Annotated in this window: 58 protein-coding genes and 3 pseudogenes; 27 read left to right on the top strand and 34 right to left on the bottom strand. The window is 60.1% G+C overall.

The genetic code is table 11. The features are described from left to right. Positions 1–62 precede the first annotated feature (62 nt). From NKJ37_RS26935 to NKJ37_RS26915, 5 genes are all read right to left on the bottom strand, one after another. A complete protein-coding gene (locus NKJ37_RS26935) occupies positions 63–902 on the bottom strand; it encodes a hypothetical protein (protein WP_352442893.1) in 840 nt (279 codons plus the stop codon). Beyond that, on the bottom strand, positions 899–1,291 hold the full coding sequence (locus NKJ37_RS26930) for a phage holin family protein (protein WP_352442894.1): 393 nt from the start codon (positions 1,289–1,291) through the stop codon (positions 899–901). Before NKJ37_RS26930 ends, NKJ37_RS26935 begins: the two co-directional genes overlap by 4 nt. Further along, positions 1,288–1,893, bottom strand: coding sequence for a hypothetical protein (locus NKJ37_RS26925; RefSeq protein WP_352442895.1), 606 nt, complete (start codon positions 1,891–1,893; stop codon positions 1,288–1,290). Before NKJ37_RS26925 ends, NKJ37_RS26930 begins: the two co-directional genes overlap by 4 nt. Before the next feature lie 316 nt (positions 1,894–2,209). Beyond that, positions 2,210–3,055, bottom strand: a complete 846-nt coding sequence (locus NKJ37_RS26920; protein WP_023811920.1) for a manganese catalase family protein — start codon at positions 3,053–3,055, stop codon at positions 2,210–2,212. 172 nt (positions 3,056–3,227) lie between these two features. Continuing rightward, positions 3,228–4,145, bottom strand: a complete 918-nt coding sequence (locus NKJ37_RS26915) for a glycoside hydrolase family protein (protein WP_352442897.1) — start codon at positions 4,143–4,145, stop codon at positions 3,228–3,230. A gap of 360 nt (positions 4,146–4,505) precedes the next feature. On the opposite strand from NKJ37_RS26915, the gene NKJ37_RS26910 reads away from it, so the two are divergent. Then, positions 4,506–5,678 (top strand): glycosyltransferase family protein, encoded by a 1,173-nt coding sequence (locus NKJ37_RS26910; RefSeq protein ID WP_023811918.1) that lies wholly within the window; start codon positions 4,506–4,508, stop codon positions 5,676–5,678. Positions 5,679–5,680: 2 nt separating this feature from the next. Next, complete coding sequence (gene glf, locus NKJ37_RS26905) at positions 5,681–6,823, top strand: UDP-galactopyranose mutase (RefSeq protein ID WP_352613341.1); 1,143 nt, start codon at positions 5,681–5,683, stop codon at positions 6,821–6,823. An 88-nt stretch (positions 6,824–6,911) separates the two neighbouring features. Here the strand turns inward: glf and NKJ37_RS26900 are convergent, their stop codons facing one another. After that, complete coding sequence (locus NKJ37_RS26900; protein WP_352775738.1) at positions 6,912–8,078, bottom strand: glycoside hydrolase family 26 protein; 1,167 nt, start codon at positions 8,076–8,078, stop codon at positions 6,912–6,914. A 202-nt stretch (positions 8,079–8,280) separates the two neighbouring features. Here NKJ37_RS26900 and NKJ37_RS26895 point away from each other — a divergent pair, with 202 nt between their 5' ends. From NKJ37_RS26895 to NKJ37_RS26880, 4 genes are all read left to right on the top strand, one after another. Beyond that, positions 8,281–9,156, top strand: coding sequence for an MBL fold metallo-hydrolase (locus tag NKJ37_RS26895; protein ID WP_352775735.1), 876 nt, complete (start codon positions 8,281–8,283; stop codon positions 9,154–9,156). Between the two features lie 339 nt (positions 9,157–9,495). Beyond that, positions 9,496–10,230: a Crp/Fnr family transcriptional regulator gene (locus NKJ37_RS26890; protein ID WP_352677659.1), complete on the top strand. Its 735-nt coding sequence runs from the start codon at positions 9,496–9,498 to the stop codon at positions 10,228–10,230. 19 nt (positions 10,231–10,249) lie between these two features. Beyond that, positions 10,250–10,486, top strand: coding sequence for a DUF6894 family protein (locus NKJ37_RS26885; protein WP_127296098.1), 237 nt, complete (start codon positions 10,250–10,252; stop codon positions 10,484–10,486). Positions 10,487–10,681: 195 nt separating this feature from the next. Then, a complete protein-coding gene (locus NKJ37_RS26880) occupies positions 10,682–10,924 on the top strand; it encodes a hypothetical protein (protein ID WP_352552161.1) in 243 nt (80 codons plus the stop codon). 681 nt (positions 10,925–11,605) lie between these two features. Here the strand turns inward: NKJ37_RS26880 and NKJ37_RS26875 are convergent. The 3 genes from NKJ37_RS26875 to NKJ37_RS26865 all read right to left on the bottom strand — a co-directional run bounded on the left by NKJ37_RS26875 (position 11,606) and on the right by NKJ37_RS26865 (position 13,299). Further along, the gene (locus NKJ37_RS26875) at positions 11,606–12,658 is read right to left on the bottom strand and encodes an NAD(P)/FAD-dependent oxidoreductase (RefSeq protein ID WP_352442904.1); all 1,053 of its coding nucleotides are present in this window, start codon (positions 12,656–12,658) and stop codon (positions 11,606–11,608) included. Further along, complete coding sequence (locus NKJ37_RS26870) at positions 12,655–12,939, bottom strand: DUF6894 family protein (protein ID WP_023811910.1); 285 nt, start codon at positions 12,937–12,939, stop codon at positions 12,655–12,657. The genes NKJ37_RS26875 and NKJ37_RS26870 overlap by 4 nt, the downstream gene beginning before the upstream one ends. 111 nt (positions 12,940–13,050) lie before the next feature. Then, positions 13,051–13,299: a hypothetical protein gene (locus tag NKJ37_RS26865; protein WP_127296096.1), complete on the bottom strand. Its 249-nt coding sequence runs from the start codon at positions 13,297–13,299 to the stop codon at positions 13,051–13,053. 510 nt (positions 13,300–13,809) lie between these two features. Here NKJ37_RS26865 and NKJ37_RS26860 point away from each other — a divergent pair. Beyond that, a complete protein-coding gene (locus tag NKJ37_RS26860) occupies positions 13,810–14,136 on the top strand; it encodes a low affinity iron permease family protein (RefSeq protein ID WP_352721459.1) in 327 nt (108 codons plus the stop codon). Further along, positions 14,081–15,469 (top strand): phospholipase D-like domain-containing protein, encoded by a 1,389-nt coding sequence (locus tag NKJ37_RS26855; RefSeq protein ID WP_352775730.1) that lies wholly within the window; start codon positions 14,081–14,083, stop codon positions 15,467–15,469. Before NKJ37_RS26860 ends, NKJ37_RS26855 begins: the two co-directional genes overlap by 56 nt. Positions 15,470–15,583: 114 nt before the next feature. Here the strand turns inward: NKJ37_RS26855 and NKJ37_RS26850 are convergent, their stop codons facing one another. The 5 genes from NKJ37_RS26850 to NKJ37_RS26830 all read right to left on the bottom strand — a co-directional run bounded on the left by NKJ37_RS26850 (position 15,584) and on the right by NKJ37_RS26830 (position 19,293). After that, on the bottom strand, positions 15,584–15,805 hold the full coding sequence (locus NKJ37_RS26850) for a hypothetical protein (protein ID WP_081734899.1): 222 nt from the start codon (positions 15,803–15,805) through the stop codon (positions 15,584–15,586). A gap of 9 nt (positions 15,806–15,814) precedes the next feature. Beyond that, positions 15,815–16,015 (bottom strand): hypothetical protein, encoded by a 201-nt coding sequence (locus tag NKJ37_RS26845; RefSeq protein WP_128305827.1) that lies wholly within the window; start codon positions 16,013–16,015, stop codon positions 15,815–15,817. Between the two features lie 745 nt (positions 16,016–16,760). After that, a complete protein-coding gene (locus tag NKJ37_RS26840; protein ID WP_128305828.1) occupies positions 16,761–17,054 on the bottom strand; it encodes a DUF768 domain-containing protein in 294 nt (97 codons plus the stop codon). A gap of 184 nt (positions 17,055–17,238) precedes the next feature. After that, positions 17,239–17,841, bottom strand: a complete 603-nt coding sequence (locus NKJ37_RS26835; protein ID WP_352775727.1) for a DUF4142 domain-containing protein — start codon at positions 17,839–17,841, stop codon at positions 17,239–17,241. Between the two features lie 54 nt (positions 17,842–17,895). Continuing rightward, the gene (locus NKJ37_RS26830; protein WP_352775724.1) at positions 17,896–19,293 is read right to left on the bottom strand and encodes a cytochrome B6; all 1,398 of its coding nucleotides are present in this window, start codon (positions 19,291–19,293) and stop codon (positions 17,896–17,898) included. Between the two features lie 36 nt (positions 19,294–19,329). Between NKJ37_RS26830 and NKJ37_RS26825 the strand changes: the two genes are divergently transcribed. Next, entirely contained in the window at positions 19,330–19,527 is a 198-nt protein-coding gene (locus NKJ37_RS26825; protein WP_352775721.1) for a hypothetical protein, read from the top strand. A 55-nt stretch (positions 19,528–19,582) separates the two neighbouring features. Here NKJ37_RS26825 and NKJ37_RS26820 read toward each other — a convergent pair whose 3' ends face one another. Then, the gene (locus NKJ37_RS26820) at positions 19,583–19,828 is read right to left on the bottom strand and encodes a hypothetical protein (protein WP_352775718.1); all 246 of its coding nucleotides are present in this window, start codon (positions 19,826–19,828) and stop codon (positions 19,583–19,585) included. A gap of 729 nt (positions 19,829–20,557) precedes the next feature. Between NKJ37_RS26820 and NKJ37_RS26815 the strand changes: the two genes are divergently transcribed. Next, positions 20,558–21,067: a ferritin-like domain-containing protein gene (locus NKJ37_RS26815; RefSeq protein ID WP_023811902.1), complete on the top strand. Its 510-nt coding sequence runs from the start codon at positions 20,558–20,560 to the stop codon at positions 21,065–21,067. A gap of 116 nt (positions 21,068–21,183) precedes the next feature. Here the strand turns inward: NKJ37_RS26815 and NKJ37_RS26810 are convergent. The 3 genes and pseudogenes from NKJ37_RS26810 to NKJ37_RS26800 all read right to left on the bottom strand — a co-directional run. Next, positions 21,184–21,336 (bottom strand): annotated as a pseudogene (locus NKJ37_RS26810) (NADH-quinone oxidoreductase subunit D); the annotation flags it as partial. 49 nt (positions 21,337–21,385) lie between these two features. Then, complete coding sequence (locus tag NKJ37_RS26805) at positions 21,386–22,231, bottom strand: SIR2 family NAD-dependent protein deacylase (RefSeq protein ID WP_050592710.1); 846 nt, start codon at positions 22,229–22,231, stop codon at positions 21,386–21,388. A gap of 41 nt (positions 22,232–22,272) precedes the next feature. Then, positions 22,273–22,581 (bottom strand): hypothetical protein, encoded by a 309-nt coding sequence (locus NKJ37_RS26800; protein ID WP_023811900.1) that lies wholly within the window; start codon positions 22,579–22,581, stop codon positions 22,273–22,275. Positions 22,582–23,145: 564 nt separating this feature from the next. Here NKJ37_RS26800 and NKJ37_RS26795 point away from each other — a divergent pair. Together NKJ37_RS26795 and NKJ37_RS26790 are read left to right on the top strand one after the other, a co-directional pair. Further along, on the top strand, positions 23,146–23,322 hold the full coding sequence (locus NKJ37_RS26795; protein ID WP_352775715.1) for a hypothetical protein: 177 nt from the start codon (positions 23,146–23,148) through the stop codon (positions 23,320–23,322). A 39-nt stretch (positions 23,323–23,361) separates the two neighbouring features. Further along, positions 23,362–23,862, top strand: coding sequence for a metallophosphoesterase family protein (locus NKJ37_RS26790; RefSeq protein ID WP_352442910.1), 501 nt, complete (start codon positions 23,362–23,364; stop codon positions 23,860–23,862). Positions 23,863–24,129: 267 nt separating this feature from the next. Here NKJ37_RS26790 and NKJ37_RS26785 read toward each other — a convergent pair whose 3' ends face one another. Continuing rightward, complete coding sequence (locus NKJ37_RS26785; protein WP_023811898.1) at positions 24,130–24,561, bottom strand: hypothetical protein; 432 nt, start codon at positions 24,559–24,561, stop codon at positions 24,130–24,132. Between the two features lie 104 nt (positions 24,562–24,665). Between NKJ37_RS26785 and NKJ37_RS26780 the strand changes: the two genes are divergently transcribed. After that, positions 24,666–24,851: a hypothetical protein gene (locus NKJ37_RS26780; RefSeq protein WP_352775712.1), complete on the top strand. Its 186-nt coding sequence runs from the start codon at positions 24,666–24,668 to the stop codon at positions 24,849–24,851. A 495-nt stretch (positions 24,852–25,346) separates the two neighbouring features. Next, positions 25,347–26,171, top strand: a complete 825-nt coding sequence (gene ku / locus NKJ37_RS26775; protein WP_127297173.1) for a non-homologous end joining protein Ku — start codon at positions 25,347–25,349, stop codon at positions 26,169–26,171. 336 nt (positions 26,172–26,507) lie between these two features. On the opposite strand, the pseudogene NKJ37_RS32010 reads toward ku, so the two are convergent. Further along, a pseudogene (locus tag NKJ37_RS32010) lies at positions 26,508–26,600 on the bottom strand (transposase); the annotation flags it as partial. A 290-nt stretch (positions 26,601–26,890) separates the two neighbouring features. Then, positions 26,891–27,544: a hydrolase gene (locus NKJ37_RS26770; protein WP_352677260.1), complete on the bottom strand. Its 654-nt coding sequence runs from the start codon at positions 27,542–27,544 to the stop codon at positions 26,891–26,893. 153 nt (positions 27,545–27,697) lie between these two features. On the opposite strand from NKJ37_RS26770, the gene NKJ37_RS26765 reads away from it, so the two are divergent. From NKJ37_RS26765 to NKJ37_RS26735, 7 genes are all read left to right on the top strand, one after another. Next, positions 27,698–28,591, top strand: coding sequence for a LysR family transcriptional regulator (locus tag NKJ37_RS26765; RefSeq protein WP_352775708.1), 894 nt, complete (start codon positions 27,698–27,700; stop codon positions 28,589–28,591). A 188-nt stretch (positions 28,592–28,779) separates the two neighbouring features. Beyond that, positions 28,780–29,574, top strand: coding sequence for a sterol desaturase family protein (locus NKJ37_RS26760; RefSeq protein WP_352443140.1), 795 nt, complete (start codon positions 28,780–28,782; stop codon positions 29,572–29,574). A gap of 102 nt (positions 29,575–29,676) precedes the next feature. Then, entirely contained in the window at positions 29,677–30,369 is a 693-nt protein-coding gene (locus NKJ37_RS26755; protein WP_352443141.1) for a DUF2161 domain-containing phosphodiesterase, read from the top strand. A gap of 56 nt (positions 30,370–30,425) precedes the next feature. Next, the gene (locus NKJ37_RS26750; protein WP_352443142.1) at positions 30,426–30,833 is read left to right on the top strand and encodes a DUF930 domain-containing protein; all 408 of its coding nucleotides are present in this window, start codon (positions 30,426–30,428) and stop codon (positions 30,831–30,833) included. Positions 30,834–31,012: 179 nt separating this feature from the next. Continuing rightward, positions 31,013–31,675, top strand: a complete 663-nt coding sequence (locus NKJ37_RS26745) for a TerC family protein (protein WP_023811892.1) — start codon at positions 31,013–31,015, stop codon at positions 31,673–31,675. Between the two features lie 136 nt (positions 31,676–31,811). Next, on the top strand, positions 31,812–33,125 hold the full coding sequence (gene rimO, locus NKJ37_RS26740) for a 30S ribosomal protein S12 methylthiotransferase RimO (RefSeq protein ID WP_013531645.1): 1,314 nt from the start codon (positions 31,812–31,814) through the stop codon (positions 33,123–33,125). A gap of 99 nt (positions 33,126–33,224) precedes the next feature. Beyond that, positions 33,225–34,331: an acyltransferase family protein gene (locus tag NKJ37_RS26735; protein WP_352443143.1), complete on the top strand. Its 1,107-nt coding sequence runs from the start codon at positions 33,225–33,227 to the stop codon at positions 34,329–34,331. Between the two features lie 45 nt (positions 34,332–34,376). Here the strand turns inward: NKJ37_RS26735 and NKJ37_RS26730 are convergent, their stop codons facing one another. The 8 genes from NKJ37_RS26730 to NKJ37_RS26695 all read right to left on the bottom strand — a co-directional run bounded on the left by NKJ37_RS26730 (position 34,377) and on the right by NKJ37_RS26695 (position 42,657). Next, a complete protein-coding gene (locus NKJ37_RS26730) occupies positions 34,377–35,444 on the bottom strand; it encodes a BMP family ABC transporter substrate-binding protein (protein WP_352759850.1) in 1,068 nt (355 codons plus the stop codon). A gap of 50 nt (positions 35,445–35,494) precedes the next feature. After that, on the bottom strand, positions 35,495–36,415 hold the full coding sequence (locus tag NKJ37_RS26725) for an ABC transporter permease (protein ID WP_352775703.1): 921 nt from the start codon (positions 36,413–36,415) through the stop codon (positions 35,495–35,497). Continuing rightward, positions 36,415–37,545, bottom strand: coding sequence for an ABC transporter permease (locus NKJ37_RS26720; RefSeq protein WP_352721481.1), 1,131 nt, complete (start codon positions 37,543–37,545; stop codon positions 36,415–36,417). The genes NKJ37_RS26725 and NKJ37_RS26720 overlap by 1 nt, the downstream gene beginning before the upstream one ends. Then, entirely contained in the window at positions 37,542–39,119 is a 1,578-nt protein-coding gene (locus NKJ37_RS26715) for an ABC transporter ATP-binding protein (RefSeq protein ID WP_023811886.1), read from the bottom strand. Before NKJ37_RS26715 ends, NKJ37_RS26720 begins: the two co-directional genes overlap by 4 nt. A 133-nt stretch (positions 39,120–39,252) precedes the next feature. Beyond that, positions 39,253–40,230, bottom strand: coding sequence for a quinone oxidoreductase family protein (locus NKJ37_RS26710; RefSeq protein WP_352759856.1), 978 nt, complete (start codon positions 40,228–40,230; stop codon positions 39,253–39,255). Between the two features lie 44 nt (positions 40,231–40,274). Beyond that, positions 40,275–41,093, bottom strand: coding sequence for a phosphatidylcholine synthase (gene pcsA / locus NKJ37_RS26705; protein ID WP_023811884.1), 819 nt, complete (start codon positions 41,091–41,093; stop codon positions 40,275–40,277). Next, positions 41,090–41,704, bottom strand: coding sequence for a DUF1326 domain-containing protein (locus tag NKJ37_RS26700; RefSeq protein ID WP_352721485.1), 615 nt, complete (start codon positions 41,702–41,704; stop codon positions 41,090–41,092). The genes pcsA and NKJ37_RS26700 overlap by 4 nt, the downstream gene beginning before the upstream one ends. Positions 41,705–41,718: 14 nt before the next feature. After that, positions 41,719–42,657, bottom strand: a complete 939-nt coding sequence (locus NKJ37_RS26695; protein ID WP_352775698.1) for a DUF2182 domain-containing protein — start codon at positions 42,655–42,657, stop codon at positions 41,719–41,721. Positions 42,658–42,727: 70 nt separating this feature from the next. Here NKJ37_RS26695 and NKJ37_RS26690 point away from each other — a divergent pair, with 70 nt between their 5' ends. Beyond that, positions 42,728–43,939, top strand: coding sequence for a UbiH/UbiF family hydroxylase (locus NKJ37_RS26690; RefSeq protein WP_128305845.1), 1,212 nt, complete (start codon positions 42,728–42,730; stop codon positions 43,937–43,939). Here the strand turns inward: NKJ37_RS26690 and NKJ37_RS26685 are convergent. Continuing rightward, positions 43,916–44,878 (bottom strand): AEC family transporter, encoded by a 963-nt coding sequence (locus tag NKJ37_RS26685; RefSeq protein ID WP_352775694.1) that lies wholly within the window; start codon positions 44,876–44,878, stop codon positions 43,916–43,918. The genes NKJ37_RS26690 and NKJ37_RS26685 overlap by 24 nt on opposite strands. Positions 44,879–45,003: 125 nt before the next feature. Between NKJ37_RS26685 and hspQ the strand changes: the two genes are divergently transcribed. Further along, the gene (hspQ, locus tag NKJ37_RS26680) at positions 45,004–45,327 is read left to right on the top strand and encodes a heat shock protein HspQ (RefSeq protein WP_023811879.1); all 324 of its coding nucleotides are present in this window, start codon (positions 45,004–45,006) and stop codon (positions 45,325–45,327) included. A gap of 72 nt (positions 45,328–45,399) precedes the next feature. Here the strand turns inward: hspQ and NKJ37_RS26675 are convergent, their stop codons facing one another. Next, on the bottom strand, positions 45,400–46,029 hold the full coding sequence (locus NKJ37_RS26675; protein ID WP_013531658.1) for an invasion associated locus B family protein: 630 nt from the start codon (positions 46,027–46,029) through the stop codon (positions 45,400–45,402). A gap of 232 nt (positions 46,030–46,261) precedes the next feature. Here NKJ37_RS26675 and NKJ37_RS26670 point away from each other — a divergent pair, with 232 nt between their 5' ends. Together NKJ37_RS26670 and NKJ37_RS26665 are read left to right on the top strand one after the other, a co-directional pair. Beyond that, positions 46,262–48,082, top strand: coding sequence for an extracellular solute-binding protein (locus tag NKJ37_RS26670; protein WP_023811878.1), 1,821 nt, complete (start codon positions 46,262–46,264; stop codon positions 48,080–48,082). A gap of 17 nt (positions 48,083–48,099) precedes the next feature. Further along, entirely contained in the window at positions 48,100–48,780 is a 681-nt protein-coding gene (locus NKJ37_RS26665) for a DsbA family oxidoreductase (RefSeq protein WP_352775690.1), read from the top strand. On the opposite strand, the pseudogene NKJ37_RS26660 reads toward NKJ37_RS26665, so the two are convergent. Then, a pseudogene (locus tag NKJ37_RS26660) lies at positions 48,759–48,866 on the bottom strand (hypothetical protein); the annotation flags it as partial. The gene NKJ37_RS26665 and the pseudogene NKJ37_RS26660 sit on opposite strands and share 22 nt — an antisense overlap. Further along, complete coding sequence (locus tag NKJ37_RS26655) at positions 48,818–49,255, bottom strand: hypothetical protein (RefSeq protein WP_023811876.1); 438 nt, start codon at positions 49,253–49,255, stop codon at positions 48,818–48,820. The pseudogene NKJ37_RS26660 and the gene NKJ37_RS26655, both read right to left, overlap by 49 nt. Positions 49,256–49,854: 599 nt before the next feature. Between NKJ37_RS26655 and NKJ37_RS26650 the strand changes: the two genes are divergently transcribed. Next, a complete protein-coding gene (locus NKJ37_RS26650; protein WP_352677249.1) occupies positions 49,855–51,753 on the top strand; it encodes an ABC transporter ATP-binding protein/permease in 1,899 nt (632 codons plus the stop codon). A gap of 273 nt (positions 51,754–52,026) precedes the next feature. Further along, positions 52,027–53,391: a magnesium transporter gene (gene mgtE / locus NKJ37_RS26645; RefSeq protein ID WP_352775686.1), complete on the top strand. Its 1,365-nt coding sequence runs from the start codon at positions 52,027–52,029 to the stop codon at positions 53,389–53,391. A gap of 66 nt (positions 53,392–53,457) precedes the next feature. Here the strand turns inward: mgtE and gor are convergent, their stop codons facing one another. Then, positions 53,458–54,849: a glutathione-disulfide reductase gene (gor, locus tag NKJ37_RS26640; protein ID WP_352775683.1), complete on the bottom strand. Its 1,392-nt coding sequence runs from the start codon at positions 54,847–54,849 to the stop codon at positions 53,458–53,460. Between the last annotated feature and the right edge of the window lie 156 nt (positions 54,850–55,005).

The following is a 55,005-nucleotide window of genomic DNA, read 5'->3' as shown; positions in this document are numbered from 1 at the left end:
TCTGAACAACAACGCCGGCCCTTCTGAAGAGACCGACTATCGTTGATCCAGGATCATTCAAGCTAGGTTTGACCCTGAGACGGATCGGAAATCCGTTCACGCACGGCGTGCTCGGTTTTGTCTGCTGTGGACTTCACGATCTCGCCGAGCTGATCGGCCATCGTGTCTGCTTCCATATGTTGCCGGCCAGCTTCCTGCTTGATGGTTTCATAGGCGTCGGCGGCGGCCTGCTTGGCCTCATCGAGACCCCTGTCCAGCATGGTTCCGGCAGTATCGCGAAGCTTGTCACCAAAGGCGCCTAGTTGCTCATCCTCCGTTGTGGTATGCGGCAGCATTGCACCGATAGCGGCGCCGATGGCGAGACCGACGGCCGCTACGGCCAAGGGTTGGTCTTCCAACAGATCTTGCGCGGAGCGGCTGGCTTTCGCCGCCATGTCACCAGTCATCGAGCTTGCATTGGCAGCGCTTCCCGTCAGACCCGCCGCAGCGGCCCTTGCGGTGCCCGATATGGTATCGCCGACGCTGGTAGCGCTCGATGAGAGCGAATCCGCGGCATCGGAGAGCGTGCCGCCGAAGCCGCCGCGCTCCCCTTCATCATGTCGTCCCGGCGCTGGAGGCAATGGGTAGCCAGCCGAACCGTGGGCCATGTTTGAGGTACCGCTGCCGAACATTAGCCAAGCCAGACCCGCGCCCACCATGGTGACCGGCAAAGGATTGTCTCGGACCTGCGTCCTGAGATTGCTGAGTATGGCCGAGCTCTCCCCTCCCGAGAACAGCCCGGTGAACTCATCCAGCAATTGTCCGGGCGTCATCTTGCCTCGAATAGATTCGGCGGTCTCCATCACCCGGGCGCGGGCTGCCTCTGCCTCGCGTTCAAGTTCGGCTGCGGATTTCTCTTTCATCTCACCTGTTCCTTGATCACGCTCGCATCGCGCTTGAGCTGTTCCTGGGTCCGGTCGGGGGTAAGTTCCGAAGGCGCCATGCTGGCCATCCCGGTCCGCAGCAGGATGACGCCGAGGACCGCCACGACCACACCGACCAGCAGGGAAGACCACCCCGCGCCAAGCCCTGCCCGCGTCAGTGCGATAACGAGTGCCTGCAGCAACACCAATAGCGCGGCGAGCAGGCAGATCGCGCCGCCCAGTACTTCCGCGGCACCTGCTCCGGCTTTGGTAAGCTTTTCAGAGAGCTCTGCCCGAAACAGCCTGGCTTCGGTTTGCACAAGCGTGGTGACGTTCTGGGCCAGGTCCGTCACCAGCCCGGCAAGGCTGGTATTGTCCTGTGTGCTCATCTGTCTTGCTCCGCATTCTGAGTGGCCGGATCCTCGCCGAGAAGGTCGAAATTCTGGGAACTGTCGGCGGACCAATCGGCGGCCTGGCTGGACGTGATGTCTCCCGACGCTCCCTGAGCTGCTTCAGGACCCGCCGGCGGAGAAGCCTTGATGAACCGCCCGAGAGCCAATCCGGCCAATACCGATCCGGCAAGCAAGACACCGGGATTTTGCCGGCCAAAGGACTGCACGTCCTCCAGGACCTGGCCGAACGGCTTCTGTTTCAATGACGATGAAAGCCGCTCCAAGCCACCGGCGGCATCCAATGCGAACTTCGATGCGTTCCTTTCATCGTTGTTGGCCAGATGGTCACTGGCCGCGCGCAGTGCGCCGCCCAGCGCCGCCAAACTCGATCCGATGTCGCGCTGAGCTTCCTCCGCCTTGTCGGAAATGACATCCCTGGCTTCAGATGCATAGTCGCCAGCCTTACGGGTCACCGTGTCACGCGCGTCGTGGAGCAACTCGCTGGCACGTTCTTGTTCCAGGCGAAGCCTGTCGGAAACGTCGCTTTTCGCCTTGTCAAAATCGGTGGGCTGTCCGCCCTGATCGTTCTCACGCTGCATGGGCCACCTAGTGAAGACCGAGGAAGGAGAGGACCGCGAGCACGACAACGATAAGGCCGATAAGATAGATAACACTGTTCATGTGCACGTCCTCCGTGGCTCCCAACTTCGTGGAACCTCCGATGTTCCATTAGGTGAAGCATTTATAGCTAAGCTGAAAATGGAGAGCTCGTCAGGCACACACCAACACGAATGAGCTGCGCTGTCTCTCGTACACAGCGCCAATTGGCCGATATAACCGGGTGCGGCCGAGTCAGCGAGAAGCGCCAAGGGGGAGACAGCCAGTGCCGGCAGCCTTCGGTATTGCTAAGACAGCCTATTCGGCTGCCTGCCTGTCGATCAACTGCTCGCTCTGGGCGCCTGAACTTGGCCTTGGCGGCGAAAGCATGGGCTCCTCGCCCATTGGCGCAGCGGCAACAAGGGAGAACTCGCCCCTTCCGTCTATCGACGGTCCTTCGCTCCAACGTCCCCGCGCTGGTTCGACACCTTCGACGAAGCAATTGATGAAGGCATAGGATACCTCCTGATGCTCCTTCTCCTGCGGAAAGGAGTTGGGGACCGGCAGAGACGCGTTCAATCCGCCCATGTCTTCGATCGCCGCGAGCCACTGCTGTTGATGCATGGTGTCGCGCGCAATAAGGAAGGACAGCATGTCCTTCATGCCGGGATCGTTGGTCATGTTGTACAGGCGGGTAGCCAGTACGCGGCCGCTTCCTTCCGCGGTGACGTTTGCGACCATATCCGCGGCAAGATTGCCGCTGGCATAGACATGCGAAGCATTGAAGGGAACGCCGTTGGCGTTTTCAGGCAGTGCGGCCAGGCCGGTCGACAAGATATGGCGGAAGTTCATCCCGTTGAGGACCGAGCCGCCGACCGTGTCCGACGAGATGTCCTCCTGCAGCGAAAGTGGTGCACCCTCTAGATTGAGGGCGACCGCAGTCGCCAGCATTTCGATATGGCCGAGTTCCTCGGTCGCCGTGTTCAACAACAGGTCGCGGTATTTGGCCGGTCCGCGGCATCCCCATGCCTGGAAGAAATACTGCAAGGCGACGCGGATCTCGCCTTCTACTCCACCTATGGCCTGCTGCAACGCGCGGGCAAAAACTGGATTCGGCGTTTCCACACGAACCGGGTACTGCAATTTCTTGTCGGTGTAATACATGGCTGACTCCTGGTTTGAAGTCAGCCGAACCTCAGCTCGGACGCATTGTTCCGTAGGAGGAACGTTTAATTCCGGCAGGCTTCCCGACGGAACGTCTCGAGCTACGGAAGCTCATTGCGCAATGCGAGCCGTCCAGTCGGTCTACGCCGTGGGTGCCCATTGGCACCGGGGATCATGCGACCTTGGAAAACAGGGCGACGTCGCATCTGGCCAGGCCGTAGCGCCACCGATGATCGGTCGTGGCGACCCGGCTTTGGTAAAACAACGATAGTTGGCTGCCTTCGATCATCACCGTCGAGTGGCCGTTCTCTCCCGGCTGGCCTGGCTCCAGCACCGGGCCGATCGATACGTAAGGTCCAGCAACGTCATCAGCGATAGCGAAGAACACGCGTTGCCGGTTCCCCCGAAGTCCATTCGGCAGAAAACAAGTGGCATTGAGAAGCACCCGACCGTCCGGCAACTCGACCAGCTGTGCGCCTTCTATGCCCCATTCATAGTCGGGATCCTCTCTCGTATTATGGTGAGGGACATCATTATGGTCGAGGATCTTGCCGATCCGCTTCCAGGGACCGAACCACGAGTCGGATTGGCTCCGTGCGAGGTAGATGTCGGGTTGCGGCACCCTGGTGAATTTTGGCATCGCGGAATAGACGAGGTAGCGCTTGCCGCCAATAACTGCGGGATGCGGATCGTAAATGCCGTCCTCCTCGGTGTCCGGGATGGCAAGGATCGCCGGGCTGAGAACCACCCACTGGAATCCGTCATTGGAAACCGCGTGCTCGCACCGGCCGCCAGACTTCATGAACTCGGTCTGGATGAACATATGAAAGACGCCGCTTTCGTGGATGACGCCGGGAGCCGCAACACCACTCCCGTTGATAGGAAGTTCGATCGGCGGATGCTCGGTCCACGGTCCATAGAGATCGGGCGCCGTGGCATGAAGGATCCTCCACGTCTCGGTGGTCACCGTGCCACTTGAGCCGAAGACGTGCCACAGACTGCCATCGAAGACAGGGCACGGGTCTTTGAGATCATCGACGCTTTGCGGATGAAACAGCGGAAAAACATTGGTCGCAAAGTCGATCTTCATATCAGCCCCGGAATCTTGCCCTGCCAAAACCGAATCGCCAGTCGTGCAGGCGAATCAACGTGATGTTCTGCACATTTTATAGCCGACAAGTTCAACGCAAATACGGCAATGCCGTTCTCCACCAGCATTCCCCAGTCGCCCCGCGCCTCAAAGCCCGCCGACACACGATAGCCGTTCTCGACTCAGCGAGCGGATCTCGTTTTCGTCTATCGAGCGGCGACTGAAGGCGCTCCATTTCACCTTGGAACAACTCACCTCGTTGAAAGTTAGGAGACGGGAACGAAGTTTAGTTCTCTCCCGTCCGCGACTAACAAATGTTAGTCGGAACATAAACGACAGACTAAAGGAAGGAAATCTTCAATGGAAGCAGCCTTGGGTGGGGCAGTCGCCAGTAACCGCGCTGGCAGGGAAAATCTACTGGTTTGCTTCTCCCATTTGCGGTGGAATTTCGTTCATCAACGCCCGCAACATATCCTCAGTCTCGCCTCCATGCAGCAGAGAGTGGTCTACTTCGAAGAGCCTGTTTTCGAAGACCTGCCACAGCCGCTGATGCGGACGAGCGAGGCAGCGCCAAGCATTCTAATTGTGACGCCAGTGCTTCCGCTCGGCATGTCGGCCGCGAAAGCAGATGCCGTCCAGCGGAGATTTGTCCAGCAGATCATAGCTTCAATGCCGCACAGCCGGTTGATCGCTTGGTACTACACGCCGATGGCTCTGCGCTTCACCGAGCACCTCGACCCAGACATATGCATCTATGACTGCATGGACGAACTCTCCGCATTCAAGAATGCGCCGCCCGAGCTGGGGCAGATGGAAAAGGCCCTGCTGCGCCGCGCCGATCTCGTTTTCACCGGAGGCCTAAGCCTGTTCGAGACCAAGCGTCACCTGCATCACGCGATCTTCCCTTTTCCTAGCAGCATCGATGTGAAGCACTTTCACACTGCGAGACGCCCAGGAAAGGAGCCAACCGACCAGGCCGGCATTCCTCATCCGAGGGTCGGATATTTCGGAGTTATCGACGAGCGGCTGGACGTCGAGCTCGTAGCGCAGGCGGCGGAGACTATGTCGGACGTGCATTTCGTGATGCTTGGCCCGGTCGTCAAGATCGACCCCGCAACCCTGCCCAGAGCCGAAAACCTGCATTGGTTGGGCGCGAAGGCCTACTGCGACCTGCCCCACTATATGCGCCATTGGGATGCCGGTTGGATGCCGTTTGCACTCAACGAAGCGACCCGCTTCATCAGTCCGACCAAGACGCCAGAGTTCCTAGCGGCCGGTCTCCCGGTGATCTCGACGGCAATCGTTGACGTTGTGCGCAGCTACGGCGCTGCTGGACTGGTGGAAATCGCCGACAGTGACGATCTGGAAATCAAGCTGCGCTCCATTCTATTGCGACCTCGTGAGACGTTCCTGCCGCAAGTCGACGCCTATCTTGCGGACATGTCTTGGCAAAAGACATGGAGTGGCATGACCGCTCACATCGAGCGTGCCTATCGAGGTAAGAAGGTCATCCCTCTCCGCAGGAGTGCATAGCCATGTTCGATTGGCTGATCGTCGGCGCGGGATTTGCCGGCAGCGTGCTTGCTGAAAGGATAGCCTCCCAGCGCCACGAAAGTGTTCTCCTGGTCGACCGCCGCAGCCATGTCGGCGGCAACGCCTATGATTGCTATAATGAGGCCGGCATCCTCATCCATCGTTATGGGCCACATATTTTTCACACCAACAGCCAGTCGATCGTGGACTACCTCTCGCAGTTCACGGAATGGCGCACATACGAGCATAGGGTGCTGGCGGCCGTGGATGAGAAACTGCTTCCCATCCCGATCAATCTCGACACGGTAAATCGCCTTTACGGCCTCGACCTGAATTCCACACAGTTGGAGGAGTTCTTCGCGTCGCGGCGCGAAACCGTAGAGGACGTACGAACGGCCGAGGACGTCGTCGTCAGCACGGTGGGACGCGAACTCTATGAGAAATTCTTCCGTGGCTACACCAGGAAGCAATGGGGCGTCGATCCTAGCCAACTGAGCAAATCAGTGACGGCACGAGTGCCGACCAGAACCAACCGCGATGACCGCTATTTTAGCGACAGCTTCCAGAAGATGCCGGCCGGCGGGTACACGAGAATGTTCGAACGCATGCTCGACCATCCGAACATCAAGGTCATGTTGCAGACCGACTTCCGCGAAATTCGTGACGAGATACCATTCAACCACCTGATCTATACCGGCCCGATCGACGAATACTTCGGCTGGCAGCTCGGGCGTCTTCCTTATCGCTCGCTCCGTTTCGAGCACGTCACCCTCGACCAAGAGCAGTTTCAGCCGGTTGCCGTCGTCAACTACCCCCAGACGGAAAATTACACCCGCATCACCGAGTACAAACATCTGACCGGCCAGCAGAACGCGCGGACCAGCCTGACCTACGAATATCCCACCGATATCGGGGACCCGTACTATCCGGTGCCGCGGGCCGAAAACGAAGAGCTCTACAAGCGTTACGAAGCGCTCGGCGCAACCTGTCCCGACGTGTGGTTTGTCGGCCGCCTGGCAACCTACCGCTACTACAATATGGATCAAGTGGTCGGGCAGGCTCTGGCTACTTTCGCCCGCATCCAAAAGAGCGTCCCGGAATGGGCGAGCGCGAGGAAGGCGTCGTTGGCCGAAGGGGCGCTGTAGCTCCCCCACCTAGACGTACTTGGGAGCATCGGGCTTGGCAACGCGGCGCCAACAGCGCTCGCAACAGTCCCTTGTGCCGCTCATGTATTTAACGCGTCGGGTTCGCCGCGAACAAAGTTTGCTGGCGGGCCAATTCATCCGCGATGGGCGTGCGGACATGTCGGCTGCCGTTCGCCTGGATGACCGAAAACAATCCCACTTCCGCATGCCGCGAATTGTCCCAGCCCGGATAGGCGGTTATCGGGTATAGGCAAATACCTTCGATCGGCGCTTCGAGACCGATTGCGGCACGCACCTCGTCGCAGACATAATGGAGCCAAGCCGCCCCGCCCGATCCTTCGGAGCCGGTCTCGGCGATGAACATCGGCTTGCCGTATCGACGCGCGACCTCAATCAGCATCTCCGATAGGGCACGGTACTCGTGATGCCCCATCGGAATCGTCGGCCCGTTTAGGTACCACTGATTGTGTGGGTAGAAATTCAGGCCAACGACATCGACAACTTCTTCGCTCCCACCCAGCTCAGGTTCTGCCCGGCCCAGCAGCATGTCGTAAGCTTCGAACTGTCCGAGACGGGCATTTTCGGCCCGGCGCCGCTCGGTCCGCGTTCGGTCCCGAGGAGCAATGTGGATAAGCGGCTCGGCCCAGACAAATCTGCAAGCGGGATCGACCTCCCGCATCGCGCGAACGCCAGCTATTGCAGCTTTCACGAGGTGCCGCTTGAACCATCCCCGCTTTTTCGGGCCGACGCGCGGGAAATAGCCAACCTCAACAGCCCAGGCGAAAAACGAAATTTCGTTGATCGGACACAACAGAGGCGCTGTACCGGCGATTGTACGATGAACCCTCACAGCTTCCGCGGCGAACGAGGCATAGGCATCGATGAAATGCGTCGACCCCTGATCAACGTGGTCTGGAGATCCGTAGTGGAAGATGTCCCAGATGACCTGGACACCTGCCGATTGCGCTGCTTCGACCATCGGCGTCCAACTCGACCAGTCATAGGTTCCAGGAGCGGTTTCGATGAGGTGCCAGCGCAACCCGTCGCGGACGGTACGAAGACCGAGTTCGGCGCAACCGCGGTAGTCGCCCAGGGCATGCAAATAATGCGACGTCGCGCGGATAAGATCGAGGCGAACGCCGTCCTTGCGCCGGTGCGACGAGCACTCAAAGCCAGCCATGAAAAAATTGGCGAACGGCGACGTGCCCGCAATCGAAGTCAAGCCATCGCTATCGCTTTGTGCTGCTTCGCTCATGCGGCAATCCCTTCTCATTTGCGATGCTGCATCATCGTCCAGGGTATCCGAGGGCCAAACCCGGATGGTCGAGCCTTTGTTCCCCGATCGAGCCCACCGAGCCGGTGAGCAGACAGCAGCCAGGGAACAAGGTGCGCCGAGGCAAGTTCGGGACCGAGCCGTCATCGATTGTCCGGCGGTTACAACGGAGGCAGGGAACAGCATGACCGTTCAGATTCGACTTTCCGACATCGACCATGCCAGGCGCGAGGATCGTGGCGACGGCGTCTGGAGCATCGCGCCGGATTTGGCCTATTTGCGGCTGGCAATCGTGAATGTCGTGTTCTTCGGCGCTCCCGGCAGCGGAGATCGAAACTGGGTCCTGATCGATACGGGTTTGCCGACGTCGCGAAGCAGCATCCTGGCGGTCGCGGAAAAGCGCTTTGGATCCGGCGCGCGGCCCGCCGCGATCATCTTGACCCATGGCCATTTCGACCATGTGGGAGCGGTTGTGGATCTGGCCGGCACATGGGATGCGCCCGTTTTCGCGCACCCGCTCGAGCGTCCCTATTTGGGCGGAACCGGGTCCTATCCACCGCCTGATCCTTGGGTGGGGGGCGGCCTGATAGCGCTGCTTTCGCCACTCTTTCCTCGTGGCCCAATCGATCTCGGAGATCGCCTGCAACTCTTGCCGGCCGACGGATCGGTCCCCGGCATGCCCGGATGGCGCTGGCTGCACACGCCCGGGCATGCGCCGGGGCATGTCTCTCTCTGGCGCGAAGAAGACCGCTCGCTGATCGCTGGGGACGCCTTCATCACCACGGGTCAGGAGTCGGTCTATGAAGTCGCCGTTCAGGACTTGGAGATGCATGGTCCACCGCGCTACTTCACACCGGATTGGGATGCGGCGGAAAAATCCGTGAAACAACTGGCTGCGCTGAAGCCGCAGATGGTGATCAGCGGACACGGAGCGCCAGCTGCGGGAGTTGGCATGCGCCAAGCCCTCGACAGACTGGCTGAGCGGTTCACGGCATTCGCCGTGCCGCCGCGGATGAAGTTCGTGCGTGAGCCAGCCACTGTTTCAAATAGCGGAGCTTAGCGGAGCGCCAGGAGCTGTATTGCCGCTCCAAGGTGCTTGCAGATTGTCTCGGCGGAACAACCTCGTAGCGCCAGTTGGGGCATATGTTCCGTTGCGGACGTCAAAGCCTTGCCGAATTGGCGCCAATGGTTATCTCAGCGACAATTTCGAACACAGCCCATGTCATAGGTTAATGCGTGGCTCCGCAGGCTCCCCTATGGGCGGCATAACTGCGGGTTCGATTGTGCGGCGGTCCAATCACCCGCCGAACCGGGCCCGTTCTCCGCCGCCGCTCTGTAATGTCACGGAACTTTCAGCGCGATTGCAAGTTCGATAAATAACATAAGCTAGGTAGCCAATTTGTCTCCCACCTCATCCTCGGATGTACTTATCCGCAAACTCCTGAGCATCTCGGATGTTCGACAGACCGACATCGACGTTTTGAAGAGCATCCCGATCCAGGAGAAGGATTTTTTGCCCAACTACGACCTGGTGCGTGAGGGGGACCGTCCTGTCAGTTCGTTTGTCGTTTTGGATGGCCTGCTCGGTTCCACCAAACTTACCGGCGACGGCAAACGGCAGATTACATCCTTCTTTGTGGCTGGGGATATTCCGGATCTGCACGGACTGCATCTGTCGGTCATGGATTGCAATTTTACGACCCTCACAGCAGCTAGACTGGGCTTCATACGACATGACGCTCTTCGCGCCGTTTGCGAACAGCATCCTCGAATCGCGACGGCTTTTTGGCGGTCGACCCTGATCGATGCAGCTATTTACAGGGAATGGGTCACTAATGTGGGAAGACGCGAGGCATACACGCGCATGGCTCACATATTGTGCGAATTGATTTTTCGCTTGCGCTCGGTTGGACGCATCCAGGATCACGTCGCGGATCTTCCCATTACCCAGGCAGCCCTTGGCGATGCATTGGGCTTGTCCACAGTCCACGTCAACCGAATGCTTCAGGAACTTCGACGTAGAGGCCTCATCGCCACCACAGGATCAAGAGTGCATGTTCTGGATTGGCTTGGCCTCACTCATGCAGGTGATTTCGACACGACCTACCTGCACCAAAGAAACCCTGCAGTTTAGTGGTGACGGATGCTCTCGCATGGCACGATTTTTCTTTGATAGTGGCGATCACGATCTGGTCTTCGAGGACCAAATCGGCATCGAATGTGCCGGTTTGGAGGAGGTGCGCCGCGTGGGCTTCGAGGGCCTTATCGACCTTACGAGAGATGCACTCACTGAGGTGGACGGGCAGCAAGTGTTTGTTGAAGTGCGGAACGAAAACGGCGACAGGATTCTGAGGCTGAGCATCTCGCTTCAGATCAAGTTGATGAGGTGACGTGCGCACCGGACTTGCTGCGTCGAAAAGCTGCCGAGCGCCGGCACACGCCGCGTGGTCGGACAGTCGGACGAAGATGCCGCCGCGATTTGCGACCGACGACAAGTCGGGGCGGGCCCACATGGAAGAAATCGGCAAGGCACAGCCAGAAGGGCATAGCCCGTCCCATACGGCCCAACCGGTGTCGCGTATTTTTTGTATAAAGTTCTGGAACGCGCACTCTCGGCGCTCGTTCATGTTGTCTCAGCAGTGGGTGTCGAAGTGCAACGAAAAGCGAACGAAGCAAGCCGGGTAGCGAAAGGCCAGGAACTTGAGGTCGAACATCTGGTCGAGCTCACGGACATTGATCCCAAGCAGGCCCGAACGCTGCTTCGCAAGCACGGCGCCGATTGGCCGAAGCTCAAAGATGAGGCGGAAGCTCTGAAGAAGGAAGACTAATCGTCACCTTCCCAGCGGTTGGCGAGAAAGCTGTTCTAGCTCATCCTCATCCGTGATCCCCGCTTGGTAGTAGGCCAGAATACGTGATGCGCGGCGTTCCCTCTCGGTTGCGGTTTCGTTTTTGATTTTGCTGCGTGCGAAGACGCGACTGAGTAGGGCAACTTCTGATGGCGTGAAGGCGTCTCTATGCATCGCATCTCAACTCCGCGCGCCGCCCGTCTCGAGAGGGGCCGAGGCTGAAGCTATGGTTGCAACCTCTGATGCCGGCCAGCAAGAATCGCAGAACAGGTCGTCCGGCGCGCGCTAACGCTGGACGAGAAAGAATGTTCCACGTATTCTCACGAGGCAAACAAAATGGCGTCCGCTCGCAACGGCCTTTTATCGGTCTACGCGTGATCTGCCTCAACTACATCCGGAAAGCCTCTTCCTAGATGGAAAGCCCGCCCCGGACAAAGCCGAGACGGGCCGAAGCTGCTTCGGCAGCCTCAAGGCCCAGACAATGAGGGAGGATTGTAGGCCTGCAGCCAAACCTCGTGCCGCAGTGAATGTTCCGCGGCTGTAACTGTTGGCGAGATCATCTGCTGCGATTGCAGGGCGCGGCAACTTCTTGTCGGCCGGGGTTGAGACGTTCCGACGCGCCGTCAAGCGGCCGACATCCCGATCAGCCGCGTGGTCTCATGTTCATTGAGAAGGCTGATCTGCAAATCCAGTCCGCTCAGCGCTCTCCAACTCTCTATGGGCATGCGACGCGGCAATGGCAGCCTGTCCAAAAGCGACGGCTATCTGGTTCAACGCTTTGACAACGTCACCGATGGCGTACATGCCGTGGATGGAAGTCTGCTGATGCTCGTCGACTGTGACATAGCCGTCTTTACAACATCTTGCGCCAACGGCCTCGGCGAGTTGAGAACGTACCTTGCACCCCAGTGCCAGATAAATGGCATCGAAGCGGTCTGACGTCCCATCTTTCAAAATCGCCTCGCAGCCGTCTGCTGCCGGACAGAGCGTGTCGAGAGCGTCACCGATGACTATGCCTCTTGCCCTCGCCGCACGACGAGTGCTGAGCGAAAAGTCGGATGCGTCGCTCCCAAGCATCGTTATGAGCGGTGTAAACCGACTGAGAAAAATGGCCTCTTTCAAGGCTCTCACGTCGTGCCCGACGACCGCAATCTTCTGGTCGATCGCCTCATACCCATCGCATACCGGGCAGAGTCGAATGACACCTGCGGCAATTGCCTCGCGTAGACGCGGAATGACGGGTGTCGTGTCGGTGATCCCTGTCGCCAAAAACACCTTGCGTGTCCGGATTGCGCCAATCGAGGTCTCAGTGACGAACCCCCCATGGGCAGGGGCGAGGGAATAGACCTGCCCTCCAACCAGAGTGGCTCCATACAAGGTGGCGTGACGTCGGAGGCGATCCAGAATATCGGCTCCACTTATCCCTTCGGGAAAGCCAGGACAGTTATGGCTCGTTGGGATCAAGGCGGCACGAGGATCGCCGGCATCGATCACCAGCACGCGATGGCGAAAACGGGCCAGATATTGAGCGGCGGTGAGTCCTGCCGGCCCGCCTCCGACGATCAGGACATCTTCGGTCTCGGCGGCCGGTCGACTGACGTGGCTATCGTGCATGGTTCGGCGCATCACCGGCGAACGATTTGGTTCGTGCGATGTTCCAAGGGCGGTTTTCGAGACATCTGGCTCGACGGCGACAGCGTAGACACCAGGCTTCAACCCGACCGCAAGACGCCAGGCTCCTCTGTTTCCTTGAACTCTTCCGTATCCTTGGGCGCAGCGACCAGATCCTGGAATCCGACAGTGGCGACGAGATAGCCTGCCTCATCGTAAACCTTCGTCACCCAACTGGTCGGGTCCACGCCGTCGACAATTCCGTCGAGCATGGCCTCTTTGGCAGCGCGCTTCGCCTCCCTGACAGCCTCATCTCGATCAGCCATATCGGCGAAGATTGCAGGCTGCGACATGCCTTCGATAAACTCGAAGCGAAATTTCGGCATCGGTTGCTCCAGTCGGTGTGCCAGCGGATCGGCCATTTCTGGCAGGTTTGACGGTCAACGCGGCGGTGTCGAAAAGGATGCAGCGGGTGGTGTTCGCATGACCATCCAACGTCAGGCAGCGTTGCTGCGTCCCATCTCCCAATCGTCCCGCCAACGTGCGCGCACGGCAATCATCAGCGTGGCCGCTTCCGTCATTCCTGTTTGGAACAGCCTGATCAACTCTCTTGCGACGGCATAGGCCGCCGCCGTGTCAGGCAAAATGGCAAATTCCTGGCACAGCGCGTCAAATGCCGCGCGAAGGATATTCAGGTCACTGGGGTAGAGAGCTTCTGTGTTCATGCGGATGGGTCGGTTAAGCATCAGGCTCCTCCAAACGGGCGAGAGTGCGATAGTCGCTCCAAGCAGCGAAACCCGTTACACAGCCGCGGACCACGGCTTTATGCGGCACAGCCCACCAGCTGTCATTAAACTATGATGCACTCGGCCGTTGTTCATGCGTGAAGATCGCCCACCGCCCATTCATCGCTTAACCTTCGCAAGGGTGTAGACGGCGAAGCCCTATACTCCAGCGACTATAACTCTTCGCGGCGCGATTGATGGGGCACAACGTGCAGCAGAATTTACCAAGCGCAACCGCAGGTGCCGAAGCGGCTGAATCCAAATCGCCTCGTCGCCGATATGAGCGTTTGCTGAACCGAACGCTTGGCGAGACTATCCAAATCAAGACCGTTCTCGATGCCGGATGGCATGTGGGAGGGCCGACGCAGGACACCTGGAAAGCGCGCGCTGCTCAACTGTACCTTTTGTTGATTCATGGCGGGGGGATATAATGCCCCGCGGAACCAGGGGCACTGCCGCGAGTTCTTTGGAATGGCAAATCATCCGGTCACGAGCGCCCTTACCTCAATCGGCACATTGACTTCCCGTCCCGCAGCGTTCCTGGTGTTGCTGGCCTATGCAATCCTTTGGATGATTTTCGAGCGACAGAGCTTGGATTGGCATGGAGCCGCTACATTGTTTACTTGGGCGATGACGCTGTTCATCCAGCGCGCGGAGCACCGCGACACTCAAGCGATCCACGCCAAGCTTGACGAGATTCTGCGGTCAGATCACGCGGCTTCAAACATCACGCGGATCGACGATGAAGAGCCCGAGGAGATCGAAAAACATCGCCATCGCCGGCAGCGGGGCGATTGACGTGCAGCCTTTCGGTTCCGTTGCGTCAGGCGCCCGCAAGAAGACCTCCGGTATTGAGCTTTGGCGAAAGGTGCTCATCTATCTGGCCATTGCCACCATCGCCAGCCTGCTCACGGTGTTGATCATAAATCTCACTCCAGAGTCGCGCGTTCTACGATCAATCGTTCCCCATCGGTTCGACGCTACGGATCCCCAATTTTCCAAGACGATGAGCAGCTATTCGCAAGGGCAGATGTTCGGTTCCAATGCGGTCCAAACTCTCATCAACGGGGACGAAATATTTCCGTCAATGCTGCAAGCAATCGGGGCGGCTCGATCCAGCGTCGACATCGAGACATATATTTATTGGTCGGGAGCCATCGGCTACGAGTTCGCGATCGCATTGGCGGCCAAGGCCAGCGAAGGCGTCGAAGTCCGCGTGAACGTCGACGGGGTTGGCAGCCTTCCCTTCGACGAGGACTTGATCCACATCATGACCACGGCCGGTGTGAGGTTCGAACGCTATCGGCCGCTACGCTGGTATACGTTGGACCGTGTAAACAACCGAACTCATCGCAAGCTGCTGATCGTCGATGGCCGGGTTGCTTTCACTGGCGGGGTCGGCATTGCCGATAATTGGCGCGGGAACTCACGCAACTCAAATGAATGGCGCGACACGCATTACCGGATCGAAGGACCCGCCGTGGCCGCATTCCAGGCGGCGTTCGCCGAAAACTGGCTTGAGATGACCGGCGAGACATTGCAGGGCGCGAAGTTCTACCCTGCAGTTGCGCCCGCTGGTGGGCTCGATGCCCAGCTAGTACTTTCTTCGCAGCCAAACGGCTCGGAGAACATGGAGTTGATGATGTTGGCGGCAATAGCCGCGGCCAAGGATCATCTGCGCATCGGCATGGCCTACTTCGTGCCGGACGACATAGCCCTGCAGCAGATTCTTGATGCAAGGAGGCGAGGCGTCTCGGTCGATGTCATCGTTCCCAATTGGCTGACGGACGTGCCTATAGTGCGAAAGGGTTCACGTTACTTCTGGGGCGAATTGCTCAAGGCCGGTGTGCGCATCTTTGAGTTCCAACCCACAATGTACCATCCGAAGCTTTTGATCGTCGACGATGTCTGGGTGAGCTTTGGCTCGGCTAATTTGGATGAGCGTTCCTTGCGCCTCAACGATGAGGCCACTCTGAATGTCTACGGCATGGAATTCGCGCGGACGCAAATAGACGTTTTCAACGAGGACCTGAAACGATCAAGGCAGGTCAGTGTGGAAGAATGGCAAGCTCGTCCGCTAAGCGAAAAGGTCACCGACTACTTTGCGAGCAGGTTTCGCTCCCAGCTTTAATAATAGCGAGGGTGCGGAGATGCAAAGTCCCCGCAATTGCTCGCCATTGGTATTGATAGACGCTCTCGGTCGAAGTTAAACGCCGTGCCGTGGTTCTGCACGGATGTGGAGAGCCTAAAATACTTCAATCACCTTACGGCTTCTCTTTTTGAGAGCCTGGATGGATTTGCGATGAATTTGCGGTTGCGCCGGCGACGTCTCCACCAGATGCTGTGCAAGCCTTGCTTGTCTCAGCCGCGCCGTCTTCTCGGCCCGTTCCGCTCGTTCAGCGTCCAGCATCTCTTGGCTGATACGCTTGGCGCGGTCGTATCTTTCCTTGTCGTGATTGCGAGTCACGGACACCTCCTAGCCAGCAACAGAAATCCTGCGAAACTTTTTGGTGACACGTGGCTTGCGTTCGATGGGACCGCGCGTGACGGCTTGTGCGAGGCGCGCTTCCTTCAATCGCGCCGTCTTGGCGGCGCGCTCAGCACGTTCCTTGTCGACAATGAGTGCTGCAGCCGATGTGGTCTTCTCGTTGCGACCGTCATCATTGGTCCGCGGCATCTCAGCGCCTCGCCTTAATTCTTGTCGCCCGCAGTGCCATTTTGTACCCGGGTCGTGCTCTAACTTGGTCTATCGTCCTCTTGGCGGAGCTTTTGCCTGCATGAGCCGGCTTCTTGCGCAGGTGGTTGTCGTTGTCCGCTCGTGGGATGGCCATCTCGGTTCTCCTATGCGGGCCCAACTTCGAAATGGCGGAAGTGTTCCCAGGCAGCTCGCAAGCTGCTGGGCTATTTTCGGATGCAGCGGCGGATCCCAAGGCATGCGATCCGGGCCTGGCGTCGTTTGCCAACTCGCGTCCAGCGATTGATAACGACCCACCTTGCAGGTGCGCGAATGAGCAGCGGGACTGCTCGAGGCAGGTTCATAGCTGATTTCACGCTTGGAACACGTTGTCGGTCTTTAGGTTGTCCAAACGGCGTGATGCCGCAGGTGTCTACGATGAACTTTCCTCGCGACGCGATGGTTCAGACTTTGCTGCAGCAAGGGATCCCGCGGAAACGCATAAGCTCGGCATTGCAGGGAATTCGGCGCTAGGGTCGTTGAACCACTACCGGGTGTGTCTGCAGTCAACCTTACAGGCAGCCGCAGGTCCAGACGAGGAGCACGGTTCCAAGCGCATACGGGACAAGAAGCAAACCTATCGACACCCAGAAAGCCGGCTCTGCCAAGGCGGCCATGTCCTTGCGAAACTGCTCCATAGGGCTACCCCGACAACTTCGACAAACGAATAGAGCTAACCTGATAAAACCTATGGCCCGCTTTTGGCATCTTCGACCTCCAGCGCATCCATGACGGCTGCCACATCGCTGGCTTCTCCGTCGACGCCACCATGCACCCCAGTTCCGGCATTCTTTAGCGCTTGCTCGATCGCATCTTCAATGTTTCCAAGCTCGTCCTCACGCACCTCGCGACCATAACCGGCCGCTTCGGCATCCTGCTCGAATTGCTGGGCCAGCACGGCGAAGCTGACTTCCTCTTCGCCAGCCAGAGTGCCGACATTCTCCTGCAGCCAGTTTTCAAAAAATTCTTTGGTCGCGTTCATCTGATAACTCCTCCGCCGGGTTAAGCGCGGCGGCGATCCGAAGTTCCGCCATGCCGTCACTTTCCCAATCAGCAAGGGCTATGCTCAGGATAGGCTTGGCTGATCATCTTACGAACAGACGCTCGTGCGCTGACATTCATGGAAGACAGCCTGAACTTTCAGGGGTTCACATGGACCGGCCGCTTCATTTGGTCTTTTGCGCATCCGGCGCAAACAGGGCCTGCCCCGCCAGCTTCGCGTGCAATGCGCGGGCCAGGTCAAGATGTTCCAGCACCGTCGGCAGCTTTTCGGAGGCGAAGCGCTGAACCGCTGCATCCTCGCCCGAGCCTATCTCCCAAGCCAGGAGTTGCGCCGTCTTTTGGTGATCGACGATCTGCGCTCCCAGGTAAGCCAGCTCAAACGCGGTGCCGTCGAGTTTTTCGAGATCGGAACGGATTTTTTTGTGATCTGGGTCGAGCCCTTCGGGAAGTGGAATTTTGCTTTTATCTGCCACGGATTTCAGCTGCTCATTGGCCTTGTCGTGATCATCGACCATCCGATTTGCAAATTCCCGAACCCCATCGTGACTTGTCTTTCCAGCCGCGAGCCGACCTAGCTCTATCTCGGACCTGCCGCCTACCATAATCAGCTGGGCGAAAAGCCGATCCTGATAATTCGTCTGATGCGGTGCTGGAACTCCAGGCTTCTCCATACTCGTATCGGGAGCAAGGCCGGCTGGATTGCCGATTTGCGCCAGCGCACAGCAGGGCGACAATGCCAGGGCTACTGTCATTACGGCAGCACGCATGATGTCCTCCATTCAGTACCGAATTAACCCTTCGGCCGCGGTTTCCCCGGTGTTCTAGAGCGTGAGCAGATAGGCCACCAATGCATCCTTTTCCGATTGGTCGAGCTTCGTTCCGAGCACCAGGTTGAAGAACTCTACGGTATCGCCCAGCGTCATTAGGCGGCCGTCATGAAGATAGGGAGGAGAATCCTTGATCCCGCGCAACGTGAAGGTCTTGATCGGTCCATCCGGTATGGCAACCTGATCGTTGAACGTCTGGCCAACTTTGTAGAATCGCTCAAGCTTCAGATCGTGCATGTTGTTGTCCATGAAGGACAGACTTGGAACATGACATTCGCCGCAGCGGCCCTTTCCCATGAACACCTGCTCGCCCTTGATCTCCAGCGCATTGGCGGCAGCCGGGTCAAGTCGTCCGAACGGATCGAGCTTCGGTGCCGGCGGAAAATCGACGATGTTCTGCATCTGCGCCATCATCGCAACCTGGTTGGGCCGATCCGGCAGATTCACGCCCTTGCGGGTGGCGCTCACGTGATCGCCGTTGAAATAGGCGGTGCGCTGTTCGAATTCCGTAAAGTCCTCCACGGAACGCAGCGAGCGTTTGGACCCGTGGATCTGCTGGTTGAACAAGCCGCGCAGACTGGTTGTGTCGAGCCGGAAGCGCTCGGCTTGCGGCCGCACGTCCGGAGTGAGGTGAAACGCCGCGTTGGTGTGGAAATTGGAATGGCAATCGAGGCACGCCACACCCGTGCTTTGCATCGCTACCTTCCTGTCCTCGGTCTGATTGAATTCCTCCTGCGGAAATGGCGTCAGCAGCAGACGAAGCCCTTCCATCTGCACGGGCGTGATGATGCCGTTCATGTATTCATAGAAGTTGCGTATCGTCAGCAGATCACCTCGCGACACATCGCCAAGCTCCGGGTGCGTGGTGAGAAATATTGGAGGTGGAAATTCCGGCGTAAGATAATCCGGCAGGTCGAAATCGACATCGAAGCGACGCAGATCCCGTCCTTCATCAGCGCCGATCTCTCTTATCTGACTTTCAGGAAAGACCTGACCTCCAGTGGCCTGCTTGACGTGCGGCAACGGCAGGAAACCTTGCGGCAACAGACCACGATCACGAATTTCCTGAGGAGTTTTCGCTGCCAGGCTGCTCCAGGTTTCGCCTGCCGGCAGTTTCACTCGCGAGCCTTCTTGCACAGCTTTGCGCCCGCCCGACATCATGACGCCCCGCATCGGCCGGTCAGCCAGATCGTAACGTCTCTCAAGCAGGCCGCTTTGCCGTTGTGTCACTGCCGGTTTTTGCGCTTCGTCAGTCTTCTTGACCGCGGAAAAAGGCAAGCTTGGCAATGGACGATACGTCAAATCCGGCGGCAGCGGGTCCGAAGCAACATTGAGCGCGAATGTCGCAGCCCCAAGCAGGACTGGCAAACCAAGATTGAAGATACGCGACATATCTCCTCCCCACAGCGTTGAATTTGACCCCAACCAGTGCGCGCCAGCTTTGTTCCCGAGCTTTGGAAAAAGCCGATCAGCCGCCGACTGGACAACGCAACGCATGATCGTCCCACGCTCGGCTTCTCGGTGATCACCGGTGTCGCTGTTTTGGAAATGCGCCGATCTGCGTGGCTGAACGCGGACCACGATTGTGCTGCTCGAACTATTGCCCGCGATCTCGCCATTTTCTAGCTGATGACTGCACGCCCGCCGATCGACTGGTGCCCTGTAACCCTGCGAAGCTATTCTATCCCGACAGTTCGGATTGAATAACCTCATCGGTTGGCGACCCATCAGACGTGACTGCGCTTTTGACCTGGTCCATCCCGAACTGAGCGACCTGAACCATCATAGCCTTGGCCTTTGCGATGAGTTCGTCGTCGGGAAGACTATGCCCGGCCTGCAGGGTGACTGTAATCCACTCGCCTCCCTCCCCGCGGAATTCCACGACCGGTGCCTGGTCTCGGCTGACGACAATTTCCATCATCTGCATAAGAACCTCCTCCTCGCTTCGACTGTAGCGGCCAGCCGAAACTCAACGCAGCTCGGCCGTCTAATCCTTGACATAAGCCCCAGGCTGACGACCGCCTCTGGGCGCCTTGGCGTCTTTCGAACGCTCGGCGATCGCAGGACCTGCTCCAGAGGTTTTCTCTGCGGCCGGTGAAGGTGTCGCCTGCTTTGGCGGGGTCCTGCCGCCCGATTTTTCCGATTTTTCGGGGCGGGGTGATATGCCAACTGAAGAATTGTCTGAAGAAGTCATGGCCCGTTTCCTTGGCTGCGAAATTCCATTACCAACCTGCGAAACGCCGTGACGTTCCATCGTGAATAGATCTCCCGTGACGTTCCATCGTGAAAACAAGATCTCCGCTGGTGAACCCGGGGCCTCGCTGAGCCAACGGGCTGTTTCGCAAGACAAACGGTAAATGCCGGCCAGCTCGGGCAAGACAGAGCTTAGCCTGACACATGGCAGCGTGGCAGCAGAATACGAGCCGACACGAAACTCTAGAGATACCCATCGCCGAACGCGGTGACGGCAACAGCTTCGGTCATTCTGCAGAATGCGTTTCAGCGCCGCGGCAATGCCCATCGCCCGAGGTCCAGGAGCCTGAATCCAGCGCCGACCAGCAAAAGGCTCGCGATACAGGCCGAGGCCGCAGCTCAACCGATGAGGAACAATATCTCCTTTTGAAAGTTCTGGCCGACCCGTGAAGGAGAATGAAAAATGTCAGAATCGCGCGAATGGCTTGTCCAATGGCTCAGGGATGCTCACGCTATGGAGGAGCAGGCCGAGACCATGTTGAATGGGCAGCTGAACCGAATTGAGAACTATCCTGAGCTCAGCGACCGGATTCGCCAGCACGTCCAGGAGACCAGACAGCAGGCTGCTCGGCTGGAAACCTGTCTCGACCGCATCGGACAAGGATCTTCCACATTGAAGGATGCCGGCGGCAAGCTGACGGCAATGGCGCAGTCGCTCAGCGGGGTCTTCGCCGGTGACGAAGTGATGAAAGGATCGCTTGCAAGCTACACGTTCGAGCACATGGAAATCGCCTCCTACACAATCCTTATCGCCGCTGCCAAATCTCTGGGTGAAGCAGAGGTCGCCCAGGTCTGCGAAGAGAACCTGCGTGAGGAAGTCGCGATGGCGGACTGGCTGAAAAGCCATATTCCAGCGACAACCGAACAGTTCCTCGCGCGGACCGACTCGGAGAGTGAGAACGCCAAGCGTTGATCGGTCGGTCATTTGCCGAATAAGAGATCGCGCGTTGCGCCGAGCTCGGCGCAACGCGCATTGAGGTTGAGGCGTTACCGGTGTGAAAGGCACTTCGAAGGAAAGGCAGTTTTCGTCAGTTTCTCCGTGCCGCGATTTAGCATCCCGACATGCAGGTCGAGCCAAGGACATCTCCATCTAACTCAAGAGCCAGGCGAAGCACGTCATGTGCGGCAAGATGTTGAGGGCCGGAATTGAACATTGAAATTCCGGACGGAGCTCTCTGCTATGCGGCCGTTTCTTGAGAGCTCGCCGAACTGCCGTTTACCCCGATAGTTCCTATTGCTCGCTGTTTTGCGACACTTCCCCATCCCCAACCATCTCCGCCAGCCGGCTGAGGAAGTCCATCAAAGCAGCTTGCGGCTCGTCGATTTCGCCGACGACGACCGAAATGCCCCAACGCCCAAGAACGGCCTCCTCCACAGGGTTTCGGCTGGTCATGAGGATGAACGAGGGCGGGCGATCTTTCTCATAGCCGGACCGATGCCACGTCTGCCAGAGACGGTGCAACAGCAACCGAATATTTGGGTCGGAAAGGCTATAGCCAATGAAGAGGATCGTGCTGCCGAGTGCATCCGAGCGAAAACGCACGTCCAGCGGAGAATTGAAGGACAGGCGATCGAGGTAGTCCGTTTCGGTGAGGACGAGGGACGAATCCTCGTCGAAATCACCATGGAACTTGACGATGTGGGTAACGCCTTGGCGGGCCTGCGCTACATCGCGTGCATTGGCCACTTTCACGTAGTCCCGGCCGTATATCTCATAAGCCAGTTCTAGGTTCCGGTCATAATTAGTTGTGTAGATGACAGGGAAGTCGAGCCTCACGATGAGACGATGCAACTCGGATTTCTCGATCCGGTCCTTGGGGACGGACCAGTTTCTGTCCATCCAACTGCGAAGTGGCCCGATGCTGCCATGCTTGATCCGATAGTACTCGGCCAGGGTTTGAAAACGATCGCGTCGCGTGGAAAATTCGTCGTCGACGCCGAGCTCCTTTGCCATTCGCTCTATCAGCTTCTCCCAGGAGGGTAGTCCAACACTGATCGACACCCCTGCCCCAACAAACAGAATTGCGCTGCGATGGCGAATTGCGTTGGCGAGCGAATCTACAGGGTCATCGTTCATCAAGTCTTTTGAGGCCACCCGCGCAGGTCGACCTTCCTCCCTCACATCTGGTCGTTGTTAGGCTGCTTGGTGATCCCCACCTGCCTGGCCAGCTCGGAAAACGGTGGCACACTCGCTTCGAACTGCTTGGTGTTAGCCAGCCGCAAAAGACGCAAAGGGAAACACACTGCGTCGCGGTTAGCAGGCGACATATCCTCGAAGAGGCGCTCATCAACCGTGAACGAGGCTTCGGCGTTTTTCAACGCCGTGTCGATATCATCGACCGAGAGAAGGCCTCTGCGGACCAAGGCGTTATTGACGGCCGCGACCGCCATGAGCAAACCTTCCAATTGCAGGTTGGCGACGTTCATGGGCCATGTCCTTCATATCGTTGGAAGCCCGTCGATAGATAATCCTGCTCCGGAGGCCTTGTGCCGTGCCGGTGATGGGGTTGTCGCTTGCCAGAGCGTTTTGGCTGCGCGGCGGCGCCGGGATTGGCATCTGGTGGCGCCATGGCTTGGATCTCCGCTGGGCTGCTGGACAACTCTCCACATGCCTCGAGGTTCCGGATCGCCATGGCACTACCGTCGGGTGCACGAGGTGATCGAGGTTTGGTCTTCAGACTACGATTCAACAAGCGCGTTACATGGTTCCTCCGCGAGCGCGAGCCGCCTTCGGCAGAAGATGCCAGCCGCGTCCCGCTCTAGCCAAAAGCAACCGTCTGCAAGGCGTTCGGCAACTTTAGAGCTCCGACTGTGCCTCCCAGATGGGCCATATAGAGCCATATAGAAACGACCAGGCTGATGCCTGCTAAGGTCTCGGGATCTCGTTTTATCGGCGACATCAGGCTGCCGCGCTCGGCAGGTCAGCAGATCCGATGGAGGGAACAACCCGGCACGGTGATGGTTCGGTGGCATCAAAGGTGATAGAGAACGATGGGTAAAAAGCCCAAACAGCACACAGAAGCCACGGCGGATCGTGAAAAAGCGATCGAAGCGCTCTACTTTGCGCGCAAGTGCGGCCTCACCAAGGAAGAGGCACTCAAGATGTTCAGGAAAGCCCAAATCAGGATCGATGATGGACCCAAAAGGCACTCCGGCAAGCGAACTTAGAAGCGTTCGTCGAGCGCTCGTCTCAGCCAGCGGCGGCGCATGATCTTCTTCACCTCCGACACGCATTTCAACGATCCCCGCATTTTGCGGCTCGACCCCCGCCCCTTCAGTTCATTGGCGGCGCATGACCAGGCACTGACTGAACTTTGGAACGAGACTGTTGCTCCAAACGACGAGGTTTGGCACCTCGGCGACTTTGCCAGGGGATCGGCCGAGACAGTGTCTTCGCTGCTGTCCTGCCTCCACGGCACCAAGCACCTCATCATCGGCAACAACGACGGCGTGGTAACGCTCCGCGCTTCGGCTTGGGCTAGCGTGCAACACTACAAGGAGCTGACTGTCGAGGGCCGTTTCTTGGTTCTTTGCCACTACCCGTTCCGCACCTGGAACCAGATCGGCAAGAAATCGATAAACCTGCACGGCCATTCTCATGGCCGGCTGAAGCCGATGACGCGCCAGCACGACGTCGGCGTAGACGCCTGGGATTTTCGCCCAGTCACTTTTGCTGCCATACAGGCCAGGCGGCGCCGCCGAGGTTAGCGCAGCAGATGTTCGAACGATCGACGTCTTTACGTGGTGATGCTAGCCGCAAACAGGAATCCAGAAATCCTGCCCCTGGGGTATTGCAGCCTTGCCTGGAACGCACCGCGAGTAAACCGGACCGAGGAGCGCCCCACCCGTCTGCACAGCCGTCACAACCTTTGGGACAGGCGCCGACCCCCGTCGTCACCCCGGCGGCGCGCCACTGGCGCCCAATCGTTCATCCACCTCGCTTGAAACGAGCTTCAATCGCCGTCCTTGGCGATCTCAGTGCCACATTCTCTCTCTAAGCCACTTAAGAAACCTGTTCCCTCCAATCGACCGGCGGACTCTAGCGGCAGCCCACTGCCCTCTGAACGTGGTTCCGACATGGCAACTGCAGACGATGTCATGCAACTCACCGTCAGACAGTTCGAAGAAGCGCTTTGCTTCCCCATAGGTGTCATCCTTCAGGCCTAACGCACGCAGTAGCGGGTCCTCGAAGGCCACTGTAATTGGCGAGCCCTCACCGCGTGCTGCGTCGCGGGCTTCCCGCTTCAGATACTCAGTGCCGGTAAGGGCTCTCAGGCGTCGCTCGGGATGTTGTGCCAGCAACTCTGCCCAGCGCTCAATACGCTGTTGCCGGGTCATGATCGGGTATGTCGAGAGGGGTTCTACTTCTGCAATTGTCTGCAATTGACTTAGAGTTTGGTGTTCCATCGTCGGCTCCTTTTGATCGAAGTCCCTTCCCCACAAAAACTATCGCGCGCCTACGCACTGACAAGAGCCGGTAAGGCGGCCACTTGCCCGACATGGATTGCGAAATGACAAAAAACAGCGCATTGCTCCGCCGGCGCGCGAAACGATATCTCATCCCAAATCAGACCGAAGCCGTTCAGAACGAACAGCTCGCCACCCGCCCACAACAACAATTTAAATTAGTAACGCCTTATGGAACTTTGGGGTTGGCGTTTCATTTCATCGGCATGGAGGCCACTGTAATCCAGTGAATTGGATCTTGAGACAGGCACAAGGCCGACAAGGCGCCCCTTCCACGTAGCTTGAGCCAACCAAAAGAAAGACCTGCTTCGCGGTTCGGCGCGTCCGCCATTTCTGACAAAATCGATGTCCGCTTCCAGGCCGGCAAACACACAACCCAAACGACAGGAATGAGGGCGCTTTGCGGACATTCGCATAAGCCCAAAACTGGACCTACATCGAGCCGGCCTATCAACCTGCTGCTGGGCATATTCAACAGCCTGTCGGAGCGCGTGCAGGGCAAGATCGGCGTCCCGTGCCGAAGGGCTTAAAGAAAGACAAGGCCGAGAGGACCAAGCCAGGCTTGGTCGGCCGGGTCAAGTTTTTCTGAAGGGCGAAGAAACTGCGCCATGCAAAGCTGCTGGACTACCGTGAAGAATAACTAACATTGGCGAGGGTACTGCCAACGTTGAGGAACAGAACCGTGTGCCTGACGTTGTGCCGGATCGACGTCTAGGAGAAACGGCATGGTGGCGCCACGCGCGGTCTGGAAGGGCTTTCTGAGGGTCGGTTCCGTGTCATGCGGGGTGAAGATAGTGGGTGCCACAAGCGAGGCATCCAAGATCCACTTCAAGATTTTGAACCGCAAGGACGGTTTACCCGTCAAAAGCGCCTATGTCGATGAAGAGACTGGCGACGTTGTCGAAGCCGAGGATCAGATCAAAGGGTATGAGGCGGACAAGGATGATTTCATCCACGTCGAGCCGGACGAGTTAAAGAAACTGAAGCTTACGTCGCAGCATACACTTGACGTCGATTCCTTTGTTCCGGTTGCCGAGATCGACACACGTTTTCTGGAGAAACCATATTACTTGATCCCGGCAGACGGTGCCTCCCTGGAGGCCTTTGCCGTCCTGCGCGATGCGATGGCCAAGAAGCGCGTTGCGGCACGCTCCTGCGTCGTACTCTATCAGCGCGGGCGCGAAGTGTTGATACAGCCCCTTGGAAAAGGGATGTTGCTGACCGAGCTACGGACCCACAATGAGATGACATCGGAAGACACCGTCTTCGACGATGTGAAGAGCGCAAAATATGATTCGGATTTGCTCGAAATCGCGGGGCTTCTCATCGACAAGAAGGTGACAAAGTTCGATCCTTCGAAATTCGAGGACACCTACGAGGACGCGTTGATTGCCATGATTGACGCCAAGCGCAAGGGCAAAAAACCCCCGAAACCGGTACCGAAACCCAAGGAGAACGTGGTCGACTTGGCCTCAGTTCTTCGAAAGAGCCTCGCCAAGGAAGGGATCGGCCAAGATCGGCCAAAGGCCAATAGCCGCAAATCAGCTTAGGTGCTGGAACCGGCACTCGTTCGTTGCTCATCCATATCGCTTGCCGAGAAGCGGAGCCTTGAGCGCGTCTAGCTGATCCTGAAGGCGGCCTTTCTCCACGATCATTTCCTCAGGGCCTTCGCAAACGGCACCGTGCACTGCTCCGTTGCCTCGCTCTAGACAGATTCACCACTAGCATTTTCGGGAAGAGCCGCGCTCGTGTCCGCACCGTCTGACTGGCGCGTAACATGCTGTGTAACAATCGATTCTTAGATTTCTTGATTTGCTTGGATCGGAGGCAAGAATCGAATCCCACTTCCTCCGCCATCCCGCTCAGGTCCATTCCGGACACATAGGTTACGGTTTGCACCGAAGACATGATGACAACCTCGTGCCCAGCGGGTTGTCGATTGGTTGCAAGGTCCTCTGTTCCAAGTCGATATATCCGAGCTGCGAGGTCATCGATCACGAGCGCCCTGTTGCGTCAGGCTGACTTTGAAGTTTGGATAGATGACGTCCATTTCTTCTCGGAAGCGCTCCGCCGAACATCTCCATGGTCCTTTCAATGAGGCGATAGATAGCCAGGCTGCGCCGACTGTAGTCGCGGCCAATGGATGGAGGAAGTGATCGTTGATGACGGCCGGCCGCCCTGCATTCAGGCGGCTCGTCTTGTGGGCGGGGGTGACCCGGCTCAGCATGTTGGCGCTGGATCGCTCAACGCTTTCGTCGCCCCGCCCAGTTCAGCCGGCGGTGCTCGGCACAGGCGTGTTGAGCAGTTGCTGCTCCCAGAGGTACGCGATGCCGCTGCCAGCGGCGTGCTGCTTGAGCACTTCCGTCAGCTCGCCGACGTGCTCGGTACGCGCCCAGTCGCGCTGCCACTCCGATGCCAGCGCCAGCCAGGTCATCATGTTTGCGCCGGCCGCGATCATGCGTTGGATGGCGACCTCGTGCGCTTCGACCGACGTGCCGCCCGAGGCGTCGGCGATGACCGTGACGTCCCAGCCTTCGCCCAACGCCTGGATAACCGGCATGGCGACGCAGATCTCGGTCCACAGGCCGGCGATGATGAGCTGCCTGCGGCCGGTCGCCTTGACCGCGTTCACGACCTTCCTGTCTTCCCAGGTGTTGATGAACGTCCGGTCGATGACCTCCTGGCCGGGAAATACGTCGGTGATGTGGGGGAAGATCAGGCCGCCCCGATCGGCAACGACGCTGGTCAGGATGGTGGGAACGCCGAAGGCCTTTGCGACCTTTGCCAAGGCCGTCGAGTTGTTGACCACTGCATGCGGATCGTGGCTGTTCAGGTTCGAGAGCTGGTAGGGCTGGTGGTCGATCAGAACGAGGACCGAATCCTCGGGGCGAAGAAGTGAATCAAGGCCGTTACGAAAGGTCATAAGAACTTCCTCTCTCTGCCGCCTGGACGGCGTGGGTTTTCCGGGAGACATGCGCCAGCGGGCGACGTTGCCTGAACGCAATTTGCTGTTCCTTTTGGTGATGCGATAGTGCCATAATCAGGCAAGCTGTGTCGCGAAACGAGGAACGCCGAATTGGATATCGAGGATCTACAGACATTCGTCGTAGTGGCCGATGCCGGGGGCGTATCGGCCGCCGCGCGCCGGCTCGGCGTCTCCAAATCAATCGTCAGTCGCAGGCTCTTTCGGGTTGAGGCGGAGCTTGGCGTCCAGCTTCTTGCACGAACGACCCGCGGTGCCGCGCTCACAGAAGCGGGAATCACGTTCAGAGACCATGCGGCCCGAGCCAGCGCCGAGATTGATACGGCCAGGGAAGCGATCCTCCCCACCGGTGAGTTGCGCGGCCGCCTGAGGGTTGCCATGCCGCTTACTTTCGGCGCGACCCATTTTGCTCCCGTGCTCGCGGAAATGGCGCGTCTGCACCCGAAGCTTCACATCCATACTTCTTATAGCGATCGCTTCGTCGATCTCATCGCAGAGGGTTTCGATTGCGCGATCCGGGGCGCCTACCTTCAGGACTCCAACCTGATCGCGAAGCGCGTCGGGCCTATCCATGGAAAGCTTGTCGCGAGCCCGGATTACATCAAAGCGCACGCGTCACCCGAGACTCCGGACGAACTCGTCACCCATCAGGCCCTCATGCAGGGAACGGAAGCCTGGCAGTTCATGGATGGCGACAAGATTGTTACGGTCCAGCCGCAGGGCAGGTTCAAGGCCGACAGCGCCACGGCGCTTGCCGCGACGGCGGCGGCAGGTCTCGGCATCGCCTGGCTCCCCGATTGCATTACACATGAATATGTAGCCTCCGGCGCGCTGGTCCCGATCATGACACGCTATCCGGTACCTCCGGGAGCTGCGTATGTCGTACGCCCGCCGGGGCAGCATCCTACGCGGAAAGTGCGCGTGCTCACCGAGATGCTGATTGAGTATTTCAAACGCAACCCGGATCTTTGGGGTCTTGACGGCTAGGACACGAACGGTTCGAAGCCGTGTCAAAGAACCGCGTTCGACGGTCCCATTGCTCCGAGCCGTTGCGTTCGGCGACATTGCTTGCACGTTCCGTGCGTCAGCGCCCTTACAGAGCCTTTAGCCTTTGGAAAGGGAGATGTGTTTCTTCTCGAGGGAGCAGGCGGCGCGCCGGCAGCAGAGGCGAATCGATGGATATCTTCGGCATCAAGGCACTGTTGATCTGCGCGCTGATCTTCATTCCGTTCGAACATCTGTTTGCCGAGCGGCCGCAGAAGATCTTCCGCAAGGGCTTCGCTGTCGATCTGATCTATCTGCTGTTCAACGGCTTCATCATAAAGCTGGCCATCGTCATGATGGCGGCAGGCGCGCTCGGTGCCGCTGCGCTCCTGGTCCCGCCGGCGATAACGAAGGCCGTCAGCGGCCAGCCCGTCTGGCTGCAGGTTGCCGAAATCATCGTGATCACCGATATCGGCGTCTACTGGACACATCGGGCCTTCCACAAAATCCCCGCGCTTTGGAAGTTCCATGCCGTTCACCACGGCATTGAGGAACTCGACTGGCTCGGGGCCTTCCACAATCACCCCGTCGACGCCATCGTCACAAAGGCAATATCGCTGACGCCGATCTTTTTCCTCGGCTTCTCGGAAGCCTCGATCGCCGTCTTTTCGACCATCTACCTTGGACACACGCTGCTTGTGCATTCAAACGTGCGGATTCCGTTCGGCCCCTTGAAGTGGCTGATCGCCAGCCCGCAGTTCCATCGCTGGCACCATGCCAACCAGCGCGAAGCCTATGACAAGAACTTCGCCGGGCAGTTGCCTTTCCTCGACATGCTGTTCGGGACCTACAATCCCACCGGCGACAAGGTGCCGGACAAGTACGGCGTCGACGATCCGATCCCTTCCACCTATTTCGGTCAGATCGGCTATCCGCTCCTGCGCCGCAGGAAGCTGAACCGAGCAGTGCCGAACACCGAAGCCTGACAGCTGGCCCGACGGTGCGGTATCCACCCCGATCCGCTTTCGGGCCGTAGAACGCCGAACCACGGGAAGGCTTTTCGCGTCGAATCGGCTAAACCCTGAGGCATGAACGAGACGTCTCTCTATGCGCCGGTGAAGCGGTTCCTCGAAAGCCTCGACTTCGTCGTCAAAGGCGAGATCGGCGGCTGCGATGTTGTTGCATTGCGCGAGGGGGAGCCGCCGGTTGTCGTCATCTGCGAGTTGAAGCTGCAGTTCAATCTCGAACTGGTGCTGCAAGGTGTCGATCGCGCGGCGGCCTGCGACGAGGTGTGGCTGGCCGCGCGCATGTCGGCCCGCGGCAAGGGCCGCGAAAGCGACGCCAGATTTCGCAATCTCTGCCGCCGTCTTGGCTTCGGCCTGCTCGGTGTGACCGCGACGGACCGGGTCGAGGTGCTTCTCAGCCCGATCGCGCTGGCGCCGCGCAAGAATGCCCGCCGGCGCTCTCGTCTGGTTGACGAGCACCAGCGCCGTCGCGGCGATCCCGTTGCCGGAGGAGGATCGCGCAATCCGATCATGACGGCCTATCGTCAAAGCGCCCTCGCCTGCGCTGCCGCCATGGTGGACGGACCCAGGCGACCGCGTGATCTCAAGGCGGTGACGCCGATCGCGCCCAAGATACTGCAGCACAATGTCTATGGCTGGTTCGCGCGCGTCGACCGCGGCCTCTACGATCTTACGGATGCAGGCCGTGCCTCTTTGGTCCGTTGGCCGCAGGCATCGCACGCCCGACACGCAATTTTGAACGCACCGGCCATATGATTGAAGATTCCGGCGGCGCTCGCGGCGGTCCGCTCGGTTGATTTCTCCGACAAAATGTGTTGCTTGTCCCGCCCATGAAGAAGCTCTGCATGACCGCCTTGGCGTCAGTGACACTGAGTTTTCCAGCCAGCGCAATGGACAATGCATTGCGCGCCGGTCTGATGAAACTCGATCCCCAAACCCGTCTTGAACAGCGTTGCGACGCCGAAGTGCTCGACCGCATCACCCATGACGATCGCAAGTTCAAAGCCGATCGCGTCGTCGCCTACGCCTTCGCCACGCCCGAGATGGGTGCCGATGCAATCAAGAGCCCGGGTGCTGCGTTTCGCAGCAAGGGGCAGTGGTACCGGCTGAAATTCAAGTGCCAGACCGCGCCGGACCATATGGAAGTTTTGCAGCTCCGCTACCGGATCGGGGACGAAATTCCAGAAGCCGACTGGGCAAGGTACAATCTCTACGATTGATTTGTGATCTGCCATGGTTTGCCTGGCTGTCGCGAGTGCCGCGAAGCCGTGATCCGGCTTGACGCAATGCTGCTTCGGTGATGCAGCCACGCGTGATCCCTTGACGCCAGGGGACCACCAAGTTAGGGCCTCTGGATAATCGACGAACACTCGGCAAAATCAGCAAGGGCTTCCTGTCGATGGACATTTTTTTCAGCGCTGCCAGTCTGACCGCCCTGCTGCAGGTCATCGCCATCGACCTCGTGCTGGCCGGCGACAATGCGATCGTCATCGGCCTCGCCGCGGCCGGCTTGCCCGCCGAACAACGCAAGAAGGCGATTCTTCTCGGCGTGGTGGCGGCAACGGTGCTGCGCATCGGGTTTGCCGCAATTACCGTCAAGCTGCTGGCGATCGTCGGCCTGCTGCTCGCCGGCGGCATCCTGCTGCTGTGGGTCTGCTGGAAGATGTACCGCGAGTTGCGTACGTCGCATGCCGATGAATTGGAAGCGACCGAGGCACTGTCGAATTCGGACCTCAACAGCGACCAGGCGGTCGCCGGCAAGACGAAGCGCAAGACCCTTGGCCAGGCTGCCTTGCAGATTGTCGTCGCCGACGTGTCGATGTCGCTCGACAACGTGCTGGCGGTGGCTGGAGCGGCGCGCGATCATTTTCCGGTGCTGGTCATCGGCCTTGTGTTGTCGATCGCCCTGATGGGGCTGGCCGCGACTTTCATTGCCAAGCTGCTGCATCGCCACCGCTGGATTGCCTATGTCGGCCTGCTGATCATTTTCTATGTGGCTGTGGACATGGTCTATCGTGGCGCGGTGGAGGTCTGGCCGCATGTAAACGGTGCGGTCGGCTGAGGCTGGCGGACATCGGCATCTTCACTCAGTGGAAGCAAGACCGCCGTGCGTTTTGCCGCATCGCGGGCCTGCCCATACCAATGCCGCAATAAGTGTGGTACTGCGCCGGCAATCCTGAAAAGCCCGGAAAACCTTTATGTCCGCTCCCCGCGTGAGTTTTGTCAGTCTTGGATGCCCGAAGGCCCTCGTGGATTCGGAGCGCATCATCACGCGCCTGCGCGCCGAAGGTTACGAAATCGCGCGCAAGCATGACGGCGCCGACCTCGTCGTCGTCAACACCTGCGGCTTTCTCGATTCCGCCCGCGACGAGTCGCTCAACGCCATCGGCTCCGCGCTTTCGGAAAATGGCCGAGTGATCGTCACCGGTTGCCTGGGCGCCGAGCCGGACGTCATTCGTGAAAAGCACCCTAACGTGCTGGCGATCACCGGGCCGCAGGCCTATGAGAGCGTGATGGCTGCGGTCCATGAGGCCGCACCGCCTTCGCACGACCCCTATATCGATCTCCTGCCACCGCAGGGCGTCAAGCTGACGCCGCGCCACTACGCCTATCTCAAGATTTCCGAAGGCTGCAACAACCGCTGCACCTTCTGCATCATTCCCGCACTGCGTGGCGACCTCGTCTCGCGGCCGGCGGCCGATGTGCTGCGCGAGGCTGAGAAACTGGCCAAGGCTGGCGTCAAGGAACTTCTGGTCATCTCGCAGGACACCAGCGCCTACGGCATCGACATCAAGTACCAGACGTCGATGTTCGGCGACCGTGAAGTGCGCGCGAAATTCCTCGACCTTTCGGAGGAACTGGGCAAGCTCGGCATCTGGGTGCGCATGCACTATGTCTACCCCTACCCGCATGTCGCCGACGTCATCCCACTGATGGCCGAGGGCAAGATCCTGCCTTACCTGGATATTCCGTTCCAGCATGCCTCGCCGCAGGTGTTGAAGAACATGCGCCGGCCCGCACACGGCGAAAAGACGCTCGAGCGCATTCGCGGCTGGCGCGAGGTATGCCCTGATCTGGCCATCCGCTCCACCTTCATCGTCGGCTTCCCCGGCGAGACGGACGACGATTTCGAGATGCTGCTCGACTGGCTCGATGAAGCCAAGATCGACCGCGCCGGCTGCTTCAAATATGAGCCGGTCCGCGGCGCCCGCTCCAACGATCTCGGCCTTGAACAGGTCCCGCAGGAAATCAAGGAGGCGCGCTGGCATCGCTTCATGCAGCGCCAACAGAAGATTTCGGCGACGCAGCTGGCCAGGAAGGTCGGCAAGCGCCTACCGGTGCTGATCGACGAGGCGCACGGCACATCGGCAAAGGGCCGCACCAAATACGATGCGCCCGAGATCGACGGCTCGGTGCACATCCAGTCGCGCCGCCCGCTGCGCCAAGGCGACATCGTCACCGTCAAGATCGACCGTGCCGATGCCTATGACCTCTATGGTTCGGCGGTCTGACGGTCCGTATTTACTACATCTGGCGATAATTCAGCCGTCTTAACCCGCGCAGCCGCGATCCGCTCTATGGTTTGTGGACCGTAGATGCGGGAAATGCGGATGAACACCAGACCTGCGGAACAAAATTACATCGCGACGCTGGACCTGCTCAGGCTGGCGGCAGCACTTGCCGTCGTGTTCTTCCACTATTTCTTTCGCGGCGCTGCCGCCGAAGGCTACCTTGCGCAAGGCTATCCGCTTGCCGCACCATTCGCCCTCTACGGCTATCTCGGCGTCAACCTGTTCTTCCTGATCAGCGGTTTCGTCATTGCCTGGTCGGCGGAAAACCGGAACTGGGATCAGTTTGCGATCGCGCGGTTCGTTCGCCTCTATCCGGGTTTTCTGTTCTGCATGACGATCACCTTCGCGATTGTCTTCCTTGTCGGGTCGCCGCTGCTTTCGGCCTCTTTCGTTCAGTATGCCGCCAATCTGTCGATGTTCGCGCCGGCCTTCGGCCAGCCCTTCATGGACGGCGTCTACTGGTCGATCGTGCTTGAACTGGTGTTCTACGGATGGATCACGCTGGCCCTGTTCACCGGGCTCTTCCAGAAACGCAAGCTGGAGCTGATCTTCATCTGGCTGGCGATCTCGGCCTTGAACGAGTTCTTCATCGGCAGCGGCGGAGCCAGGCTGCTGTTCCTCACCGAGTTCGGCCCGTTCTTCGCCGCCGGCGTGCTGGTCCACCAAATCCATTCGCATGGCCGTTCTGTGCCGGCCCTGCTGCTGCTTGCCGCCGCGTTCCTGATCTCCTGCGGAACGCTATCGGTGACGCAGCACTGGATGCTTGGCCACTACGGCATTGCCGTTGCCTCGGCCAATCTCGTCGTCGCCAACGTCGTCATGCACGCGGCCTTGATCGGCGCGGTGCTGCTGCGCGACCGTGTCAGGGCATCGGGGCTCACTCTGGCGCTGGGCGGGCTGACCTATCCGCTCTATTTGCTGCACCAGGACATCGGCTATCTCGCCATCAATGCGGCAACGCCCCTTGTCGGCAAATGGATTGCCGCTCTTGGTTGCGTCGTGCTCATGCTTTTCATTTCGTGGGCGATCTGGCGCACCTGCGAACAACCGGTACAGCGGTTGCTCAGGTTTTGGCTCGGCCGCGCGGTCGATGCCGGACGAACGCGGTTTCGTCGCCCCTCTGCCGGCGCACAGCCCGCCGAATGAAGAAGGGCGCCTCGCGGCGCCCCTCCGTCTCATGTCTCGCGCTGCTTATTTCGGCAGCTTGTCGTCGACGCCTTTCACATAAAAATTCATGCCGAGCAGCGTGCCGTCGTCGGCGACTTCACCATCCTTCAGCCACGGCGTGCCGTCCTGCTTGGCAACCGGTCCGGTGAAGGGATTCCAGCCGCCGGCGATCTTCTTTTCGGTGGCTTCGGCCATCGCCTTCACGTCGTCGGGCATGTTGGTGTAGGCCGACATCTTGACGGCGCCGTCCTTGATGCCGAGCCAGACATTGTCCGGCTTCCAGGTGCCGTCGAGCGCGGCCTGGACGCGGCTGATGTAATAGGGACCCCATTCGTCGGTGAGCGAGGTCAACTGCGCGTTCGGCGCGAACTTGATCATGTCTGAGGACTGGCCGAAGCCTTTCAGCTTGCGCTCCTCGGCCACCTGCAGGGCAGCGGTGGAATCGGTGTGCTGGACGATGATGTCGGCGCCTTGGTCGAACAGCGCCTTGGCGGCGTCGGCTTCCTTGCCCGGATCGAACCAGGAATTCACCCAGACGATCTTGGCCTTGAAGTTCGGGTTGATCGACTGTGCGCCGAGCATGAAGGAGTTGATGCCCATCACCACTTCGGGGATCGGGAAGGAAACGATGTAGCCGGCAACGCCGGCCTTCGATTCCTTGGCGGCGATCTGGCCGAGCACATAGCGGCCTTCATAGAAACGCGCATTGTAGATGCCGAGATTGTCAGCGGTCTTGTAGCCGGTGGCGTGCTCGAACATCACCTTCGGGAATTTCTTGGCGACCTTCACTTCCGGGTCCATGAAGCCGAAGGAGGTGCCGAAGATGATCTTGCAGCCTTCGCGAGCCAGGCGCTCGAAAGCGCGGTCGGCGTCGGGGCCTTCCGAGACGTTTTCGAGATAGGCGGTCTCGACCTTGTCACCGAGCGCCTTCTCCACCTCGAGACGGCCCTGGTCGTGCTGGTAGGAGTAGCCGAAGTCGCCGATCGGGCCGGTGTAGACCCAGCAAGCCTTTAGCTTGTCCGCCGCCTCGGCCGTCGCTGCCAGCGACATGGCGGCGGTCGTGGTCATCAGGGCAATAAGCAGTTTTTTCATCGTGTTACCTCTCTGAGTTAAGCCTTGGAGCTTCCCGTTTGTTTTTATTGTCAACGATCCGGAACGAATGGCTGCCCCAAGGAAGCCGGCGTGTTCATCATCGTCAGACGCTTGTTGCGCGAGATTAGAACGAGAACCACGACGGTTGCCAGATAGGGCAGCGAAGAAAGGAACTGCGAGGGCACCGGAATGCCAAAAGCCTGTGCATGAAGCTGGCCGATCCACACCGCGCCGAAGATGTAGGCGCCGGCCAGCACCCGCCATGGCCGCCAGGAGGCGAACACCACCAGCGCCAGCGCGATCCAGCCGCGGCCGGCACTCATGTTCTCCACCCATTGCGGCGTGTAGACCAGCGAGAGATGGCCGCCGGCAAGGCCGGCACAGGCACCGCCGAAGATGACCACGAGGTAGCGATAACGGATCACCTTGATGCCAAGCGCATGCGCCGAGGTGTGGCTGTCGCCGATCGAACGCAGCGTCAGTCCGGTCCGGGTCTTGAACAGGAACCACATGACGGCCGCGGTCAGCGCGATCGAGATGTAGAAGATCGGATCCTGCCCGAACAGCAGCCTGCCGACCACAGGGATTTCCGTCAGGCCGGGAATGTAGAGGTTGGGCAGCCTTTCGCCGGGCTGGCCGACGAAGCTGGTGCCCATCATGCCGGACAGGCCAAGGCCGAGCAGCGTCAGCGACAGGCCGGTCGCCACCTGGTTGGTGGCCAGCGACAGCGTCATGACGGCAAACAGCAGCGAGAATACCGCGCCCATGGCGATTGCCGCCAAAAGGCCGATCCAGGGCGAACCGGTGAGATAGGTCGCGCCGAATCCGCCGACGGCGCCCATGATCATCATGCCTTCGACGCCGAGATTGAGCACGCCGGAGCGCTCGACCACCAGCTCGCCGATTGCCGCGATCAACAGCGGCGTTGCCGCGGTGGCGATGGTCAGAAGGATGTTTACGGTGATGTCCATCAACGGGCTTCCTTCAGCTTCGGTGCGGCTTCGAGTTTGGCCACGCCTTCCGGTTTGGTCAGCGCCAGGCCGATCACGCGGATGCGGTAGTGGATGAGCGTGTCGCAGCCGAGCACGAAGAACAGCAGCATGCCCTGGAACACCCGCGCCACCTTGTCGGAAATGCCGAGCGCGCTTTGCACCGCTTCGCCGCCGAGATAGGTCAGTGCCAGAACCAGTCCGGCGGCAACGATGCCAAGCGGGTTGAGACGGCCAAGGAACGCCACGATGATGGCGGTGAAGCCATAGCCGGGCGAAATGACAGGCTGCAGTTGCCCGATGGCGCCCGAGACCTCGGAGATGCCGGCGAGTCCCGCCAGCGCGCCTGACAGCAGGAAAGCAAAAAAGACCATGCGGTTGAGGCCGAAGCCGGCGAAGCGCCCTGCCCGCGGGCTTGAGCCCAGCACGCGCACCTCAAAACCTTTCAGCATGCGGCTCATCAGGATCCAGACCAGCACCGCGGCGACCAATGCGAAGACAAAACCCCAGTTTGCCCGCCCGGCATCCGGCATCAGCTCCGGCAACACGGCCGAATCGTTGAACTGGATGGTCTGCGGGAAACCATGGCCCTGCGGATCGCGCCAGGGTCCGCGCACCAGCCAGTCGAGGAAGAGCTGCGCGACATAGACCAGCATCAGGCTGGTCAGTATCTCGTTGGTGCCGAAGCGAGTCTTGAGCAGAGCCGGGATCGCCGCATAGGCCGCGCCGCCGACCATGCCGAGCAAAAGCATCAGCGGCAGCACCAGCGGACCTTCGAACTGCGGAAACAGCACCGGAATCATCGAACCGGCAATGCCGCCGAGGATGAACTGGCCTTCGGCGCCGATGTTCCAGATGTTGGCCTTGTAGCAGACCGACAGGCCGACAGCGATCAGGATGAGCGGCGCTGCCTTGATCGCCAGTTCATGCAGCTGCCAGACCTGGCTGATCGGCTCGATGAAATAGATATTGAACGCGGTCAGGGGATTGACACCGAGCAGCGCGAACATGACGGCGCCGGCAATGATGGTCAGCGCAAAGGCGATGAACGGCGACAGGGCCGAAAAAAGCATGGAACGCTGCGGGCGTTTGACGAGTTCGAGGCGCATCATGCCGTCTCCAGCGAGTGTTCGGCGTGGCCTGGTTCGGCGCCGCCCATCAGCAAACCTACCTTTTCGAAGGTTGCCTCGGCGATCGGCATCGGCTTCGACAGCTCGCCATTGTGCATGACCGCGATCGCATCCGATATCTCGAACAGCTCGTCGAGATCCTGGCTGATCACCAGCACCGCCGATCCGCTGCGCGACAGCTCGATCAAGGCCTGGCGGATGTGGGCGGCAGCGCCCGCGTCGACGCCCCAGGTCGGCTGGTTCACCACCATGACGCTCGGCCGGCGGTCGAGTTCACGGCCGACGATGAATTTCTGCAGATTGCCACCCGAAAGGGCCGCAGCCTCCGGATCCGGCGCACTCTTGCGCACATCCATCGCCTCGATGATGCGCTGGGAGGCGGCTTGGATGGCACCGCTCTTCACCATCCCGCCGGAACCGACGAACGCCTTGCCGTCGGTGGCATGGCGCGACAGCAGCAGGTTTTCAGAAAGCTTCATGCGCGGTGCCGCACCGTGGCCGAGGCGCTCCTCCGGCACGAAGGCGGCGCCCAGCAGTCGGCGTCCGGTGATGCTAAGGCCTCCCGCATCCTTGCCACGAATGCGCACCGAGGCGGCATTCTGCTGCAGCACTTCGCCTGAAACGGATTCGAAGAACTCGCCCTGGCCGTTGCCGGCGACGCCGGCGATGCCGATCACCTCGCCAGCGCGGACGTTCAGGTTGATGCCCTTGAGCGGTATCGAGAACGGTGTTGCCGGTTTGCGATTGAGATTGCGGATTTCGAGCAGCGGTGGCGCCTTGTCGATGCCCTCGACCGGCGCGCGCACCACGGCCTGCACCTCGTTGCCGACCATCATGCGAGCCAGCGAAGAGGCTGTTTCCTCACGCGGATTGCAGTGGCCGACCACCTTGCCGTGACGCAGCACCGTGGCGCGGTCGCAGATGCGTTTGACCTCTTCGAGCCGGTGCGAGATGTAGAGGATGGATTTGCCTTCCGAGCGCAAACGCTCCAGCGTCTCGAACAGCTTGTCGGCTTCCTGCGGCGTCAGCACCGAGGTCGGCTCGTCGAGGATGATGAGCTGCGGCGTCTGCAGCAGGCAGCGGATGATCTCGATGCGCTGGCGCTCACCCACCGACAGGTCGCCGACAAGCGATTCAGGATCGAGCGGCAGGCCATAGCTGAAGGAAAGCGCCCTCGCCTTGGCCGCGATGCTGCTGATCGGCGAGCCGTCGTCCAGCGATAGCGCGATGTTTTCGGCCGCGGTCAGCGCCTCGAACAGCGAAAAATGCTGGAACACCATGCCGATGCCGAGTTTTTTCGCGGCGCCGGGGTTGGAAATCCTGACCGCCTGGCCGTTCCAGAAGATCTCTCCGGAATTGGGCTCCAGCGAGCCGAACAGCATCTTGACCAGTGTCGACTTACCGGCGCCGTTTTCGCCGAGCAAAGCGTGGATTTCACCTCTGGCGATGTCGAGATCGATGTGATCGCACGCCGTCAGCGTGCCGAATATCTTGGTGAGGCTACGCACCTCGAGCAGGTTCGTGCCGTCCTGATTTGCACTCACAGTGCCTCCCATCTGGTTAGCCAGACATGTTCTGTGTTCCCGCAGGCATGGTAGGCGCGGCCGGCTCTCATCGGAAAGCGGCACGCGTCTTGAAAGAGCTTCAAGAATTTCAGCGGAAATTCAAGGGATAGCAAGGCAGAACGAACTAAGGGATGAGAATGGTCGTCCCTGTGGTCCTGCGGCCCTCGAGATCGGAATGCGCCTTGCCGGCGTCTTTGAGCGCATAGCGCTGGTTGATCTTGATCTTGACGGCGCCACTGAGCACGACTTCGAACAGGGCAGCGGCGGAGGCCTCGAGGTCTTCGCGCTTTGCGTTGTAGACGAACAGCGTCGGCCTTGTAGCGAACAACGAGCCCTTCTGAGCCAGCAATGACATGCTGAACGGCGGTATAGGTCCGGAGGACTGGCCGAAGCTGACGAACATGCCGAGCGGCCTCAGGCAGTCGAGCGAAGCCGGAAACGTGTCGTTGCCAACCGAATCGTAGACGACATCGCACTTCCTGCCGCCGGTGATGGCAGCAACCCCGGCGACGAAATCCTGTTCCTTGTAGTTGATGACATGGTCGAAACCATGCGCCCTCGCGAGCTCGATCTTGTCGGACGAGCTGGCGGTGCCGATGACGGTCGCGCCGAGGTGTTTTGCCCATTGGCCGAGGATCAGCCCGACGCCGCCGGCCGCGGCGTGGAACAGGATCGTGTCGCCTGCCTTCACCTTGAACGTCCGGCGCAGCAGATATTCCGCCGTCATGCCCTTCAGCATCATCGCGGCGGCCTGTTCGTCGCTGATGCCATCCGGAACCTTGACGACCCGGCTGGCATCGATGACGCGCTCTTGCGCATAAGCCCCCGTCGTCACCGCATAGGCGATGCGATCGCCCGGATTCAGCCAGTCGACGCCCTGGCCGACCTCCAGCACCACGCCGGCGGCTTCGCTGCCTGGCACGAGCGGGAAGCCGCCGGGCGGCGGATAGAGGCCAGAGCGATGATAGACATCGATGAAATTGAGGCCGATCGCGGTGTGCCGGACCAGGATCTGCCCGGATCCCGGCTGACCGAGGTCGGCGTCCTCGTAGGTCAGGACTTCCGGGCCGCCGTTGGCGTGAATGCGGATCGCTTTGGACATTGCTAGGTTTCCTGTGGGGCTAGGCTCTCTGTGGGAGTGGCTGATCAGGCCTTTTTGGCACCGAGATTGGGAAAGAACTGCATGATGCCACCGATGCAGGCAAGGTAAAGCCCGGTGATGGTGATGCCGATCTTGGTGAAGGTGCTGACCTGCTCGCCCAGCACGCCGATCTGATCGTAGAAGGCAGCGAGTGCCGCCTGGGCCAGGGCAAGCGCGCCGAAAGCGCACCACAAGAGAGTCATCCCAAGGTTGATGCGCCGCAGCCGCACCACCCGCACCGGGTGGATGAAGTTGATCGGTACGAAAGTCAGGACGCCGGCCACCACCACCACCGCAAACGAAACCCATTGTCCGGGCTCGATGACGAACAGGGTGAACACCACCATGTTCCAGACCACGGGGAACCCCTTGAAGAAATTCTCCTTCGTCTTCATGCCGGTGTCGGCATAGTAGATGGCGCTGGAGACGACGATGATCGCCGCAGACAGGAATGACAGGCCCTCGCCCATGAAGCCGCGCTGATAGAGCGCGAAGGCCGGGATCAGCACGTAGGTCACGTAGTCGATGATGTTGTCGAGCAGTTCGCCCGACCAAGTCGGCAGGATTTCCTTGACCTCGAGCTTCCGCGCGATCGGCCCATCGATGCCGTCGACGAACAATGCCAGCCCGAGCCACCAGAACATCGCCGTCCAGCGCTCTTCGCTTGCCGCTACCAGCGACAGGAAGGCCAGGAACGACCCCGAGGCGGTCAAGAGGTGGACGGAGAACGCTCTCGCCTGTGGCCAGGTGACCTTCTTCTTCGGGCGCGGAATCCGGTCCGTGATCTTTTTGGCGGCTTTTCGGGCCGTTGTGTTCTTGCTCACGGGCCCCGCCAATCCAGCTTGCAGATTTCGGCCGAACGGCCGGCGAAATTCCAGTTGCGGCCGAAAGCCCGCATCTTGCTCTTGTCGGACCGGGCCACGATGATCTCAGGCGCGATCCAGTATTCCGAATTGCTGATCACCGTGTCCTTGTCGCGGTCCTTGCCGGGGATGGGTGTCACCGCTCCGTCGATAATCTTCGGTATCTGGAATATACGCGTCTTGTCACGCGTCTCATAGGTGATCGGCACCTGCTCGACGCCGAGGAATTTGCCGACGAGGATGGAGAGCAGCGATGTGGTTCCGCCTGCCTTGCCGGTGAAGATCTTGGTCAGCGCCTTGACCGCGTAGACAGAGGCGCGGCTGTCGATGAACAGGCCCGCGGTCCAGTTGCCGCGGCTCATGTAGCCGGGAATTTCCATGACCAGCCCGAGATTGAGGCCGGACAGATCTACTTCACCGAAATGGCCGGCATCGATGCGAAATCCCGCCCAGGTCTGGCAGTAGCCTTCGGTCGGCGGATGATTGCCAAGCGACAGCACGCAGGGGCAAAAAACCGTGCAATTGCAGGAGAGTACGAGCTCTCCCTTCATCGCCCAGCTCTGGTCTGCCATCGATTTTCCCCCACTCACAGCGAGACTACTAGCAGCGCGGCTGCCCAGACAAGCAGTATCGCACCGGCCAGCCGGGTTGGAACCCTGCTGGCGGTTTGTTTTTCGATCAGGGTGAACAGCCCGATCAACGCCATCCAGAAAATGTTCATGACGCCAACGGCGAACATCACCAGCATCAAGGCCCAGCAGCAGCCGAGACACCACAGACCTTGAGCGACACCGAGCCGAAAGACGCTGGCCGGCCTGGCGCTCCAGTTCGCGAAAAGGATCGAGAACGGGTTCTTGCATTTCTTCAGGCAAGCTTCCTTCAGGCCGCTGAACTGGTAGACACCGGCAATCAGCAGAGCGAGCGCAGCGGCAAGGCCGACGACCGGATCGAGCATCCCGGCTGACGAGGCGAATGCATGGGCGGCCAAGGTCAGCGCCGCGAACATCATTGAAGCGGCGAGCCAGACGCTGAGGTAACCGGCGACCAGCACCAGCGGGTGAACGACCGGTTCGCCCTTGATGCGAGCCGTGTCCGTGATTTCGCAATAGGTGCGGATCATCGGCGCCGCCGAAGGCAGCATCGTCGCGATCGCCATCAGGAACCACATGAAAACGAGCGCGCCGGCCTGCAAGCCGAGACTTGTGTCCAAAGGCACCGGTGAGAGGCACAGCACAAAGAACCGTTCCAGGAAATCGGGCAGCGGCAGTTGCGGCAGGCTGCGCAGGATCGTGTCGCCGGGGGCGCTGACGCCTGCAATCCCGCCTTCGGCGCCGCGGATTGCCATCGCGGCAAGGGTCAGCCAGGCAAGCAGGATGCAAGCGCCGACAACGACGTTTACCGTGACGCGAGGACTGCGCGCGATGCCGGCCATGGCGCGGCCGGCGCGGTCGAGATGCCTGAAGTCGTCCTGCTGGCCGGTCATGACATCCGAATGGGCCGAATCGCCGCGTTGATCAAGCGGCATGATCTGACCTATATGCTCATCGAACGGCAGGTCGGGTGGACCGCCTCGCATTGCAAGCCGGAAGCCGATCTTGGAGCATCAGCAAACTGCGCGGATACTGGTTGCCGGCACGGGGCCGGCAGGACTGATCGCGGCGCTCGGTTTTGCCGCCGAGGGTTTCCCGGTGACACTGGTCGGGCCGGAGGCCACCGCCCCCGATGGCCGCACGACGGCCCTGATGAACCCTGCCTTGAAAGTGCTCGACCGGCTTGGCGTGCTCGAAGCCGTCAAATCCAAGGCGGCGGCCCTGAAAGTGATGCGCATCGTCGACGCCACCAGCCGGCTGATCCGCAGCCCGGTCGTCACCTTCCGTGCCAGCGAGATCGACGAGGACCAGTTCGGGCTGAACCTTCCCAACAGCGTGCTCAACCCGGCACTCGCCAGCGCCGTTGCCGCGCATGCCGGCATCGACCGGCTGATGCCGATGGTGGCGAACTGGCATCTCGATGCCGAGCGCGCCCGTGCCGTCCTGTCCGACGGCAGCACGGTCGACGCAGCGCTGGCGGTCGCCGCCGATGGGCGGTTGTCACCGGCGCGCCAGGCGGCCGGCATCTCGACCTCGGCCCGGTCCTACCCGCAGGCAGCTCTCGTCCTCAATTTCGGCCATGGCGGCGACCATGCCTTCACCTCGACCGAATTCCACACCGAGACCGGTCCGTTCACGCAGGTCCCGCTGCCCGGCAATCGCTCCAGCCTGGTCTGGGTGGTCAAGCCCCAGACCGCGACCGACCTCGCCGCACTGGACGATGCGACGCTTTCTCAGCGGGTCGAACAGCAGATGCAGTCGATGCTGGGCCGGGTAACGGTCGAGCCGGGCAGGCAGATCTATCCGCTTTCGGCGGTGACGCCACTGCGTTTCGCCCGAGATCGGGTGGCGCTGGTCGGCGAAGCCGCCCATGTGTTTCCCCCGATTGGTGCGCAAGGCCTCAATCTCGGCATCAGGGACGTCGACGATCTAATTGGAATCGCTCGTGAAAATAGAGCCGATCCAGGTGCAGCCAAGGCGCTTGCAGCCTACGATTTCAAGCGCCGCCCCGATATTCTGGCGCGCAGCAGCGTGGTCAACCTGCTCAACATGTCGCTGCTTTCCGACATGCTGCCGGCGCAGATGGCCCGCGTTGCCGGGCTCGGTGTGCTCGGAGGCTTCGCGCCGCTTCGGGCTTTTTTCATGCGCGAGGGACTTCGTCCCGGCAGCGGTTTTGCCGCGCTTGCTGGCGGGTTAGGGAAACAGGTCCGGCGCTAGGATATTGTGCCGGATCAGGTAGAGCAGCCCGGTGACGGTCACGACCGACAGGCAGGTTGTGATCAGCACACTGGCCGACGCGCGCTGTACCCAGACGCCATACTGCTGGGCGATGACGAAGACGTTGGTGGCGGTCGGCAATGCCGCCAGAAGCACCGCCGAGAAGACCCATGTCTCAGAAAAATTGCCGATCCAGCTCAGCACGACATAGCAGAGCAACGGGTGCAGGATCAGTTTCAGCGCCGCAATCGGAACCATCTCATGCGGGACGCGATTGAGCGGCCTGAGCGCCAGGGTGACGCCCATGGCAAACAGCGCGCAAGGTGCGGCCGCCCGGGAAAGATATTCCAGAAGTCGCTCCACCGGCACGGGCGGTCGAAAGCCGATATAGGCGGCGCCGACACCCAGGGCGGTTGCGATGATGAACGGGTGCAGCACGATCTTGCGCACGACACCCAGCGCAAGCCGGAGAGGAGTGGTCTTCTCGTTGCCCGACAGCGCCATCATCATGGGTGCGAGGGCGAAATGCATGATGTTCTCGAAACAGAAGATCAGGGCGACCGGCACAGCCGCCTCCTCGCCGAAGGCCAGCAATGCCAGCCCCGGTCCCATATAGCCGATATTGCCATAGGCGGCCGCGAGCGCCTTGATGGTCGATTGCGCTATCTCGCCGCGCGAGGTCAGCACCGACCCCATGAACATCAAGGAAAATATCATGAAGGTGGAGACGACCGAACCGAAGATGAAGCGCCATTCCGTCAGGTCTTCGAACGGCGTCCTGGCAAGCAGTTGGAAGAAAAGGGCCGGCAGCGCGACATAGACGATGAACGTGTTCATCCAGCCGAGCGCCTCCAGCGGCTGCCTGGTGATGCGCGCCACCAGAAACCCGACAAAAATCAAGCCGAAGAACGGAAGAACAAGACCGATGACGTCAGACATTTTTATGCTGGTCCGAAACCCTGGCGCCGGGCTAGCCCGTTGCTTGATAGGGCGTCAAGCGCCTCGGGATTGAATTGATGCGCGGTCTGCGCCAAATAAGCCCAAGGAATTCAGTGGTGAGTACGATGAAAACAGCCAAATTCGCAATCGGACAGGTGGTTCGCCACCGGCTGTTTCCATTCAGGGGCATCATTTTCGACGTCGATCCGCAATTCGCCAACACCGACGAATGGTACGAAGCCATCCCCGCCGACGTTCGGCCGCGCAAGGATCAGCCTTTCTATCATCTGCTCGCCGAGAATTCGGAGACCGAATACATCGCCTACGTCTCCGAGCAGAATCTGCTTGAGGATCAGTCGGGTGAGCCGGTCCGGCATCCGCAGATCAAGGAGATGTTCGACAAGAGGCCGGACGGCGGCTACCAGCCGAAACGGCAGTCAAGGCACTAACCCGCGGAGAGACGGGCACAAAAAAAGCGGGGCATGACCCCGCTTCTTTGTTGGCCGGACGATATCGGCCGATCAGTTGGCGGTCTTCGCCTTGTCCTGCTCTTCCTTGAGCTTCTTGGCGAAATCCTGGTTGTTCTTGGCGACGAAGTCCTGAAGCTTCTTCTGCCGGTCCTCGATGTCCGACTGCTGCAGCGCCGGGCCGTCATAGGCGCCGCTGAAGCCCTGCAGGGCGATCTTGATCGGATTGGGCTGGTTCTGGAAATTGACGGAAGTCAGCGTGATCGCCTGGCCTTTCTTGAATGCCGCGACGAGTTGATCGGTCAGCGGCACTTCGGCCACGCAACGATCCGGGAAGCAGATCACATAATCGAGCTTCTGCGCCTTGCCGGTGTCGATCTGCAGGCCGATTCCGGGAGGCACCAGACGGCCGGTCGGCACCGTCACCTGGAACACCTTGCGGTTCACCTTGCCCTTCAGCTCGATCAGGCTGACGCCGGTGACCAGTTGGCCGTTGCCGGCGGTGGTGATGTTCTGGACATTGCAGATGTCGACGTCTTCCTGCTTGGTGCAGGCCTTGAACCAGCCTTGCGGAATCTGCTGTTGCTGCTGTGCGGAAGCGGCGGGAAGTCCTGCGCCGAGAAAGCCGACCACGCCAGCGGCCATGACCGAGAGGCGGTACGCGTTGCTGTTCAGGCTCGTCATGTCGTGCACTTCCTCTCAAATGATCCCGGGACCGGCTTCTTCGTGCCGTGTGGTCCAGCTACCTGTTGCCGAAATGAGGCAACAGAATGACTTCGGAGGGCGTGTTACACTGCAAGCGAGGCCGAATCCAGCCCGGCGTCAGCAATTGTTGAACGCGCGGTTGGCCGGCGCGCAGCCGCCCCATGCTAGGGTGCACACCGAATCATCAAGCCGACCCAATAAGGAGACGGTCATGGGCCGCGTTGTTGTTTGGCTGATTACCGGGATATCGTTTCTCGCCCTTTCGCATCAGCCGGCCGCATCGGAGCCGAAGCACGCTATCGCCATGCAGGGCGAGCCGGCGCTGCCGCCCGGCTATACGCATTTCGATTACGTCAATCCCGATGCGCCGAAGGGTGGCTCGATCACGTATTGCGTCGTCGGCAGCTTCGACAACCTCAACCCTTTCATCCTCAAGAGCCTGCGCACGACGGCGCGCGGCATGATGGACACGATCTTCGGCAATCTGGTCTTCGAGCCGTTGATGCAGCGCAATGCCGACGAGGCTTTCACGCTTTACGGTTTGTTGGCCGACAGCGCCGACATGGACCCGGAGCGCAAGAGCATCGAATTCCATCTCAACCCGAAGGCCAAATGGTCGGACGGCCAGCCAGTGACGCCGGAAGATGTGCTGTTCAGCTACGATGTCTACACCGAGAAAGGGCGACCGCCCTACAGCGACCGCATGGCCAGGGTCGCCAAGCTCGAAAAGACCGGCGATCACAGCGTGCGCTTCACCTTCAACGACAAGGCCGATCGCGAATTCCCGCTGATCATCGCGCTGACCCCAATCATCCCGAAGCATGCCTTCGACAAGGAGACTTTCGACAGGACGACGCTCAAGCCGGTGATCGGCAGTGGCCCCTATACGATCGCGCAGGTGCAGCCCGGCCAGCGCATCGTGTTCAAGCGCAACCCGGATTACTGGGGCAAGGACGTCCCGGCCAAGCGCGGTTTCGACAATTACGACCAGATCACTATCGAGTATTTCCTCAACGCTAACGCCAAGCTCGAAGCGTTCAAGAAAGGCCTTTGCGCCATCGACGACGATAGCGATCCGGTGAAGCGCGAGCGCGATCTCGATTTTCCGGCCTTCCACAAGGGCGATGTGGTCGCGCAGACCTTCGACACCGGCATTCCGCCCGTGGTGACTGGTTTCCTGTTCAACACGCGGTTGCCGAAATTCGCCAACCCGGTCGTGCGGCGCGCGCTCGGTATGCTTTATGACTTCGAATGGGCCAACAAGAACCTGTTCGGCGGCAAGTACGCGCGGACAATGAGCTATTGGCAAAACTCCGAGCTTTCCGCGCTCGGCCATCCAGCGGACGACAAGGAGAAAGCGCTTCTGGCGCCCTACCCCGGCCGCGTGCCGGCCGATGTCATGGACGGTACATGGCGGCCGCCGGTGACCGACGGATCGGGCCAGGACCGCCGCGTGCTGAAGGCAGCCTTCGATCTTTTGAAAAGTGTCGGCTACCACGTGCAGAATGGAACGATGCTCGATCCCGAAGGCAAACCCTTCAGCTTCGAAATCCTGACCGCGTCGCAGGACGAGGAGCGCCTTGCCGGCATCTACCAGCGCACGCTGGAGAAGATCGGCATCGATCTCACCATTCGCAGCCTCGACGGCGATCAGATCCAGTCGCGCAAGCAGCGCTTCGACTTCGAGGTCCTGGTCGGATCGAGCGGCTTCAACAATTCGTTGTCGCCCGGCATCGAGCAGAGCGGGCGCTGGAGTTCCGCCGCGGCCAGGACGGAAGGCTCGTTCAATCTCGCCGGCGTCGCCGATCCGGCTGTGGACGCGGCGATCGAGGCGATGCTGCGCGCCCGCTCCAAGGAGGATTATGTTGCCGCAGTTCGCGTTCTCGACCGGCTGCTGATCTCCGGCAACTACATGGTGCCGATGCAGTACAACACGCAGCAATGGATCGCCTACTGGAACTACCTGGAACATCCGCAAAAGACGCCCATATTCGGGTATCAACTGCCAACATGGTGGCGCAAGCCCAACTGAGGGATCAGGAGGTCGAGATGAGCGAATTGAGCGCCATCACCGTCGATGTGGTGTCCGATGTCGTCTGCCCCTGGTGCTTCATCGGCCAGAAGCGGCTCGACAGGGCGATTGCCGCCGTCGGCGATGTCGACGTGCATGTCCGCTGGCGGCCGTTCCAGCTCGATCCAACCATTCCGTCTGATGGCAAGGACCGCCGCGAATACATGCTGGCAAAATTCGGCAGCGACGAGCGCATCCGCGAGATTCACGTCCGCATCGAGCCGCTGGGCGAAATCGAAGGCATCTCGTTCGCCTTCGACGCCATCAAGGTGGCGCCGAACACGCTGGATGCGCACCGGCTGATCCGCTGGGCAGGTGCCGCCGGCGAAGCCATTCAGAACAGGCTTGTGCGCCGGCTATTCCAGTTGAATTTCGAGGAAGGCGCCAACATCGGCGATCATGCCGTGCTGGTCGAGGCGGCGCGCGAGGCCGGCATGGATGCGTCCGTGGTCGCCACGCTTTTGCCGACCGAGGCCGATGTCGAGGCGGTGCGCACCGAGATCGCCACCGCGTCGCGCATGGGCATTTCTGGTGTACCGTGCTTCCTGCTCGAGGACAAATACGCGGTCATGGGCGCGCAGGATGCCGACACGCTGGCCGATGCCATTCGCCAGGTGGCGGCCGCCAAGGCGCGCGGCGAACTGGAAAAGGCCGGCTGAGCCGACCGCCCTCTCCTCTCCGCGACAGCAGCAAGCGTTACTTCACCGTCGCCTTGGCCTTGCTGATGAAAAATCCATGGCCGTTCGTGGCCGTGCAGGACAGTCCCTTGCTTGACGACTGGCACGAAAACGGCCCGGCGCTCCAGCTGTTGCCGTAGCCAAGCTTGTCGACATCGCTGCAGCAGCCCTGCTCGCCGGGGTTCTTGATCAGCGTGGCTGGCCCCTTCGGACCCAGGATAATCGTGACGTAGCTTGGCTCGACGCGCGAGCAGCTCAGCTCCGGGCCACCATCCCTTGGTTCATAGGTGCCGGTGCCGCCTTTGGGTGTGTAGATGCAGCCGATGTTGCCGGACGGCGTGTTGAACTCGATCTGGCCTTCGGCGCTGGCCGGGATGCTCTGCTGGCCGGCATGCGCCAAAGGTACGAGGGGCAGCCAGGCGAAGAGGGACAGGATTGCGGCCGCGCGTGCAAGCATTGGGAGCTTCCTTGTTGGAGAACCGAACATGCATGAGTGTCGACGATGCCAGGCAAGGTTCAATCCCAAGCGGATGAATTGTCAAACGCAGTTCCTCAGCCGATCCGACAAGGAAGCGCCGCTCGGCCGATTCTCCGGTCACCTCCTGCCTCCGGCAAGGACGACAACGGCACGCCCGGCGAGGTCGCGAACGGCAAATTTTCGGGTGTTCGGGTCAACCTGCTTTGAGAAAAGCGCTCGGTCCGGACGATTTTGAGTTCACAAAACCGTGTGAAAACCTTCCCTAAGGGAAGCCGCGCTAACGTCACGCCCCTATGTATCAGGCATTTGAAATCAAAAGCAATATTCGGATTTTTGCCTATCGTTGTCGCTATATTTCAGCATGTAATCTGTTGCCTCACGGCCACGGCTGCCGGCGCAATCCGGTCGGCCCGGTTTTAAATTAATGGAAAATGATCAATTGGTGTTACCATCCGTAACAAAAGAAAAAAGGTTTGGGCGGGATCGTGATTCGGGTCGGTAGACCATCGCAAGAGTCAGTACCGGAAAAAACACCTCGCGATGCCGCAGGGCGATCGCTTCTGACGCCGGTGTCGTCGATGCGCAGCTTCTGGGGCCTGATGCGGGCCTACTGGGTTTCCGACCGCTGGAAGGAAGCCTGGACGCTGACGCTGGTGATCGCACTGCTCACGGCGCTGTCCAGCAAGGCCGGTGTTTGGTTCGCCGAAGCCTCCGGCGAACTGGTCAACTCGATCGCCTTCTTCCATGACGCCGCCAACACCACGCCGCTTCGCTCGCTGCTGGTCAATGCCGGCGTCCTGGTGCTGCTGGTCGTGCTCAAGGACGCCGGCTTCACCGGCATCCGCAGTCTCGTGTCAGCGACATTGCACCGCAAATGGCGCGGCTGGCTGGACAGCCGCTTCAACGAAGCGCTGCTCGACACCAATCATACGCATTTCCACGCCCAGCATGGTTCGTCCGGCAATGCCGCTCCCGACAACATCGATCAGCGCGTCCAGGAATCGATCAAGGACATGACCGGCGGAGCCATCGGCCTCGCCATGGGCGTCCTGGGTGTTGCCACATCGCTTTATTTCGTCGGCCAGAAATTGCTTGAAAACTCGGCGGAAGTGAAAGGGCTGGAATTTCTCGGCAGCTACGGCAGTGCGGTTTTGGCTTTCCTGGCGGTCGCCACCTACGTGCCGCTGAACACTTGGATCGCGGTCAAACTGGGTCGTCTGCTGGAACGGCTCAACGTCAGGATGCAGCAATCCGAAGGCAGCTATCGCGGCGAGTTGACCACTTTCCTGCGTCGCAGCTTCCATGTCGCGGCCTCGCAAGGCGAGGATGTGCAGAAGACGATGCACAATCGACTTTATGTCGACATCGACCGCACTTGGGCGCGGCTGAATATCGTCAACACAGGCTACAATTCGTTCGAGCTGATCTATAATTTCATTGGCGCCCGCATTGTCGCCTATGGACCTGGCCTGGTGCCGTTCATCCACAACGGTTTCGATCTCAAGGGCTACATAACCGGCTCCGAGCTGGTCAATTCGCTGATCAGTCAATGCTCCTGGTTCATCCACGTCATGCCGAACATCGCAACGTTGCGCGCCAACAGCCAGCGCGTCATCGAATTGGCGCAGGCGATCGAGAATGTCCAGCATCCGCAGGAATTCTACAGCCAGACCGGCCGCTCCGATTTCCACTACACCAGCCAGAACCCGGTTTTTGGCCTGACCATCCAGAAGCTCGAACTGGCGCATCAAGGCGAGGATGCGACGCCCTTCCTCAGCGCCGCCAATCTGCGCTTCCGGCGCGGCGAATGGACTTTCCTGAAAGGCGAGTCCGGCTGCGGCAAGACTTCGCTGATCAAGGCGATCAACGGCCTGTGGCCCTATGGCCGCGGCACCATCGTCTTCCCCGAGGGCGTCAAGAGTTTCTATGCCGCCCAGGAGGTCAAGCTGCAGCAGGTGACGCTGAAGCAACTGGTCTGCCTTCCGGGCTCCGAGCGCGACCATGGCGACGCGCAGGTCGCGTCGGCGCTGCACAAGGCGGGGCTCGGCGACTTTATCGAGCATATGGCCGACGAAAGCCGCGAAGGCAAAAGCTGGGACCAGGTGCTGTCGGGCGGCCAGAAACAGAAGCTGGTGGTGGCCCGCATCGTGCTGCAGCAGCCGGGGCTGCTGTTCCTCGACGAGGCGACCGGGGCGCTCGACCCCGACGGCAAGGTCGCCTTCCACCAGGCCATCAAGGACAACTGCCCCGATGTCACGGTGATCAGCGTCATGCACGAGGCGGTTGCGCCAAGATCGATGACGGGCAGCGAATTCTATCACAGCATCGTCGCGATCGCCGACGGCGTCGCCACCAAGAAGCCGCTGGTTCCGACCTTGCCCGTCGAGCTCACCACCATTCTCGTGCAGCCAAGGCCGGCCCCAAGGCCGGTCGAGGACAAGTGGCTGCGCTTCTCGCGCCGGCTGAAGCAGAAATAACGGTTATTCCACCCCGGTCTGCGTAGTCGCACGGCGGCCGGCGATCACAGTCTCGCGATCTCGGCCGCTCGTCGGCGTTTTCCCTCCTCACCGCGATTGACACGGCAAGGCGCGCTCCTATGTTGCGCCCGCTTGCAGATAGTAAAAACGCGAACCCGCAAGCGGAAAGGTCACCGCGCCATGCCTGGCGACAGTCACAGTCGAACGCAACAGCCGTCCGCCCTGACGTGACCTCACATGGTTCATGTCCTGCCGGACGGCAAGGAGTGAGCCATGAACGAATTTACCGCCGTAGCCAGCGACGAGGCCGTCGCGATTGCCCGTATCCTAGCCAACGATCACGTCGCCGACATTGTCGAGGCCCTGAACAGGGAGCCTCGAGAGACCGCGACGGAACTGCTCTGTGAAGTGACGTTCGAACGTCTGGTCGAGATCTTCGATCAGCCGGAACTCGACGGCGCGTCCGAACTCATGGAGGCGCTGCCGCGCGCCAAGGCGGGCAAGCTGCTCACCGCGATGTCGGTCGACCGTGCCGCCGACATCCTGCGCGAGCTGGAAGAGCCGGCCCGTTCCGAGCTGCTTGGCGGGCTTGCACCGCCGCTGCGCGCAACGCTGCTCTCCATCCTCGGCTATCCCGAAGGCAGCGCCGCATCGATCATGACGACGGAGTTCGTCAGCGTGCCCTCGGACTGGACCGTCGGGCAAACGCTAGACTACATCTGCAAGGTGGAGCGGACGCGCGAGACCGTGTATGCGATCTATATCGTCGATCCGCAAACGCACCTGCTTGTGCGCTCGACGGGCCTGCGCCGGCTGATCACCGGTGAGCCCGGCGATTCGATCATGACGGTGGCGCCGGATCATCTTCCGGTGACGGTCGGACCGCTGACCGATCGCGAAACCCTGGCGCAGACGATCTCCAAATACGATCTGCTCGCCGTTCCGGTCGTCGACCATGGCAAGATCCTCGGCATCGTCACCATCGACGACATCATCGACACGATGATCGCGGAGACGACCGAGGATGTGCACCGTTTCGGCGGCATGGAGGCGCTGGACGAGCCGTACATGAAGATGAGCTTCCTCGCCATGATCAAGAAACGTGGCGGCTGGCTGTGCGCGCTGTTCATCTCGGAGATGCTGACGGCCAACGCGATGCAGAGCTATGAGGGCGAGCTGGAGAAGGCGATCGTGCTGACGCTGTTCATCCCGCTGATCATGAGCTCGGGCGGCAATTCCGGCTCGCAGGCGACCTCGCTGGTCATCCGTGCGCTGGCGCTGCGCGAGATCGGTCTTGGCGACTGGTGGCGGGTGGCGCTGCGCGAGCTGCCCACCGGTCTCGTGCTGGGCGCCATGCTCGGCGTGGTCGGCGTCTGCCGCATTGCGCTGTGGCAATATATGGGCTTCTACGACTATGGCCCGCACTGGCCGCTGATCGCCACGACGGTGGGCGCGGCCCTCGTCGGCATCGTCACCTTCGGTTCGCTGTCGGGGTCGATGCTGCCGTTCGCCTTGAAACGCATCGGCTTCGACCCTGCCAGCGCATCGGCGCCGTTCGTCGCCACGCTGGTCGATGTCACCGGGCTGGTGATCTACTTCTCGGTGGCGCTGGTGATCCTGCGCGGCACGCTGCTGTAGCCGCTTCCTTATCTCCGCCGTGGCAAATACCTTGCCGCGGCGGAGTTCCCCAGTCCGGCTTTACCGTCAATCGACCCGCACGCCGTCCTTCATGCGGTAGGTCGGCTTGTACATGGTGACCAGTTCTTCCGCCGCTGTCGGATGCACGGCCATTGTGCGGTCGAAATCGTCCTTGGTCAGGCCGGCCTTCAGCGGGATGCCGAGAAGCTGCGCCATCTCGCCGGCGTCCGGCCCCAATATGTGGGCGCCAAGCACTTTCTTCGACGCGCCGTCGACCACCAGCTTTATCAGCATCTTCTCATCCCGCCCGGACAGCGTGTGCCGCATCGGCCGGAATGTCGCGCGGTAGATCTCGATGTCGGGGAAGCGTTTGACGGCGTCGTCCTCCGACACGCCGACAGTGCCGATCTCCGGCTGTGAAAAGACGGCGGTCGCGATCGTCTCGTGATCGGGCGCGGTTGGATTTCCCTTGAAGGCGGTTTCAATAAAACACATCGCCTCGTGGATCGCCACCGGCGTCAGTTGCACGCGGTTGGTGACGTCGCCGATCGCCCAGATGCTGTCGATATTGGTGCGGGAATATTGGTCGACGGCGATGGCGCCGGTCTTGGTCATCTCCAGTCCGATGCCTTCCAGGCCCATATTCTCGGTGTTGGGAATGCGGCCGATGGCCAGCATCACCTGGTCGACGGTCAGCACCTCGCCGCCGCTGACGAGCGCGTCGAGCCGGCCGTCCGGCCGCTTGCGGATCCATTCGGACACGGAATGGCAGAGGATCCTTATCCCCTTCTTTTCCATCGTCTCGTGCAGCATCCGCCGCAGGTCCATGTCGAACCGGCTGAGGATCTCCTTGCCGCGATAGACCAGCGTGGTGTCGACGCCGAGACCGTGAAAAATGTTGGCGAACTCGACGGCGATGTAGCCGCCGCCCTCGATCATGATCGCCTTGGGCAATTCCTTGAGGTCGAAAGCCTCGTTGGAAAAGATGCAATGTTCATGGCCGGGTAGCGCCGGATGCGCCGCGGGTCGGCCGCCGGTGGCAATCAGGATCTGGTCTGCTGTGACGGTGCGATCCTCACCCAGCAGATGCACGACATGTGGGTCGACGATCATGGCGCGCGAGTGGAAGGTCTCGCCGCCGGCGCCTTCGACGTTCCTGACGTAGATCGCCTCCAGCCGGCTGATCTCGCGATCCTTGTTGGCGACCAGCGTCTGCCAGTCGAAACTGGCTTCCGGCACCGTCCAGCCATAGCCGGCGGCGTCGGCAAAATGCTCGGGAAATTGCGAGGCATAGACATAGAGCTTTTTCGGCACGCAGCCGCGGATGACGCAGGTGCCGCCATAGCGGTATTCCTCGGCGATGCCGACACGCTTGCCGAGAGCCGCGGCGACACGCGCCGCCCTGACCCCTCCTGAACCGCCGCCGATGACGAAAAGATCGTAGTCGTAACCGGCCATGACGCGGCTCCCAAGCTTCAGAAATGTGTCAGACAGGTAGGCCGCAATCCGTCAAAAGAAAAGCCCGGACAGGCCGTAATGCAGTTCACTTAAGTTGGGCTGGATGAGGATCTGGTAAGACCTATCGAACAGGATGGAGATTCGTTTCCATCCTGT

It is taken from the genome of Mesorhizobium sp. M0140, from assembly GCF_040322475.1.
Lineage (GTDB): Bacteria > Pseudomonadota > Alphaproteobacteria > Rhizobiales > Rhizobiaceae > Mesorhizobium.
This window is presented reverse-complemented; position numbering and strand designations above follow the sequence as displayed.

Coding starts and splice junctions, on each gene's coding strand:
- NKJ37_RS26670 (WP_023811878.1), top strand. CDS start 46,262: ATGGGCCGCGTTGTTGTTTGGCTGATTACCGGGATATCGTTTCTCGCC.
- NKJ37_RS26915 (WP_352442897.1), bottom strand. CDS start 4,145: ATGAAGATCGACTTTGCGACCAATGTTTTTCCGCTGTTTCATCCGCAA.
- NKJ37_RS26695 (WP_352775698.1), bottom strand. CDS start 42,657: ATGCCGCTTGATCAACGCGGCGATTCGGCCCATTCGGATGTCATGACC.
- NKJ37_RS26675 (WP_013531658.1), bottom strand. CDS start 46,029: ATGACGAGCCTGAACAGCAACGCGTACCGCCTCTCGGTCATGGCCGCT.
- NKJ37_RS26910 (WP_023811918.1), top strand. CDS start 4,506: ATGGAAGCAGCCTTGGGTGGGGCAGTCGCCAGTAACCGCGCTGGCAGG.
- NKJ37_RS26710 (WP_352759856.1), bottom strand. CDS start 40,230: ATGTCCAAAGCGATCCGCATTCACGCCAACGGCGGCCCGGAAGTCCTG.
- NKJ37_RS26935 (WP_352442893.1), bottom strand. CDS start 902: ATGAAAGAGAAATCCGCAGCCGAACTTGAACGCGAGGCAGAGGCAGCC.
- NKJ37_RS26795 (WP_352775715.1), top strand. CDS start 23,146: ATGGGTAAAAAGCCCAAACAGCACACAGAAGCCACGGCGGATCGTGAA.
- NKJ37_RS26830 (WP_352775724.1), bottom strand. CDS start 19,293: ATGTCGCGTATCTTCAATCTTGGTTTGCCAGTCCTGCTTGGGGCTGCG.
- gor (WP_352775683.1), bottom strand. CDS start 54,849: ATGGCCGGTTACGACTACGATCTTTTCGTCATCGGCGGCGGTTCAGGA.
- NKJ37_RS26870 (WP_023811910.1), bottom strand. CDS start 12,939: ATGCCGAAATTTCGCTTCGAGTTTATCGAAGGCATGTCGCAGCCTGCA.
- NKJ37_RS26685 (WP_352775694.1), bottom strand. CDS start 44,878: ATGTCTGACGTCATCGGTCTTGTTCTTCCGTTCTTCGGCTTGATTTTT.
- NKJ37_RS26755 (WP_352443141.1), top strand. CDS start 29,677: ATGAACGAGACGTCTCTCTATGCGCCGGTGAAGCGGTTCCTCGAAAGC.
- NKJ37_RS26780 (WP_352775712.1), top strand. CDS start 24,666: ATGACAAAAAACAGCGCATTGCTCCGCCGGCGCGCGAAACGATATCTC.
- NKJ37_RS26900 (WP_352775738.1), bottom strand. CDS start 8,078: ATGAGCGAAGCAGCACAAAGCGATAGCGATGGCTTGACTTCGATTGCG.
- NKJ37_RS26820 (WP_352775718.1), bottom strand. CDS start 19,828: ATGCAGATGATGGAAATTGTCGTCAGCCGAGACCAGGCACCGGTCGTG.
- NKJ37_RS26925 (WP_352442895.1), bottom strand. CDS start 1,893: ATGCAGCGTGAGAACGATCAGGGCGGACAGCCCACCGATTTTGACAAG.
- NKJ37_RS26715 (WP_023811886.1), bottom strand. CDS start 39,119: ATGGGAGGCACTGTGAGTGCAAATCAGGACGGCACGAACCTGCTCGAG.
- NKJ37_RS26730 (WP_352759850.1), bottom strand. CDS start 35,444: ATGAAAAAACTGCTTATTGCCCTGATGACCACGACCGCCGCCATGTCG.
- NKJ37_RS26760 (WP_352443140.1), top strand. CDS start 28,780: ATGGATATCTTCGGCATCAAGGCACTGTTGATCTGCGCGCTGATCTTC.
- NKJ37_RS26895 (WP_352775735.1), top strand. CDS start 8,281: ATGACCGTTCAGATTCGACTTTCCGACATCGACCATGCCAGGCGCGAG.
- NKJ37_RS26665 (WP_352775690.1), top strand. CDS start 48,100: ATGAGCGAATTGAGCGCCATCACCGTCGATGTGGTGTCCGATGTCGTC.
- hspQ (WP_023811879.1), top strand. CDS start 45,004: ATGAAAACAGCCAAATTCGCAATCGGACAGGTGGTTCGCCACCGGCTG.
- NKJ37_RS26865 (WP_127296096.1), bottom strand. CDS start 13,299: ATGCTTAACCGACCCATCCGCATGAACACAGAAGCTCTCTACCCCAGT.
- NKJ37_RS26745 (WP_023811892.1), top strand. CDS start 31,013: ATGGACATTTTTTTCAGCGCTGCCAGTCTGACCGCCCTGCTGCAGGTC.
- NKJ37_RS26650 (WP_352677249.1), top strand. CDS start 49,855: ATGCGCAGCTTCTGGGGCCTGATGCGGGCCTACTGGGTTTCCGACCGC.
- NKJ37_RS26720 (WP_352721481.1), bottom strand. CDS start 37,545: ATGATGCGCCTCGAACTCGTCAAACGCCCGCAGCGTTCCATGCTTTTT.
- NKJ37_RS26920 (WP_023811920.1), bottom strand. CDS start 3,055: ATGTATTACACCGACAAGAAATTGCAGTACCCGGTTCGTGTGGAAACG.
- NKJ37_RS26930 (WP_352442894.1), bottom strand. CDS start 1,291: ATGAGCACACAGGACAATACCAGCCTTGCCGGGCTGGTGACGGACCTG.
- glf (WP_352613341.1), top strand. CDS start 5,681: ATGTTCGATTGGCTGATCGTCGGCGCGGGATTTGCCGGCAGCGTGCTT.
- NKJ37_RS26845 (WP_128305827.1), bottom strand. CDS start 16,015: ATGCCGCGGACCAATGATGACGGTCGCAACGAGAAGACCACATCGGCT.
- NKJ37_RS26770 (WP_352677260.1), bottom strand. CDS start 27,544: ATGACCTTTCGTAACGGCCTTGATTCACTTCTTCGCCCCGAGGATTCG.
- NKJ37_RS26790 (WP_352442910.1), top strand. CDS start 23,362: ATGATCTTCTTCACCTCCGACACGCATTTCAACGATCCCCGCATTTTG.
- NKJ37_RS26855 (WP_352775730.1), top strand. CDS start 14,081: ATGAAGAGCCCGAGGAGATCGAAAAACATCGCCATCGCCGGCAGCGGG.
- ku (WP_127297173.1), top strand. CDS start 25,347: ATGGTGGCGCCACGCGCGGTCTGGAAGGGCTTTCTGAGGGTCGGTTCC.
- NKJ37_RS26860 (WP_352721459.1), top strand. CDS start 13,810: ATGGCAAATCATCCGGTCACGAGCGCCCTTACCTCAATCGGCACATTG.
- NKJ37_RS26725 (WP_352775703.1), bottom strand. CDS start 36,415: ATGGACATCACCGTAAACATCCTTCTGACCATCGCCACCGCGGCAACG.
- NKJ37_RS26735 (WP_352443143.1), top strand. CDS start 33,225: ATGAACACCAGACCTGCGGAACAAAATTACATCGCGACGCTGGACCTG.
- mgtE (WP_352775686.1), top strand. CDS start 52,027: ATGAACGAATTTACCGCCGTAGCCAGCGACGAGGCCGTCGCGATTGCC.
- NKJ37_RS26885 (WP_127296098.1), top strand. CDS start 10,250: ATGGCACGATTTTTCTTTGATAGTGGCGATCACGATCTGGTCTTCGAG.
- NKJ37_RS26800 (WP_023811900.1), bottom strand. CDS start 22,581: ATGAACGTCGCCAACCTGCAATTGGAAGGTTTGCTCATGGCGGTCGCG.
- rimO (WP_013531645.1), top strand. CDS start 31,812: ATGTCCGCTCCCCGCGTGAGTTTTGTCAGTCTTGGATGCCCGAAGGCC.
- NKJ37_RS26805 (WP_050592710.1), bottom strand. CDS start 22,231: ATGAACGATGACCCTGTAGATTCGCTCGCCAACGCAATTCGCCATCGC.
- NKJ37_RS26840 (WP_128305828.1), bottom strand. CDS start 17,054: ATGAACGCGACCAAAGAATTTTTTGAAAACTGGCTGCAGGAGAATGTC.
- NKJ37_RS26700 (WP_352721485.1), bottom strand. CDS start 41,704: ATGGCAGACCAGAGCTGGGCGATGAAGGGAGAGCTCGTACTCTCCTGC.
- NKJ37_RS26785 (WP_023811898.1), bottom strand. CDS start 24,561: ATGGAACACCAAACTCTAAGTCAATTGCAGACAATTGCAGAAGTAGAA.
- NKJ37_RS26655 (WP_023811876.1), bottom strand. CDS start 49,255: ATGCTTGCACGCGCGGCCGCAATCCTGTCCCTCTTCGCCTGGCTGCCC.
- NKJ37_RS26835 (WP_352775727.1), bottom strand. CDS start 17,841: ATGCGTGCTGCCGTAATGACAGTAGCCCTGGCATTGTCGCCCTGCTGT.
- NKJ37_RS26815 (WP_023811902.1), top strand. CDS start 20,558: ATGTCAGAATCGCGCGAATGGCTTGTCCAATGGCTCAGGGATGCTCAC.